General features: G+C 58.5%; 52 protein-coding genes (2 of these 52 cut by a window edge). 40 read left to right on the forward strand and 12 right to left on the reverse strand.

The genetic code is table 11. From position 1 onward, the window contains the following. Positions 1 to 584, reverse strand: the 5' end (the start) of a protein-coding gene (gene bepA, locus ABD806_RS00285; protein WP_344953362.1) for a beta-barrel assembly-enhancing protease. The gene continues 859 nt to the left of window position 1, outside the view; 584 of the gene's 1,443 nt are visible here — the first part of the coding sequence; it begins with the start codon at positions 582 to 584; its stop codon lies beyond the left edge, outside the window. A gap of 121 nt (positions 585 to 705) precedes the next feature. Here bepA and ABD806_RS00290 point away from each other — a divergent pair, with 121 nt between their 5' ends. The 4 genes from ABD806_RS00290 (at position 706) to ABD806_RS00305 (ending at position 5,005) form a co-directional block, all read left to right on the forward strand. Beyond that, entirely contained in the window at positions 706 to 927 is a 222-nt protein-coding gene (locus ABD806_RS00290; RefSeq protein ID WP_344953364.1) for a sulfurtransferase TusA family protein, read from the forward strand. Between the two features lie 11 nt (positions 928 to 938). After that, positions 939 to 2,003 carry an AI-2E family transporter gene (locus ABD806_RS00295; protein ID WP_344953367.1) on the forward strand — a complete coding sequence of 355 codons (1,065 nt, stop codon included), beginning with the start codon at positions 939 to 941 and terminating at the stop codon, positions 2,001 to 2,003. A 179-nt stretch (positions 2,004 to 2,182) separates the two neighbouring features. Further along, on the forward strand, positions 2,183 to 3,520 hold the full coding sequence (locus ABD806_RS00300) for a sodium-dependent transporter (RefSeq protein WP_344953369.1): 1,338 nt from the start codon (positions 2,183 to 2,185) through the stop codon (positions 3,518 to 3,520). Positions 3,521 to 3,694: 174 nt separating this feature from the next. Then, positions 3,695 to 5,005 (forward strand): DUF2254 domain-containing protein, encoded by a 1,311-nt coding sequence (locus ABD806_RS00305; protein ID WP_344953372.1) that lies wholly within the window; start codon positions 3,695 to 3,697, stop codon positions 5,003 to 5,005. A 59-nt stretch (positions 5,006 to 5,064) separates the two neighbouring features. Here ABD806_RS00305 and ABD806_RS00310 read toward each other — a convergent pair whose 3' ends face one another. The 3 genes from ABD806_RS00310 to ABD806_RS00320 form a co-directional block, all read right to left on the reverse strand. Beyond that, positions 5,065 to 7,413, reverse strand: a complete 2,349-nt coding sequence (locus ABD806_RS00310) for a fatty acid cis/trans isomerase (protein ID WP_344953374.1) — start codon at positions 7,411 to 7,413, stop codon at positions 5,065 to 5,067. A gap of 102 nt (positions 7,414 to 7,515) precedes the next feature. Beyond that, entirely contained in the window at positions 7,516 to 8,352 is an 837-nt protein-coding gene (locus tag ABD806_RS00315; RefSeq protein ID WP_344953377.1) for a tetratricopeptide repeat protein, read from the reverse strand. 13 nt (positions 8,353 to 8,365) lie between these two features. Then, complete coding sequence (locus ABD806_RS00320; protein ID WP_344953379.1) at positions 8,366 to 9,025, reverse strand: 4'-phosphopantetheinyl transferase family protein; 660 nt, start codon at positions 9,023 to 9,025, stop codon at positions 8,366 to 8,368. A 290-nt stretch (positions 9,026 to 9,315) separates the two neighbouring features. Here ABD806_RS00320 and ABD806_RS00325 point away from each other — a divergent pair, with 290 nt between their 5' ends. Further along, on the forward strand, positions 9,316 to 9,708 hold the full coding sequence (locus ABD806_RS00325; RefSeq protein WP_344956395.1) for an NlpC/P60 family protein: 393 nt from the start codon (positions 9,316 to 9,318) through the stop codon (positions 9,706 to 9,708). 85 nt (positions 9,709 to 9,793) lie between these two features. Here ABD806_RS00325 and ABD806_RS00330 read toward each other — a convergent pair whose 3' ends face one another. From ABD806_RS00330 to ABD806_RS00340, 3 genes are all read right to left on the reverse strand, one after another. Then, a complete protein-coding gene (locus tag ABD806_RS00330) occupies positions 9,794 to 11,653 on the reverse strand; it encodes a DUF3413 domain-containing protein (protein WP_344953382.1) in 1,860 nt (619 codons plus the stop codon). Between the two features lie 32 nt (positions 11,654 to 11,685). Next, positions 11,686 to 11,913, reverse strand: a complete 228-nt coding sequence (locus ABD806_RS00335) for a YejL family protein (RefSeq protein ID WP_116473671.1) — start codon at positions 11,911 to 11,913, stop codon at positions 11,686 to 11,688. A 166-nt stretch (positions 11,914 to 12,079) separates the two neighbouring features. Continuing rightward, positions 12,080 to 14,749: a hypothetical protein gene (locus ABD806_RS00340; protein ID WP_344953388.1), complete on the reverse strand. Its 2,670-nt coding sequence runs from the start codon at positions 14,747 to 14,749 to the stop codon at positions 12,080 to 12,082. A 285-nt stretch (positions 14,750 to 15,034) separates the two neighbouring features. Here ABD806_RS00340 and ABD806_RS00345 point away from each other — a divergent pair, with 285 nt between their 5' ends. Further along, on the forward strand, positions 15,035 to 15,745 hold the full coding sequence (locus ABD806_RS00345; RefSeq protein WP_344953391.1) for a response regulator transcription factor: 711 nt from the start codon (positions 15,035 to 15,037) through the stop codon (positions 15,743 to 15,745). 83 nt (positions 15,746 to 15,828) lie between these two features. After that, positions 15,829 to 16,824: a nucleoid-associated protein YejK gene (gene yejK / locus ABD806_RS00350; protein WP_344953394.1), complete on the forward strand. Its 996-nt coding sequence runs from the start codon at positions 15,829 to 15,831 to the stop codon at positions 16,822 to 16,824. Positions 16,825 to 17,048: 224 nt separating this feature from the next. Here yejK and ABD806_RS00355 read toward each other — a convergent pair whose 3' ends face one another. Continuing rightward, complete coding sequence (locus tag ABD806_RS00355; protein ID WP_344953397.1) at positions 17,049 to 17,651, reverse strand: peroxiredoxin C; 603 nt, start codon at positions 17,649 to 17,651, stop codon at positions 17,049 to 17,051. Positions 17,652 to 17,778: 127 nt separating this feature from the next. On the opposite strand from ABD806_RS00355, the gene ABD806_RS00360 reads away from it, so the two are divergent. The 6 genes from ABD806_RS00360 to ABD806_RS00385 all read left to right on the forward strand — a co-directional run bounded on the left by ABD806_RS00360 (position 17,779) and on the right by ABD806_RS00385 (position 26,749). Further along, on the forward strand, positions 17,779 to 18,675 hold the full coding sequence (locus ABD806_RS00360; protein ID WP_344953400.1) for a hydrogen peroxide-inducible genes activator: 897 nt from the start codon (positions 17,779 to 17,781) through the stop codon (positions 18,673 to 18,675). Between the two features lie 607 nt (positions 18,676 to 19,282). Beyond that, positions 19,283 to 20,881 carry an isocitrate lyase gene (locus ABD806_RS00365; RefSeq protein ID WP_344953403.1) on the forward strand — a complete coding sequence of 533 codons (1,599 nt, stop codon included), beginning with the start codon at positions 19,283 to 19,285 and terminating at the stop codon, positions 20,879 to 20,881. A 396-nt stretch (positions 20,882 to 21,277) separates the two neighbouring features. Beyond that, positions 21,278 to 22,462, forward strand: coding sequence for a thiamine pyrophosphate-dependent dehydrogenase E1 component subunit alpha (locus ABD806_RS00370; protein ID WP_344953406.1), 1,185 nt, complete (start codon positions 21,278 to 21,280; stop codon positions 22,460 to 22,462). Continuing rightward, the gene (locus ABD806_RS00375; protein ID WP_344953410.1) at positions 22,462 to 23,439 is read left to right on the forward strand and encodes an alpha-ketoacid dehydrogenase subunit beta; all 978 of its coding nucleotides are present in this window, start codon (positions 22,462 to 22,464) and stop codon (positions 23,437 to 23,439) included. Before ABD806_RS00370 ends, ABD806_RS00375 begins: the two co-directional genes overlap by 1 nt. A gap of 9 nt (positions 23,440 to 23,448) precedes the next feature. Then, positions 23,449 to 24,687, forward strand: coding sequence for a 2-oxo acid dehydrogenase subunit E2 (locus ABD806_RS00380; RefSeq protein WP_344953413.1), 1,239 nt, complete (start codon positions 23,449 to 23,451; stop codon positions 24,685 to 24,687). Positions 24,688 to 24,931: 244 nt separating this feature from the next. Further along, on the forward strand, positions 24,932 to 26,749 hold the full coding sequence (locus ABD806_RS00385; RefSeq protein WP_344953416.1) for a protein kinase domain-containing protein: 1,818 nt from the start codon (positions 24,932 to 24,934) through the stop codon (positions 26,747 to 26,749). 149 nt (positions 26,750 to 26,898) lie between these two features. Here the strand turns inward: ABD806_RS00385 and ABD806_RS00390 are convergent, their stop codons facing one another. Then, positions 26,899 to 27,483, reverse strand: coding sequence for an acyl carrier protein phosphodiesterase (locus ABD806_RS00390; protein ID WP_344953419.1), 585 nt, complete (start codon positions 27,481 to 27,483; stop codon positions 26,899 to 26,901). Beyond that, positions 27,480 to 27,992 (reverse strand): CBS domain-containing protein, encoded by a 513-nt coding sequence (locus tag ABD806_RS00395; protein ID WP_344953422.1) that lies wholly within the window; start codon positions 27,990 to 27,992, stop codon positions 27,480 to 27,482. Before ABD806_RS00395 ends, ABD806_RS00390 begins: the two co-directional genes overlap by 4 nt. A 136-nt stretch (positions 27,993 to 28,128) precedes the next feature. Between ABD806_RS00395 and queA the strand changes: the two genes are divergently transcribed. From queA to der, 26 genes are all read left to right on the forward strand, one after another. Further along, entirely contained in the window at positions 28,129 to 29,178 is a 1,050-nt protein-coding gene (queA, locus tag ABD806_RS00400; protein ID WP_344953425.1) for a tRNA preQ1(34) S-adenosylmethionine ribosyltransferase-isomerase QueA, read from the forward strand. A 389-nt stretch (positions 29,179 to 29,567) separates the two neighbouring features. After that, complete coding sequence (gene tgt, locus ABD806_RS00405) at positions 29,568 to 30,710, forward strand: tRNA guanosine(34) transglycosylase Tgt (RefSeq protein WP_344953428.1); 1,143 nt, start codon at positions 29,568 to 29,570, stop codon at positions 30,708 to 30,710. A 184-nt stretch (positions 30,711 to 30,894) separates the two neighbouring features. Then, positions 30,895 to 31,221, forward strand: coding sequence for a preprotein translocase subunit YajC (gene yajC, locus ABD806_RS00410; RefSeq protein ID WP_344953431.1), 327 nt, complete (start codon positions 30,895 to 30,897; stop codon positions 31,219 to 31,221). Between the two features lie 21 nt (positions 31,222 to 31,242). After that, a complete protein-coding gene (gene secD, locus ABD806_RS00415) occupies positions 31,243 to 33,096 on the forward strand; it encodes a protein translocase subunit SecD (protein ID WP_344953434.1) in 1,854 nt (617 codons plus the stop codon). A 12-nt stretch (positions 33,097 to 33,108) separates the two neighbouring features. Beyond that, on the forward strand, positions 33,109 to 34,053 hold the full coding sequence (secF, locus tag ABD806_RS00420; protein WP_344953437.1) for a protein translocase subunit SecF: 945 nt from the start codon (positions 33,109 to 33,111) through the stop codon (positions 34,051 to 34,053). A 117-nt stretch (positions 34,054 to 34,170) separates the two neighbouring features. Continuing rightward, on the forward strand, positions 34,171 to 35,049 hold the full coding sequence (gene nlpI, locus ABD806_RS00425; RefSeq protein WP_344953440.1) for a lipoprotein NlpI: 879 nt from the start codon (positions 34,171 to 34,173) through the stop codon (positions 35,047 to 35,049). Positions 35,050 to 35,507: 458 nt separating this feature from the next. After that, entirely contained in the window at positions 35,508 to 36,251 is a 744-nt protein-coding gene (gene trmJ / locus ABD806_RS00430; RefSeq protein WP_344953443.1) for a tRNA (cytosine(32)/uridine(32)-2'-O)-methyltransferase TrmJ, read from the forward strand. 79 nt (positions 36,252 to 36,330) lie between these two features. After that, positions 36,331 to 36,828, forward strand: a complete 498-nt coding sequence (gene iscR, locus ABD806_RS00435) for a Fe-S cluster assembly transcriptional regulator IscR (protein WP_344953446.1) — start codon at positions 36,331 to 36,333, stop codon at positions 36,826 to 36,828. A 50-nt stretch (positions 36,829 to 36,878) separates the two neighbouring features. Next, positions 36,879 to 38,093 (forward strand): IscS subfamily cysteine desulfurase, encoded by a 1,215-nt coding sequence (locus ABD806_RS00440; protein WP_344953449.1) that lies wholly within the window; start codon positions 36,879 to 36,881, stop codon positions 38,091 to 38,093. A gap of 31 nt (positions 38,094 to 38,124) precedes the next feature. Next, positions 38,125 to 38,511: a Fe-S cluster assembly scaffold IscU gene (iscU, locus tag ABD806_RS00445; protein WP_344953452.1), complete on the forward strand. Its 387-nt coding sequence runs from the start codon at positions 38,125 to 38,127 to the stop codon at positions 38,509 to 38,511. Positions 38,512 to 38,523: 12 nt separating this feature from the next. Continuing rightward, positions 38,524 to 38,847, forward strand: coding sequence for an iron-sulfur cluster assembly protein IscA (gene iscA, locus ABD806_RS00450; protein WP_116473653.1), 324 nt, complete (start codon positions 38,524 to 38,526; stop codon positions 38,845 to 38,847). 10 nt (positions 38,848 to 38,857) lie between these two features. After that, positions 38,858 to 39,376 carry a co-chaperone HscB gene (gene hscB, locus ABD806_RS00455; protein WP_344953457.1) on the forward strand — a complete coding sequence of 173 codons (519 nt, stop codon included), beginning with the start codon at positions 38,858 to 38,860 and terminating at the stop codon, positions 39,374 to 39,376. Positions 39,377 to 39,381: 5 nt separating this feature from the next. After that, on the forward strand, positions 39,382 to 41,226 hold the full coding sequence (gene hscA, locus ABD806_RS00460; RefSeq protein ID WP_344953460.1) for a Fe-S protein assembly chaperone HscA: 1,845 nt from the start codon (positions 39,382 to 39,384) through the stop codon (positions 41,224 to 41,226). A gap of 2 nt (positions 41,227 to 41,228) precedes the next feature. Beyond that, positions 41,229 to 41,567 (forward strand): ISC system 2Fe-2S type ferredoxin, encoded by a 339-nt coding sequence (gene fdx, locus ABD806_RS00465; protein ID WP_344953463.1) that lies wholly within the window; start codon positions 41,229 to 41,231, stop codon positions 41,565 to 41,567. A gap of 13 nt (positions 41,568 to 41,580) precedes the next feature. Beyond that, positions 41,581 to 41,781, forward strand: a complete 201-nt coding sequence (gene iscX, locus ABD806_RS00470; RefSeq protein WP_344953466.1) for a Fe-S cluster assembly protein IscX — start codon at positions 41,581 to 41,583, stop codon at positions 41,779 to 41,781. Positions 41,782 to 41,904: 123 nt separating this feature from the next. Then, positions 41,905 to 43,206 carry an aminopeptidase PepB gene (gene pepB / locus ABD806_RS00475; protein WP_344953469.1) on the forward strand — a complete coding sequence of 434 codons (1,302 nt, stop codon included), beginning with the start codon at positions 41,905 to 41,907 and terminating at the stop codon, positions 43,204 to 43,206. Between the two features lie 187 nt (positions 43,207 to 43,393). After that, positions 43,394 to 43,825, forward strand: coding sequence for a nucleoside-diphosphate kinase (gene ndk, locus ABD806_RS00480; RefSeq protein WP_116473647.1), 432 nt, complete (start codon positions 43,394 to 43,396; stop codon positions 43,823 to 43,825). Between the two features lie 483 nt (positions 43,826 to 44,308). Beyond that, the gene (locus tag ABD806_RS00485) at positions 44,309 to 45,826 is read left to right on the forward strand and encodes a nucleobase:cation symporter-2 family protein (protein ID WP_344953473.1); all 1,518 of its coding nucleotides are present in this window, start codon (positions 44,309 to 44,311) and stop codon (positions 45,824 to 45,826) included. Between the two features lie 190 nt (positions 45,827 to 46,016). Next, the gene (gene rlmN, locus ABD806_RS00490) at positions 46,017 to 47,135 is read left to right on the forward strand and encodes a dual-specificity RNA methyltransferase RlmN (RefSeq protein ID WP_344953476.1); all 1,119 of its coding nucleotides are present in this window, start codon (positions 46,017 to 46,019) and stop codon (positions 47,133 to 47,135) included. Positions 47,136 to 47,161: 26 nt separating this feature from the next. Continuing rightward, positions 47,162 to 47,941: a type IV pilus biogenesis/stability protein PilW gene (gene pilW / locus ABD806_RS00495; RefSeq protein ID WP_344953479.1), complete on the forward strand. Its 780-nt coding sequence runs from the start codon at positions 47,162 to 47,164 to the stop codon at positions 47,939 to 47,941. Beyond that, complete coding sequence (gene rodZ / locus ABD806_RS00500; protein ID WP_344953481.1) at positions 47,931 to 48,896, forward strand: cytoskeleton protein RodZ; 966 nt, start codon at positions 47,931 to 47,933, stop codon at positions 48,894 to 48,896. Before pilW ends, rodZ begins: the two co-directional genes overlap by 11 nt. A gap of 18 nt (positions 48,897 to 48,914) precedes the next feature. After that, the gene (gene ispG, locus ABD806_RS00505; RefSeq protein WP_344953484.1) at positions 48,915 to 50,033 is read left to right on the forward strand and encodes a flavodoxin-dependent (E)-4-hydroxy-3-methylbut-2-enyl-diphosphate synthase; all 1,119 of its coding nucleotides are present in this window, start codon (positions 48,915 to 48,917) and stop codon (positions 50,031 to 50,033) included. A 203-nt stretch (positions 50,034 to 50,236) separates the two neighbouring features. Beyond that, positions 50,237 to 51,514, forward strand: coding sequence for a histidine--tRNA ligase (gene hisS / locus ABD806_RS00510; protein WP_344953487.1), 1,278 nt, complete (start codon positions 50,237 to 50,239; stop codon positions 51,512 to 51,514). Beyond that, positions 51,515 to 52,168: a YfgM family protein gene (locus ABD806_RS00515; protein WP_344953489.1), complete on the forward strand. Its 654-nt coding sequence runs from the start codon at positions 51,515 to 51,517 to the stop codon at positions 52,166 to 52,168. After that, positions 52,161 to 53,333 carry an outer membrane protein assembly factor BamB gene (gene bamB / locus ABD806_RS00520; RefSeq protein WP_344953492.1) on the forward strand — a complete coding sequence of 391 codons (1,173 nt, stop codon included), beginning with the start codon at positions 52,161 to 52,163 and terminating at the stop codon, positions 53,331 to 53,333. The genes ABD806_RS00515 and bamB overlap by 8 nt, the downstream gene beginning before the upstream one ends. A gap of 68 nt (positions 53,334 to 53,401) precedes the next feature. Further along, entirely contained in the window at positions 53,402 to 54,916 is a 1,515-nt protein-coding gene (gene der / locus ABD806_RS00525; RefSeq protein ID WP_344953495.1) for a ribosome biogenesis GTPase Der, read from the forward strand. Between the two features lie 34 nt (positions 54,917 to 54,950). Here der and ABD806_RS00530 read toward each other — a convergent pair whose 3' ends face one another. Both ABD806_RS00530 and mltF read right to left on the reverse strand, forming a co-directional pair. Then, the gene (locus ABD806_RS00530) at positions 54,951 to 55,091 is read right to left on the reverse strand and encodes a hypothetical protein (protein WP_344953498.1); all 141 of its coding nucleotides are present in this window, start codon (positions 55,089 to 55,091) and stop codon (positions 54,951 to 54,953) included. A gap of 94 nt (positions 55,092 to 55,185) precedes the next feature. Next, a complete protein-coding gene (gene mltF / locus ABD806_RS00535; RefSeq protein WP_344953500.1) occupies positions 55,186 to 56,610 on the reverse strand; it encodes a membrane-bound lytic murein transglycosylase MltF in 1,425 nt (474 codons plus the stop codon). Positions 56,611 to 56,768: 158 nt separating this feature from the next. Between mltF and purL the strand changes: the two genes are divergently transcribed. Beyond that, a protein-coding gene (gene purL / locus ABD806_RS00540; protein WP_344953502.1) for a phosphoribosylformylglycinamidine synthase crosses the window boundary here: on the forward strand, positions 56,769 to 57,671 show its 5' portion. The gene runs 2,988 nt beyond the window's last position; the window shows 903 of its 3,891 coding nt (coding positions 1-903); the start codon lies at positions 56,769 to 56,771; its stop codon lies off the right edge, out of view.

The raw sequence follows: 57,671 nt of genomic DNA on the forward strand, positions 1-57,671 counted from the left end.
TCATTGTCCCGGGTATAGTTGATGGCCGACTGGATGCTGAGTCCCATGGTGGTCTGCAGGGCCGCCATCCCCGCCTGGGGATTGACCATGGCCAGAGCGACCGAGCCCACCACGCCGGCGATGGTGAGCGGGGTGCTGCGGCTCTGGGACTCAAGATAACGGGCAATGTGGCGCTGGGTGATATGGGTGATTTCGTGGGCCAGCACAGAGGCCAGTTCGCTTTCATTGGCGGCATTGAGGAACAGGCCGGTATGTACCTGCACCACGCCGCCGAGGAAGGCGCTGGCGTTAATACTGTCATCCTTGATCAGCAGAAACTGGAAAGGGAAGCGCATCGAGTCGGTCTGGGACAGCAACTTCAGGCCCAGATCAGACAGGTATTCGTTTAACACGGGGTCATCTATCACCGGCTGATTGGCCCGGGCAAAGCGGATAAAGGCCTGGCCGAAGCGGGCTTCCCGCTCCACCGACATGGCGCTGACGCCGGCCGTGCCTATGTCGGGCAGGTTGTTGTCTGCCTGAGTCAAGGGGCTGGCGAGCAACCCCAGGGCCAATGCCAGGGGTTTGATGACGTACCGACGCATCACTATGATGACCTTCTATATGCTGAACTAACAGCAGGATAACCCCCTGTATTCGGTGGAACAAGCATTGTTTGAGGACCGCAACAAGGGGATAATGCCTTCCTTTTACGCAAGGTTAACGATGGATAAGCTGGATGCTCGGCCCCTGCGCTGCCCATTGCCGCTGCTCGAGGTCAAACTCTGGTTGAGACAGGCACAAGGCGGGCAATCGCTGACCCTGTGGTTGAGCGATGCCGGCTCCCGGCGGGATGTGCCAGCCTATCTGCGCAGGGCCGGCCATGCCGTGGTCGTGGTTGAAGACACCCCCGGCCAGCTTGAACTTGTGATTACCAAAGCCCCATAAGGAAATTGTTGATGTTGGAGTTTCTTAAGCACTGGTATCAGCGGCGTTTCTCCGATCCCGGGGCCATCGCCTTGTTTTTGATGCTGTTGATTGGCTTTGTGGTGGTCTACTTTTTCGGCCACATACTGACGCCGTTGTTTGCCGCTATCGTGATTGCCTATCTGTTGGAATGGCCGGTCAGCCGCATGGTACGACTTGGCCTGGGCAGGGGATTTGCCGCCGGTCTGGTGCTGATCGTGTTCGCGGTCTTTACCATCGTCGCCCTGGTCGGCCTGGTGCCTTCCCTCTTTACCCAGATGGCGAACCTGGCCAAGGAAATCCCGGTGATGATCACCCGCAGCCAGGACGTGCTGCGCACCCTGCCGGAGCGCTATCCCGAGCTGGTGGATATGACCCTGATAGAAACCATGCTGGATGCCACCCGCGCCCGTCTGTTGGGGTCGACCGAGGCGGTGCTGGGCGTGTCGCTCAGCTCTTTGGCCAATGCGGCCGTGTTGTTGGTGTATTTGATCCTGATTTCGGTGCTGGTGTTCTTCATGCTGAAGGACAAGCCCCAGCTGTTGGCCGGCATGGCGCATTTCCTGCCCCGTAACCGTGAGCTGGTATCCCGGGTCTGGCAGGAAATGAACGGTCAGATAGCCAATTATGTACGGGGCAAGGTGATCGAAATCGTCATCGTCGGGGTGGTCAGCTATGTGACCTTCGCCCTGCTCGATTTGCGTTACGCCCTGCTGCTGGCGGTATTGGTGGGTTTTTCGGTGCTGGTGCCCTATATAGGGGCGGCGGCGGCGACTGTGCCGGTGGCCATGGTGGCCTTGTTCCAATGGGGTTTTACCACGCCTTTTTTCTACGTCATGATAGCCTACGCCATCATCCAGGCGCTGGACGGCAATGTGCTGGTGCCCGTGCTGTTTTCCGAGGCGGTTAACCTGCATCCGATTGCCATCATCGTCGCTGTGCTGGTGTTCGGCGGCCTGTGGGGATTCTGGGGGGTGTTCTTTGCCATCCCGCTGGCGACCCTGGTGAAGGCGGTGATCAACGCCTGGCCTTATCACGAAGAGCCGGCTGACTCCTGATACTGTGCTTGTGCATCTAAATAACCCATACCCAACCCTCTGAGACGGCGTTCAGGAGCCGGTAAGCAGGCCTTCCGCGGCCGGATCGGCGAAGCCCCAGGGGCTCCGCCGCAAGTTGGGATCCCCGAGGCCCGCCGCTCTGCCATCTCAGACGAGATTAACAAAAAAGGAAATATGCAGTGAGAGAGAGTTTTGGCTCGCGCTTTGGTTTTATTATGGCAGCGGCCGGGGCGGCCGTTGGACTGGGTAATATCTGGGGCTTTCCCACCCAGGCGGCGAGCAATGGCGGCGGTGCCTTCCTGCTGGCCTACCTGGCCCTGGTGATGCTGCTGGCGTTTCCTATGCTGGTGATGGAAGTGGCCATCGGCCGCCATGGGCAGGCCAACCCGGTTGATTCGGTCAGGGCCCTGGGCCGGAGGAGCGGGCAGAGGAGGTTGGCCGGGATGATCGGCTACGCGGGTATGATGGTGCCCAGCCTGGTACTGACCTTCTATGCCATCGTCGCCGGCTGGCTGCTGGCGTTTCTGGCCGCCACCGTCACCCGTATGCTGGGCTGGCAGGCGGCGACCGACTGGCTGCAGGCGTTTGGTCTGTGGCGCAATATCATCGGCACCCTGGTGTTTTACCTGCTGACCATACTGGTGGTGCAGGCCGGGGTGCGGGCGGGCATAGAGCGCTGGTCGGCGCGGCTGATGCCGGCGCTGTTCGTGCTGTTCTTGCTGCTGTTCGGCTATATCCTGACCCAGCAGGGGGCGGCTGAGGGCCTGCGCCATTATCTGGTGCCGGATTTCTCCAAGGTAATGGAGCCCAGCCTGCTGATCAGCGCCATGGGCCAGGCGTTTTTTTCGCTCACCATCGGCGGCTGCTCCATGCTGATGTACGGCTCCTATCTGAGCAAGAAAGAAAGCATACCGGCGACCGCCTTTCAGGTGACGCTGATCGACACCGGCGTGGCGTTGCTGGCCGGTCTGGTGATCCTGCCGGCCATGTTTGTGGCCATGCATAACGGGGTGACTATCTTTGCCGACGACGGCAGCCTGTTGAGCTCGGATACCCTGGTGTTCGTGGTATTGCCCGCCCTCTTTGAAACCATGGGGCCGGTGGGGGGATGGATGTCGCTGGTGTTTTTCGTGCTGATGGGCATAGCGGCGCTGACTTCCTCCATTTCCATGCTGGAAGTTCCCGTGTCCTACAGCACCGAACGCTTTAAGACCTCCCGCCCGGCCATGAGCTGGCTGCTGGGACTGGGGCTGGCCCTGTTCAGCCTGGTTATCTGCCTGAACTTCGGTGCCCTGTTCGGCTTTGTCATCCGCCTGGCAACCCAGTATACCCAGCCATTGGTGGCGCTGGGTTTCTGCCTGCTGGGCGGCTGGATGTGGGGCCGGGCGCGGCTGTTTCAGGAGCTGGTACAGGGCACGCCCGCGCTTGCGGAGAGCCTGTTCTGGCGTATCTGGCCCTGGTATATCCGCTTCGTCTGCCCGTTGTTGGTACTGCTGGTCATCTGGCACTCGCTGTAACGGTTCCCGTTATTCCCGGCGGGCGCAGCGAGATAAGAAATCTCAGGTGGCAGGCACGAGAATCCGCCGCCTGAAAGTGATGGAAGGGTGGGTCGACGTGGGGAACGGCTGCTTGCGCCTTCATTGATCCTCGCCAAGACTGAAACCGTATCAATCTCATACGGGGGCAGCGGAATGAAGCTACGATTGCTGCGCTACTGGGAGCAGATACGGACCAGCTTCTGGTTTGTGCCCGGCCTGTTGGCGCTGGCCGGCCTGTCGCTGGCGCTGATCATGCCCTGGTTTGAGCATTTTTTTCCGTTGCTGGGGCTGTCGGATTTTGCCTTCGATCCGGGCCGACAGGCGTTGGCGATTATCGCCTCCGGCGCCATTTCCGTCACCGGGGTGGTGTTTTCCATCACCCTGGTGGTACTGAACATGGCGGCCAGCCAGTTGGGGCCGAGGCTGGTACGCAACTTTATGGCGGAGGGCACCACCCAGTGGATACTGGGCGCCTTCCTGGCCACCTTTATTTACTGTCTGATCGCCGGCGTCAATATGCAGCAGCACAGGCCTTTCCAGCTGACCCTGCTGGTGGGACTGCTGGCGGGTATCTTCAGCTTCATGCTGTTGATCTTGTTTATCCACCATGTGTCCGTCTATATCCAGATCCCCCGGGTGCTGGAGCGGGTGGGCTGCGAGCTGAAAGCCCACCTGCGAGCCCTGTTTCCGCCCCTCGAGGATGCGTCTATGGCGGAGCCCAGCCTGGCCCACCAGCATCAGCTGAAGAAAAAGCTGATGGATGTGGCGGCACCGGCCAGTGGTTATGTGCAAGGGATCGATCTGGATCAGCTGCTCAATCTGGCAAGTTGCCATGGCGGCTTTATTCGGCTTTGCTACCGGCCCGGTCATTACCTGATCGAAGGCTGCACCCTGGCCCGCGTCTGGGTCAGGGAAGAACATAAATCCGCGCTGATCGCGGGCCTGCACGACGCGGTGCTCACCGGCTCCGAACGTACCGCAATCCAGGATCCGGAATTTGCCGTCCATCAGCTGGTGGAAGTGGCGCTGCGGGCCCTGTCGCCGGGTATCAATGATCCCTACACCGCCCTCCATTGCCTCAACAAGCTGGCCGATGCCCTGGCCTTGCTGTCAACCCGGCAGGTGGGCCTAACCTATTGCTATGATGAGCGCCGGATATTGCGGCTGGAACTGTATCCGTACAGCTACGGTGGCATAGTGGATGCGGCCTTCCAGCAAATCCGCCAGTCGGCGCTGGGCAATGCGGCCGTGGTGATCCATATGGTGGATGTGATGCATCAGCTGTCCCAGTTGGCATTGCCGGAGGCGCTCCGACATACCCTGCTGATGCAGCTGGAGACCCTGCATCAGGAAAATAAATCCCGGCTGAGCCCGCTTGACCTGGCCGCTCTGAGTCGACGGGTCAGTCAGGTACAGCTGGCCCTGAGGAGCAGGCCCGAGGGGGGGCGGCTAAACAAGCCTTGATTGCGGGCCATCCGGTTGTGGTTAATATCGGCCGAGCGCGGGCCACCTGCACCGGGGGATCAGAGATTCAGGTAACGGTTGATGTCCAGCAGTCCCGCCTCCTGGGGACTGCTTTCCTGCATATAGGCATGCATGTCGTGCAGGTAGAACCAGAATTGCGGGTGGGTGCGACGGATGCCGAAATGGCGGGCGAGGGTGTTGAGATCGGCCTCGCGGGCCATGGCCTGCAGGGCGGCGACAAAGTCGTCCAGCTGTTCCAGTTTAATATTGAAGATAAAGTTGGGATAACTGCCGACGATACCGGGCAGTATGGTCAGGGTATCGTTCTGGGGGCGCAGGCGCAGATCTTCACCCAGGATAAAGGCCACGTTCGAGTGATCCCGGTTGTGCAGCAGGCTGTATACCAGGCGTCGCTCGCCAACTTCCACCCGCAACAGGCTCACCTCCGGCAGCCACTGGATGGCCGGTAATTCGCCCGCCGTGACTCCCGTCAGGGCCCGCAGACTGCGCTCTGCCTGCTGTTCGGCCGCCGAGCTGCCCACCCGCCGGCAGTCGCCGTCCGGGCAGCGATTGAGGGTATCCTCGGGCCCCCTTACCTCCGCCAGTTGCCGTAACACCTGGCTGCCGAAGTCCGCCAGCGGCACCCGGGCCGAGACCCTGAGCCGGCTGGGGGTTTGCTCATCCACATCCGCATAGGTGGTGAACAGCTTGAGCTTGCCGCTTTGGTCGTACCAGCTATGGAGCAACTCATTGCGCAGTGCCGGGGGCAGGAAGCGCAACAGGTTGGTTTCCGAGCCGTTGCGGATCAAGTCGAAATAGAGTCGGGTCTGTGCCTGGTGTGACACGCTGCCGTAGACATTGAAGTTGGCCACCAGGGCGTAATAGGTGCGCTCCAGCAAGGGGTAATCCATGATCCACATGGTGCTGGGGGTTGCTCCCTGCCAGCCCCGGATCACGCTGGCGCTGTCATGATGGCGGAAGATGGTGAGCAGGGCGTCCGGGTTGTGTCGATCGCCATGCCACAGGTGCTCCAGATCCGGGCCCTCGGGATACTGACGGGCATAGTCTCGCTGCCGCCGGGCCAGATAACGGTTGCGCTGATCCCTGTGGCTGATCCAGTCCGGCCCCAGGCTCAGCAGATCCGAGGTCAGGCCGGGCAGGGCGAGCCAGCCGCCGACGGCGGCCGCATGGGCCGGGTAGGTCACAAACAGGTCATGGTCGGGCGACTGAAAGCCGACCCAGAACTGATCGCGGATCACATCGGTGGCAATCTGGCCGCGGCACACGGGGCCGCGGATAAAGGTACGGGTAAAGTAGAGGGCATTGTCCAGCAGGTACTGGTAGCGGGCCCGGGCCGGAATGGCTGCGAAGGTGACGAAGGGGTTGGCGGCGCTGGCCGGGCTGTAGTCGGGAAGTTGACTGACCGCCCAGTCCGGGGAGAAAAACAACTGCTCCAGGCGGGCCATTTTTTCCCGGCTGAGGGGATAGGTGATGTGGGTCTTGTGCACTCGGGTTTCGAGCCTGGGCCGCAGGCGGTAATAGATTGCTCCCGTTATCCCGTCGGTGGGGCGCACCGTGGCGAGCACCGCTATGGGCTCGCCCGGTGGCGTGCGGGAGCGGAGCAGTTCGAAAAACACGGGCTCGGGATGATCGGTCAGGCTCAGATGGGCCAGAAACCAATGCTCGTAGAGATAACGGGATACCAGTTGCCGGCGCGGTTCGGGACGGTTGAGCCAAGCTTCCCACTGGTTGAGAGTCTGGCTCATGGCATCGCTAAGTACCGTCTGTTGTTCGGGTACGGGCGCACCCTGGCCGAGCCAGCTCAGCAGGGTCTGGTATTCGGCCTCACTCAGGCCGGTGACCGCGAAAGGCATACCGCCATAGGGATGTTTGCGGGCGTAGTCGTCAAACTCGTCGGCGGTGGTGCACCGGTTGCTGCGGGTGATGGCGATATCCAGTCTATCCGGCAGCCGCTCATTGGCGGGCCAGGGACTGTCATGCCCCAGGGCCAGCATGCGCTCCATCAGCGCCGGCAGCGGACCGTTGCCGTCGATCACACTGTAAAAACCGCGCCCACGCCAGGCTTGTTCGTCGTGGGCATCGACATGGAGCCGGTTGGGTTCGGCGTCCTGGGTACGGGTGCCGTCGTATACCCGCTGTTTACTGGCTCCGCGCACCACCCCCTGATGACTGGACAGCTTGAGCTGGCAGGGGGCGTCGTAGCAGGCATGACAGACCACGCACTTGTGCTCGAAAATAGGCCGGATATCGGTCAGGTAATCTACCGGCTGCGGGGATGCCGGCGTCGGCCGGGGCAGTTCTTCCTGCGGTGCGGAGCGATACAGGGCCAGCATGGCGCCGCCGGCCAGCAACGCCGGCAAGACGGCAAACCAGATGCGTTTGTTCATGATGGCCCTTGTCGGTATGCCCTGCCTAGGTTGTTATCACGTGAGCCGGTGGGGGTAAAGCAAAATCGGCGACACCCGTGCCGGGTTTCGCCGGGTGGCGGCTCAGTAGAGCATGCTGTAAAGCTGGCGGCGATATTTGGAGGCGACGGGATCGGCCCCCATGCCGGTGAGCATATCCATGAGGTGCTTCTTGGCTTCGCCGAAGGACATATCTCGTTTCAGCACTTCCAGCAGCAGCTGCAGGGCCTCTTCCTGCCGTCCCGCCTGGAAATAGAGTATAGCCAGCTCCTGCATTAACTCCATGTCGTCGGGCGTGTCCGCCAGTTTCTGCTCCAGTTGGCGCAACTCCGGGCTGTCGGCGGCTTCTTCGGCCAGCTTGAGCCGGGCCAGGATGTGTTGATACTGGCTGTCCTGATCGGCCATGCCGATGGTCGCCAGCAGCTGCTTGGTCTCGTCGAGTTTATTCAGGGCCAGGGCGGCTTCCGCCAGGCACAGGCGGATAGCGGCGGAATCTGCCAGGGCCCGGGCTTGCTGTAGCAGTCCATAGGCCGTCTGAGGATCCTGGCCCAGGGTTTGTTTGGCCTGGTCGAGCAAGAGCTCGGCCTCATCGGGCTGGTAAGGGGCCAGGAAGGCTTTTATTGCGGCCTCGTCCTTGGGCCCCTCGGACACATCGGCCGGCTGGCCATCCTTGAAGGCCACCAGGGCGGGCAGGGCCTGTAATCCCAGTTGGACCGCCAGGCTCTGTAGCTGGGGATCGGCGACATCGACCTTGGCTAAATCGATATGGCTGTTGTCGGCGCCAATAAGACCTTCAAGCACAGATGTCATCGCCCGGCACTCAGGCACTTGCTCGGCATGGAAATAAATTACCACCGTCTTGCTCATGGAGGCCTGGATAATTGCCTGCTGGAAGTTCTGTACATTGATATCAAGGATCATAAACAGCGTCTCATTAAGGGTTTATAGCTAAATAAGGTTGCGGACCGGTTATTTCAAGCCAATCCGGATAATCGGTCAATTTTATCAGCTGCGGCGCAGGCCCCTGCTCCCCGGCCACCGCCAGGCTAAGCCAGGCCGAGGGCAGGGGCCATTGATACAGTCGGTAGCTTTGTTGTCCGAGCCGGGTGTGAACGCTATCCGGATGCCAGCTAAAGCCGGCCAGGGACCCGGCGATGCCCGACCCCTGTGCCTTGACCAATGACTCCTTGGCGGTCCATAAACGGATAAAGGCTTGCGCCGGATCAGCCTGGGCCAACAGCCAGCGCTGTTCATCCGGGTGCAGATAGCGGCGGGCGAGGCGGTGGGCTTGGACGTTGTTCAGTCGTCGAGTCTCCACATCGACCCCCAAATCAGCCCGGGTATCGAGGGCCAGCGCCAGATAGGGGCCACTGTGACTTAAATTAAAAAACAGCGGCTGGTTTACCAAAGCAGGCTTACCTTTTTGATCCACCCGGATCTCGAGTTGCTGTCCCGGGATCCCCAGGCGCCTGCCCGCCAACCGCCGCAGCAGATAGCGACCCAGCAGGAATAGCCTGGCCTGTTGCTGGTGGGCGATCCCGGCCAGACGGGCCCGCTCATCAAAACTTAGCCAATTTGCTGCATTTATCGGCAACTTTATGTTCCGACTATCACAAATCAGAAACTCGGAGGCTATATCTTTGTTTTCAGGCATTTTCTCTTTTGCAAATGATCACTGAGTTGCACTAGTATCTTGTAAATCGACCGCTTGTTGGCATTTTTCGAATGAAAAAAGTCCTATTCATGAGTAGTTTCCTGGCGCTGGCCGGATGTAGCAGCATGCCGCCGGCTGAGCCTGGCAAGCATGCCATGACTAAAAAGCCACGTTCTGCCGTGACTTATAGCATCAGCACCGGGCCCAGCAAGGGCCTGTTCAATAAAACGATGGCCGGCACCGGTAGCAGCACACCGGATCTGCAGCGGGTGTATCAACGCTGGCGAGGCGTGCCCTATCGCTACGGTGGGGTAGATGCCAGCGGCATAGACTGCTCCGCCTTTACCCAGACAGTGTACCAGGAAGTCTATGGTATGGACCTGCCCAGATCGACCTATCAGCAGGTCGGCTTGGGTCGGCAGGTGGGCAAGAATGAGCTACAGCCGGGCGATCTGGTTTTTTTCCGCACCGGTAAAGGCGTACAGCATAATGGTGTCTACCTGGGTGATGGCAAGTTTGCCCATGCATCTTCCAGCAAGGGGGTGACCATATCCCGGTTGGATAATGTGTATTGGCGAAACCGTTATTGGCAGGCCCGCCGCCTGCTCGATGAAGGTATCTGAGCGCCCTTAATTCCAATAAAAAGAGAAGCAAACCGATGCTTCTCTTTTTATTTCCAGCCTTTGTGAACGGCGGTTATAAGAACCATTAGTGCTGACGCTGGAAACGATTGAGCTCGTTCATCACCTGCAACAGCAGCGACAGCTCAGGGTTGGCGTCCGGCTTGGCTCGATAGTCGGGCAGGCTCAGTAGTTGAAAATCGCCCTGCTGATTGAACAGGGTGACTTGATCCTGCTGATAAATCACATATTCCTCGTTATCTGCCGCCAGGCGCCAGCGATTGGCCTGTGCCTCGAACAGCGATTGGCCATTGGCATAGACCCGAAATGGACTCTCGACCCCCAGGGCTTCCTTCATCAGGGTCGGGATCAGATCCAGCTGGCTGGTATTGTGCTCGAAGCTCTGCAGCCCGCGGCCCGGCCAGGCCAGGACCAGCGGTACATGCAACTGATAGGGCGAATAACTGCTGCCGTAACCCCAGGTGTTGTTGCGGTTTTCGTTAAACTCCATGCCATGGCTGGCGGTGATCACCACCAGGGTGTCGTGTTCCATGCCTTGTTCACGGAGGGTCTCAAACAGCTGGCCAAGCAGCTGATCCGTATAGAAGGCGGCGTTGCGGTAGCGATTGAACAGAGCTTCTCTTTGCTTATCCTGATAGGCCTGGGCCGGATTCAGCCGCTCCAGGGAAGGCTGGAAGGGGCCCGTCACCCCCATGGGGACATCCAGTGCATTGAGGGCATCCAGATACAGGTAGGAAAACCAGGGGCGCTGACCGTCCTGGCCTTTCAGCCATTCAATCAGCGCCGCCTGTGCCTGCCTGTCCCCCTCTGCCCCCCCGACGGCGGGGCGGAACGGCTGGTTGCGCAGGGTTGAAAAAATCGCATGTTCATAGAGGGGCTTGTCCAGTCCGTTGCTGACAAACAGGCCCATCAGGTAATCCTGACGTTGGAGCTCGTCGATAAACACCGGCGAAATGGCATCGGCTTCTACCCCCGTCCGGTAGTGGGCCGGCAGGCTGTAAAACAGGCTGAACAGGCCTGCTTCAGGGTGGTTGGCGGCGCTCAGATGGTTGTTGAAGCGTAAATGCCGGTCGGCATATCGGCTCAGGTTGGGCATGACGATGGCGTCCAGCATATCGAAACGCAGGCCGTCGGCGACCACCAGCAATATGTTGGACGGTTTGCCCGGGGCCTGCACCGTCAGCTGGCGCAGGGGGTAAATCACCTGGAATCTGCCCTCGCTGCCCTGCTGGCTGCTGGTTTTCTGGTAGTCGTCCGGATCCAGCCAGCCCCGTTTTATCAAGAAGCCCTTCGCCGTCATCGGGTAGGAGAGCGGGAAATTGGCTTTTTGCGCGGTAATGGGACTATAGAGGGTCGCATCGGCCCAGATGTGCACCGTATGGGTAAGGAAAAAACACACCACCAGGGGCAGGGCGATGGGCATGGCCATGGAGCGGCGACGGCGCTGGCTCCATCGCCACAGCCAATTGGCCAGCCACAGTTCCAGCAGGAACAGCAGCGGCAGCCAGATAAACAGCCAGCCCCAGCCGGATGCCTGTTCGGACTGGCTCGGATCCAGCAGCAGGCGCCAGACGGTGGGGTTGAGATGGAACTTGAACAGGCTGAAAACCTGGGTGTCGATCAACAGCAGGGTCAGCGCCGCCGTGGCGATGGTGGCGCCAAGGAACTGCACCGCCCTGAGCCTGGGCAGCAGGAAGGTGAGCGGGAACAGGGTCAGCAGGTAGGTGAAGAAGCTCAAGAAGGCAAAATGCCCTACCCAGCTGACCAGCAGATAGGCGACGCCCAGGGGGGTATCGGGCCAGTCCGATCCGATCAGGTAACGGCTGGCCACCATGATGGCCAGCAATATATTGAAAGACACAAACCAATGGCCCCAGCCGATCAGGCGGGAGACATTATCACGATAAAGGTTGCCGGTTTCGACCATGGCTCAGCCGTCTGTCGTTGGACAAGGGGAACTCAATGAGCCCCTTTCTGGGTGTCGATGGAGGCGCTCAGCACCCGGGTGAACTTGTCGGCGATGGCCTTGCGCTGCCCCGGTGATACCTGGTGATTGAGAATATGGGTCACCAGGTTGCCCAACACCATCAAACGCAGATCTGCCGGAGCCTGATGCTTGTCCAGCACGGCCTCCAGTTCGGCAAGCAGTTGGTCATATTGTTGGTCGTATTTTGAAATGATAGGCATGGGCGTTCAATCATGTAACTTGGTGACGAGACGGCTATAATACCCCACCCCATCTGGCAACTCTATGGCAATCTGTCATAAGACCGTGCTGGTGAGCCTGGGTATGCAAAAAAATGACCCCACCAGACGGTGGGGCCGCTCGTTGCGTGTTACCTCATGTCTAGGGTCATAGCGCAGGCGCAGGTGGTACGTCGATATCCGACAGTCCGAAGGACGATATGCTCGGCATTTCGCACAGATCCATCAGGTCATGAATCCCCGGGGTTCCTGTAAGCTGCTCCTCAAAGGTCTGTAGAAGGGCGTTGTGGCCAAGTGCACCGACCTCCGGAATATTAACCAGAAAGGTCTTACCGGTAGTGTCGTCGTGGCTGTGGGGAATACACAGCTGCGGGTGGCTGAACTTGCCGGATTGAAGCGCAACTCTCCAGTCCGTTAACCCAGTTTCCAGCATTTCCACCAGGGATGCCTCGTCTTCCACCCCTAGATCAAATTCCCGCATACCTGCGTCGAGGTTGTTGAAGTTGATGATCGGGAAGTGACCGGCGGTCTTGTATGTTTCCACCACCTGGCGCAGGTTTTTCTTGGCGCCGTTGTGGAAATAAGGACCGGTAAATTTGATGTTGCGTAGACCGGGGGTCTTAAAGGCGCCGTTGCGCAGGATCTTCTCACCGATCACCACATCCGGTACGCAGTTGACGTTGGGGTTGTTGTTGGGGTCGCCCTGGCGCCGCCCTTGAGCATTGGCGTTGCCCACCAAGCCAGGACCGCAGGCCAGGGCCAGGTTGAACGGTATGGGGGTCAGGTCATCGGGGGCGGTGGGGATCAACAGCTCATTGTTGGCTATCACCTCCGCAACCGCGTCGATATTGTCGTTTGAAAGATTCGGATCCAGAACGGTAAGATCCTCGCCATTCTGCCGACGCAAAATGGTTTCCCGTAGCCAGGATAATGACAGCGGCACGCCGTCGAGGATATCCCCCAGAGAAATATCATCCGAGCTGGGCCTTACGCCAATGTTGTAGAAGCCGGCATCATACACCTGAGCCTGGTCATTGAAGGTGATCATGCGCTCCAGGGGCACCTCCAGGGCCTCCTTGCGCAACTGGCCCGGCGGCAGTGGCGGCACCGGCGGCGCGCCAAAGCCGGTGAGGGAGGACACGGTGGCCCCGGTAAATTCCGGGTTGAAGTGGCAGATACCACAGCCCGTGGCCCCGGCAAAGAAGCGACCCACACCCCGGTCGATGGCCAGCAGCGTGCTGACGGCATTGGCCAGAGTATTTGCATTGTTCACCACGTCATTACATACAGGTGGATTATTGCAAAGACCGATCGGACTGCCGGGCGCGACTTGAACGGCGAAATTGGCGGTGGCTGCATCTGTTTCCGATCCAGACACGGCACCAACGGGAATAAATTTGGCGTAATGCTCGGCACAGAGTTGCTTGGCATTGGCCACGCCCGCGGCGTTGTTGTTCAGCGCCAGGTTATTTACGCAAGTTTCGAAGGGTAGGCCCGTGACATCAATAGTAATGGCTCTTCGGCCCGTGCCATTGGTCAAGGTGCCGGTGGCGATACCGCCGGCCAGCAGATCCACTATGGTGTAGTCGGAAGTCAGGGTGGCCTCATAGGCCTGTACCGCCAAGCCAAAGAACAGGGCGAAGTTGTATTCCAGAAGGGTGAAGTCGTAGCCGCCTGCACAATTATCAACCTTGGTCGGCAGAGCGGGGGGAGGATTAAGTGTCAGGCATACGTCGTTGCCGCTACCATCCCCCCAGAAACGCTGGTCAAAGATGGCTTTCACAAGGGAATGGTAATTGTAATTTTGGTTTAACCCTGTACCACCGCAGTTGGCCCAGACATTCAGCAAGTCATCATCACAGGCGACCTTCTGGCCGTCCAGCGGTATGGCCAGGCCAAGTTTCTTGCCGATATGGGCAAAGGTACGGCCGGCAAGCTGCATTTCAAAATCGCTCAGAGGCGGGCCCACGGCCTGGGAAGCCAGGGCGGAAAAGGGAACTCGCAAGGTTTCGGGGCTGAAACCGTCGACGCTTGTGTAGGTCAAGACCTGGGCGTCGGGATCTCGAAAACCAAGGGGGTTGACGCCATTAAAGAAGCCATCGGCCCGTCCGTCCAGGAAATTGCGCAGGTTGAACACGGCATTGATCACGGTGGGGGCATTGCGTGGCTCTACCCGCCGGGCGGTATCGGGGATGCCCGTGTCATTGGCTGTAAAATCGACATAAAAGCCATCGTCCTCGGTTGCCAAGTCTCCACTATCGACCCGGCCACCGGAAAGGGCGGTAAAGGTACCGGCGCGTTGTCCCTGGGAAGAGCTCACGTCATTGATATCAAATGCAGGGTCACCCTTGGGACCAGTACCGGGAGTGCCATCGATGTCATCAACCGACCAACCCAGGCTCAGCAGCTCGTTTTCGCTGACCGCAAAACCCACTTCGGTGCCCAGGTCATTTATACCCGAATAATGGGGGTTGGTAAGCTGCCCATTGGCGGTTCCCAGCAGATCATGCGCAACATCATTGCGTTTGAGCCCCGGGCTGATCTGGTTTTTAGTGCGGTGATCGGCACCGGCATGGTAGTGGCAGCTGGCGCAGGCGGTGATCCCGTCACTGCCCACTTGCATGTCCCAAAACAAGGCTTTGCCCAAACGCTGCAGATCGGTCCGCTTTTCCGGTTGTGTGATGATGGGCCAGGAGCCAGCATTGGGACCTTCCCCATCCAGTAACCCCAGGGTGTTCACGTCTGGCACCGCCACCTGGTTCAGAGGCGCGACCGCAATGGGCTCAACCACCTGGGCCGAGACATTCGATGTCATCATCAACGGTAACGATGCCATTAACCCCAAAAGGAGGATCTGGCACCGCCAACGAACTTCAAACTTGTTGTCCATGTTTCACTCCCTGAGCACGTACGGTGCTCTTGTTGTTTTTTTCGGCTCAGGACTTGACAGCGACCACTGCCTTCAATAAGCCCAGCTTTTTTTCAACGGCTGTTAAAGCCTAAGAAAGTCCTGAAAAGGGCGCATGACGAAGATCTCTCCTTCTTGCCGGGAGAAGTCGACTAAAATTATCGAAAGAAAAGAGGACATACCTCCCGGGACATTTTGAATACTCAGGAAGCTCTGGTGGCATATCGAAAGAACCAAAATAACCCACGCGTGCTCGCCGTTTCCAATTATTCGGCCCTGTTGCTTGGCCTGGAAACACTGGTTTGTTCACGCTCCCCCCGGTTCGAGTGGGCGGGAGCACTCCTCAACAAAGAGAGTCTTGGTAGGGCGGGGGAGTTCGGCGCCAGCATTATTGTGACCGAACTGGACTCCATGCTGGGCAGGGAGTGTGTCAGTCTGCTTGGGGGGGAGAGCGAATTTTCCATCGTGGCATTGCAGGGATCGGCCACGGAGGCTCAAATTGATGAGGCGGTGAGAAAGGGGCTTAAGGGGGTAGTACAGAAACAAGCGCCCAATGAAGTGTTGCTCAGGGCAATTCTCGCCGTTCATCGGGGAGAGCACTGGCTGGATCGCCTGGTCACCAGCCGGATCCTGAGGGGATTGACGGGAGAAAGCGAAACCTCATCTGCAAATCTGCTGGACCGACTGACCAAACGCGAGCTGACTATCTACCACGCCGTCATCAAGCAGGTGGGCGAGCCCATCCGTAAACTGGCCTGCGAGCTTCACATCAGCGAGCATACCTTGAGGAACCACCTCACTGCCATTTATGCCAAGCTTCGCGTGTCCGGCCGGCTAGAACTGCTGGCCTTTGCCCGAGGCGAACAAAATACCAACCCCGTTTCCGAAGACAACAGCTATTCCTGAAACACATCGTCGGGCGTTCCACTTGCTTGCTGGGTGGCTATAATACCCACCCCTTCTGGCAACTCTATGGCAATCTCTCTGTTATGAGCCTGGTAATTGAACATATCATAGTCCACTCCCTGTTCGGCGATGAGCAGGGCCGAGTCCAGCTGGCCACCCGGGAGCAGGAGCTGAGCGCCAATCCGGCGGTGCAGCAGCTGATGGCCGAACTGCATCATATCTACAACACCAAGGCCGGCAAGGTATTCGGTTATTTCAACGAAGAGGAAACCGGCTTTCGTGATCTGGTGCGGCGCATGCAGGATCAGAGCCTGACTTTTGCCGGCTTTTCCCATCTGGCCGCCGAACGCCTGCTGGCCGAGCTCAACCGGCTGGAGATGAGTGAGCAGGGGGTCTTGCTGTTTGTCCGTTACCAGTGGCTGGGTGCCGATTATCTGCTCATCGCCCTGCTCGATAATAAGGACAGCGTGACCGTCACCGAAAAGCTGGAGGTAAGCCAGGCCAGCTACCTGGATCTGGGCAAGATGCAGCTGGCGGCCCGTCTGGATCTGACCGAGCTGCAGACTCGGTCGGAGTCTCGCCGTTATTTCTCCTTTATCAAGGGCCGGGCCGGACGCAAGGTGTCGGACTTCTTCCTGAATTTTCTGTCCTGTGTCGAGGGCATGGATCCCAAGGCCCAGAGCCAGGGACTGCTGAAGGCGGTGGATGAATACTGCGAGGCCCGTCAGCTCAGCGGTGAGGAGAAGCTTGCCAGCAAGGCCCAGGTGCATAAATATTGTCGCGAGCAGTTGAACCAGGGTGAAGAGCTGGAACTGCGAGAACTGTCGGCCGAGCTGGGTACGGATGACGATCTGGACTTTTATCAGTTTGTCAGCGAGGAATATCAGCTGGAAGATAAATTTCCGGTGGAGCGTTCGGCGCTCAAGGGGCTGACCAAATTTGTGGGCTCGGGCGGCGGCCTGACCATCAGCTTCGAGCAAAAACTGCTGGGGGAACGGATCCAGTACGACGCGGCGACCGATACCCTCACCATCAAAGGCGTACCGCCCAATCTCAAGTCGCAACTGGTGGGGAAGTAGGGGTGGAGCGTTTTCTGTCTTATAAATAAGGCGGCCGCAGGGCTGAATACCATTCACTTAGGAAAGATAAGGTGTCCCTAAGCCAGCCGTCGATGGCATGGATGCCATCGCCGAGCATACAAGGATGTACTTGCTGCGTGTTGGCGTGGGATACCTTATCTTGACTTGTCCTTAATCGAACGGCATCAGGCCGCCTTTGCATTATCTCAAGTAGGCATACTTGCTTACAGGGATCCTGCGTTCTCCGCCAGGTACTTGGCCACACCTTCGGTAGAGGCCTGCATGCCTTGCTTGCCTTTTTCCCACTGGGCCGGGCACACTTCGCCGTTGGTTTCGTGGAATTCCAGGGCGTCGACCATGCGCAGCATTTCGTCGATGTTACGACCCAGGGGCAGATCATTGACCACCTGGTGACGGACCACGCCGTTCTTGTCGATCAGGAAAGAACCGCGGAAGGCCACGCCGGCTTCCGGATGCTCAACGTCATAGGCCTGGCAGATTTCGTGCTTGACGTCGGCAACCAGCGGGTATTTCACCTGGCCGATACCGCCGTTTTCCACCTTGGTGTTGCGCCAGGCGTTGTGGCTGAACTGGGAGTCGATAGACACACCAATCACTTCCACGCCGCGCTTCTGGAATTCTTCGAAGCGGTGATCGAAGGCGATCAGCTCGGACGGGCACACAAAGGTGAAGTCCAGCGGATAGAAGAACACCACGGCGGCTTTGCCCTTGATGAAAGCTTTCAGGTTGAAGTTTTCAACGATTTCGCCATTACCCAGTACGGCGGCGGCGGTAAAATCGGGAGCGGGGCGACCTACGAGTACCATATCAAGACTCCTTATCGGCTATAAATTTGACTGAAACCTTCAGCCATTGATGTAACAGGACAAAGTGTAGAGGCTGTGCTAGTTTTGTTAAATCGAATTAAACAGATTACCTTAATCGAGTTTTCAAATGCATCGTTGGCCCAGCCTGAAGCAATTGACCTATCTGGTCGCCCTGGATGAACATCAGAATTTCAACCGGGCCGCCAAGGCCTGTTTTGTCAGCCAGTCTACCCTGAGTACCGGCCTGCAAACCCTGGAAACATTGCTGGGGGGAGAACTGATCGAGCGGGATCACAAGGCCTTTGTGATGACGCCACTGGGGAGGCAAGTGGTGGCGCGCGCCCGCGAGTTGCTGGCGCAGACCCGGGATCTGATGGAGCTGGTGGAGGGACAGAAGGGGGCCATGAAAGGTGCCATCCGCCTGGGCTGTATTCCTACCATAGCGCCTTTTCTATTGAGCAGGCTGGTGCAGGCGAGCCGGCGCCATTATCCCGAACTGCAGCTCTTGCTGCGGGAAGACACCACCCAGCAATTGCTGACCCTGTTGCGCTCCGGCGAGCTGGATGTATTGCTGCTGGCCTTGCCCACCGACACCCGGGGATTGCATAGCCGGACCCTGGGACAGGATCCCTTTATGTTGGTGATGCATCAACAACTGGCCCGGGGATTTACCCAGCCGGTGGATTATGGGCAGTTGCCGGACCAGAGTATCTTCCTGCTGGAGCAGGAGCACTGCCTGACCGGGCATGCGGTCAGTGCCTGCAAGCTGACCGACAGCCGTAAGATTAATCCTTTTGCCGCCACCAGCCTGCATACCCTGGTACAAATGGTTAGCGCCGGTCTCGGCACCACCTTCTTGCCACAGATGGCCATCGATGCCGGTATTTTGCATCACACCGGGATAGTGACCATGACCCCTCAGGGGGAACAGGCCTACAGAGACATAGGCCTGGTGTGGCGGCCCAGTGCCACCCGGGTGGAAACTTTCTACCGGCTGGGGGATCTGGTCTCCGAGCTGCTTTAGCCCGTCTCCCCAGGGGCTGGCTTCTGGCCGCCTTCTTTTACTGCTCCAACATGATAAAACAACAACAAGTCAGCCATCAGCCTGGCTTGAGTCCTAATCAACTTTGCCTGTGCGCTTATTTCAAGACCCGGCAGGGGCTGCATAACAGATTTAGAATTGTTTGTACTGCTAGGTGTTATCGAGACATTTACAGGTTAAACATGATTGATTTAAACCTTGGAGTTAGGTCGGGACAAGTTATTGCATATGTAATTTAATTACGTTTTATTTATACATTTATATTGTCTTGGTCCAGTTTTTTATTATTAAGAGAGCCAGTTTTAGACCTTGTTTTAACCGGACAGCCAGGGAGCGATTTAAATCGAGATTAAAGTATTGAATCCCTGTATTTATGTGATTTGGGTTGGGTTTTATGGAAATTAACTATTGATCTTATGGTTTTTTTTGCGCAATTTAATAGGCGTTCCCCGGCGGTATCGGTACAGGATGATAAGCAAGCACGGTGAAATTGAATTGTGGTTGCAAAATTAAAAATGAAATTCCTGACCTGAGCGCCAAATGGTTATCACACGGAAACGAGCATATTTAACTAACGAGGACTGAGACCATGTCATACGCAAGCGACATTCATGCACTTAAATCATTGATTAATGAAAACCCGACCTGGGGCGCCATTAAGCCGGAACACGCCGCTCGCATGCGAGCCCAGAACAAGTTCAAGACTGGCCTGGATATCGCCAAGTACACCGCGAAAATCATGCGCGAAGACATGGCGAACTACGACAAGGACAGCTCCCAGTACACCCAGTCTTTGGGGTGCTGGCACGGCTTCATCGGCCAACAGAAGCTGATCTCCATCAAGAAGCATTTTGGCAGCACCAAGCGTCGTTACCTGTATCTGTCCGGCTGGATGGTGGCGGCACTGCGCTCCGAATTCGGTCCTCTGCCCGATCAGTCCATGCACGAGAAAACGGCGGTGTCCGGCCTGATCGAAGAGTTGTACACCTTCCTGCGTCAGGCCGACTCCTGGGAGTTGAACCACCTGTTCCGTGCCCTGGAAGACGCCCAACAAGCCGGCAACCAGGCCAAGGCCAAGGAAATCGAAGCCCAGATCGATAACCACGAAACGCACATAGTGCCGATCATCGCCGACATCGACGCCGGTTTCGGTAACGCCGAAGCGACTTACCTGCTGGCCAAACAGATGATCGAAGCGGGTGCCTGCTGTATCCAGATCGAGAACCAGGTTTCCGACGAGAAGCAGTGTGGTCATCAGGACGGTAAAGTCACCGTGCCTCACGCCGACTTCCTGGCCAAGATCAACGCGGTTCGCCTGGCGTTCCTGGAACTGGGTGTGGATGACGGTGTAATCGTTGCCCGTACCGACTCCCTGGGTGCCGGCCTGACCAAGCAGATCGCGGTCACCAACGAGCCGGGCGATCTGGGTGATCAGTACAACAGCTTCATCGACGGTGATGTGATCGAAAGCGCCAGCGACATCAACAACGGCGATGTGGTGATCAAGCAGAACGGCAAGCTGGTTAAACCCAAGCGCCTGGCCTCCGGCCTGTTCCAGTTCAAGGCCGGCTCCGGTGAAGACCGGGTGGTGATGGACTGTATCGCCAGCCTGCAGAACGGCGCCGACCTGCTGTGGATCGAAACCGAGAAGCCGCACGTGGGCCAGATTGCCGGCATGGTTAACCGTATCCGTGAAGTGGTGCCCAATGCCAAGCTGGTCTATAACAACAGCCCGTCCTTCAACTGGACCCTGAACTTCCGTCAGCAGGTGTTTGATGCGTGGCAGGCAGAGGGCAAGGACGTTTCCGCCTACGACCGTGCCAAGCTGATGAGCGCAGACTACGACAACACCGAGCTGGCCAAGCTGGCCGACCAGTGGACGGCCAACTTCCAGCGCGACGCGGCGCGTGAAGCAGGTATCTTCCACCACCTGATCACGCTGCCGACTTACCACACCGCGGCGCTGTCTACCGACAACCTGGCCAAGGGCTACTTCGGTGACGAGGGCATGCTGGCCTATGTTGCAGGCGTTCAGCGTAAGGAAATCCGTCAGGGTATCGCCACCGTCAAGCACCAGGACATGGCCGGCTCCAACATCGGTGATGACCACAAAGAGTTCTTCGCCGGCGAAGCCGCCCTGAAGGCGGGTGGTAAAGACAACACCATGGGTCAGTTCGAGAACATCTGATCACCCAGGAAGAAGCAATCGAAGAACAACAATTCTAACTAGGTCCATCTCGTTTTTAGGCAGCCTCAGGGCTGCCTTTTTTTTGCTTGGCGCCGCGTCGGCCACTCTTCCTGTTTGGCCGAGTTAGGAACAGGTGCATCAACATTGTTGACTGGTTTTATGGGGATTAATCAGATTATATGACTAAAAAATTATTATTGATTGAAATTATATCTGCGCGGGTGGCTTGAAAAGTCGTCGATGTAAATATAGTGTTAATAAAATGATTTGTTCGTGTTTGTCTGGCCCGCTCCGGGCCGAACAAAATGGGGGCTGATGATCGGAGCCGCTATACTTTTGGTCGTCAGATGAGTTTCATGCCTGTTGCCCGCAACAGGCGACACAAAGAGAGCGCCTATGGCCAACCCCAATAACGCCACCATTACCACTGTACATAAGGCAAAGTTCACCGGCGCGAATGCGCTCACCATTCCGACCCTGAAGATCCTCAAAGACGATGGTGCTCTCTATGCCGACGCCGTGGTGCCGGAGCTGGACCGGCAAACCGCCCTGCGCATGTATGACAGCATGGTGTTTATCCGTGCCCTGGATGAACGCATGCTGGCGGCACAGCGTCAGGGTCGGATCAGTTTTTATATGCAATGCCTGGGCGAAGAAGCCACCACGGTTGGCAGTGCCGCAGCCCTCGACGAAAAAGATATGATCATGGCGCAATACCGGGAGCAGGGGGCCTTGCGCTACCGTGGTTTCACCCTGGAACAATTCATGAACCAACTGTTTACCAACGAGCAGGATCTGGGCAAGGGCCGGCAGATGCCGGTGCATTACGGTTCACGGGATATTTATTTTATGACCATCTCTTCGCCGCTGGCGACCCAGATCCCCCAGGCCAGCGGTTATGCCTATGCCCAGAAGCTGCGGGGCTTGAATAACACCACCATTTGCTATTTTGGTGAAGGGGCGGCGTCCGAGGGGGATTTCCATGCGGGATTGAACATGGCGGCCGTGCTGCAGGCGCCGGTGATTTTTTTCTGCCGCAATAACGGCTATGCCATTTCCACACCCGCCAACGAGCAGTTTATCGGGGATGGTATCGCCTGCCGCGCCGTCGGTTACGGCATCCAGGCGATACGGGTGGACGGCTCGGATATCCTGGCGGTCTATGAGGCTACCCGGCTGGCCCGCAAACTGGCCCTGGAACAACAGGAGCCGGTGCTGGTCGAGGCTATCGCCTATCGCCTGGGGGCCCACTCCTCATCCGATGATCCCAGCGGCTACCGTTCGAAAGCAGAGGAGGACCGCTGGCGAAAAAATGACCCCATCGCCCGCTACCGCCTGTGGTTGCTCAAACAGGGATGGCTGGACGACGAGGCTGATAAGGCCAAGACGGACACCTTGCGCCAGGAGATCCTGGATGCCCTGAAGGTGGCCGAAAAAATTGCCAAACCCGAGCTCGAGCAGTTGGTGACCGATGTCTATGCGGAGCCGACCGACCAGCTCAACAGCCAGCTCGAGAAACTGAAAGACCATGTCCGCCTGTACCCAGATGCCTATCCGGTGACCGGGGGGAGGGTGAAATAATGGCACAGATGAATATGCTGCAGGCCATCAACAATGCGCTCGACCTGGCCATGGCGCAGGACGACAGCGTAGTCTGTTTTGGCGAGGATGTGGGGCATTTCGGCGGCGTGTTTCGCGCCACCAGCAAGTTACAGGACAAATACGGCAAGGGGCGCTGTTTTAATACGCCGCTGACCGAGCAGGGCATCGCGGGTTTCGCCAACGGCATGGCGGCCCAGGGCATGAAGCCGGTGGCGGAAATTCAGTTTGCCGATTATATCTTCCCGGCCTTCGATCAAATCGTCAATGAAACGGCCAAATTTCGCTATCGCTCCGGCAATCAATTCAATGTGGCCGGTCTGGTGTTTCGTACCCCCTATGGCGGCGGCATCGCCGGCGGTCATTATCACAGCCAGTCTCCCGAAGCCTATTTTGCCCATACTCCGGGATTGAAGCTGGTGGTGCCGCGCGATCCTTATCAGGCCAAAGGCCTGTTGCTCGCCGCCATCCAGTGCCCGGATCCGGTGCTGTTTTTCGAACCCAAACGCTTGTACCGGGCCTCGGTCGGCGAGGTACCGGAAGACTATTATGAGCTGCCGATAGGCCGGGCCGAGGTGGTACAGACAGGTTCGGATGTCACCCTGCTGGCCTGGGGCGCGCAGATGGAAACCATCCAAAAAGCCGCCGAACTGGCGGAAAAAGACGGTATTTCCTGTGAGATTATCGACTTGCGCAGCATCCTGCCCTGGGACAGCAAGACGGTGGCCGAGTCGGTACTGAAAACCGGCCGCCTGGTGGTCAACCACGAAGCCCCCCTGACCGGCGGTTTTGCGGCCGAAATCGCCGCCACCATCCAGGAGTTGTGTTTCCTTTATCTGGAAAGCCCGATTGAACGGGTATGTGGCCTGGATACGCCTTATCCCCTGGCGCTGGAAAAAGAGTATATGGCGGATCACCTAAAAACCTATGAAGCGATAAAGCGCTCAGTGAACTTCTAAGAGGCCGGTATGAAAAAGGATTTCTATCTGCCAGATATTGGCGAAGGTATTGTCGAATGTGAGCTGGTGGAGTGGCTGGTGCAGGAGGGCGATCATATCCATGAGGATCAGGCGGTCTGTGATGTGATGACCGACAAGGCCCTGGTGCAGATCCCGGCGGTGCATGCCGGCGTGGTCAGCAAGCTGTATGTGCCCAAGGGGGAGCTGGCCAAGGTGCATGCGCCCCTGTTTGAAATGGAGCTTGAAATGGCGCCGGCGGAAGAGCTGCCGTCAGCTGCGCAAACCGAAACCCGGGGTGAGGCTGCCGACGCGCCCGGCTCGGTGGCGGCCAGGCAACCCGTCGAGGCCCGCCCGGAAAAGGTGGTCGCCAGTCCGGCGGTGCGCCGCCTGGCCCGGGAAATGAGCGTCGATTTAACCCAGGTCACCGGCTCGGGGGACAAGGGGCGGGTGTATAAGGAAGATATTCACGCCTTTGTCGACGGCATTGCCGCAACCACCGAGGCCGTCGCGTCGGCCCCCGCCGCCACGGAACCGCTTGCGCAAGGGCGGCGGGTCGAGCCGCTCAAGGGGATCAAAGCCGCAATGGCCAGGCAGATGGCCGAGTCGGCGGCCACCATTCCCCATTTTACCTATTGTGATGAAATTGCGCTGAACGAACTGGTCGCCCTCCGGGAGCGGCTCAAGTCGCACTCAGCCCTGCAGGATCTCAAGCTGACGCTGCTGCCTTTTTTTATCAAGGCCTTGTCGCTGGCCCTGAAGGACTTTCCGATCCTCAACAGCCGGGCCAATCAAGCATGCAGCGAGCTGACCTATCTGCCGGAGCACAACATCGGGGTTGCGGTGGACTCGTCGGCCGGCCTGCTGGTGCCCAATATCAAGCAATGCCAGGACAAGTCCGTCCTGGAGATTGCCCGTGAGCTGGGGCGGTTGACGACAGCCGCCCGCGAGGGACGGGTCAGCCCGGCGGATCTCAAGGACGGCACCATCACCCTGTCCAACGTCGGAGCCATCGGCGGTACGGTGGCGACGCCCATTATCAATAAGCCGGAAGTCGCCATCGTGGCCCTGGGCAGGATGCAGACCTTGCCCCGTTTCAATGACCAGGGCGAGGTGGTTGCCAGCCGGCTGATGCAGGTGAGCTGGTCCGCCGATCACAGGGTCATCGACGGCGCCACCATGGCCCGTTTCAGCAATCTGTGGAAGCAGTATCTGGAGCAGCCTGGCCTGATGTTGGCGAAGTTGGTGTGATGTTTGTAGGTTCAGTGTCAAACGGGATTGATTGGCTTTTCAGACGACCTGCAGCGCCAGGGGTGGAAAATGCTCCTGCCGTTCCGGCATTCCCGCCATCCTTGGCGGTTAGTGGCGCAGCTGAGCCCTCAGGGGGTTATGGCGTGTCGGTGGAAAGCCAGGCATTCCCGTTAATGAACCGGTATTGGCTTATGTGGCGAGGACGGGTGTTCGACCCTATGAGAGCATAGCCAGGGGCGCGGTAATGTATAAGCACAGCCTGCATAATTTCTATATCCCCGAAGAGCAGTCCATCTACCTGCTCAACGCCAACGATGCCAAAAAGCTGAAAGACTGGATTGCCCTCTGTGTCTCCGAGCTGGAAAAGCTGGGCTATCAGCAGATTGAACTGGTCGGCAAGGGCGCCTATGGCTTCGCCTTTGCCGGCACCGGCATTGACGGCGAGCAATACGCCTTTAAATTTTCCCGGGTTAACCTGCCCCAGCATATCCAGGACAGGTTGGCCGATGAGGCCTATATGCTGTCCCAGGTCCAGCATCCCGGCGTGCCCCGCTATATCACCTATCAACTGCTGAAAAAGCAGGGGATCCTGATGATGGGCAGGGCCAGGGGGGAGGATCTGGAGCACCATGGCCTCAAGCTGGGGCGGCTGTCGGCCCGGCTGCTGCTCGATATCGCGGCGCAGCTGGCCGATATCCTCAAGATGCTGCGGGAACATCGGCAGGCCGGGCTGCCGGCGCCCATAGTGCATGGCGATATCAAGCCCTCCAATATCGTCTTCGATCCCGAGACGAACCGCATCAGCCTGGTGGACTGGGGCTCTTCGGTATTTGCCCAGACCGATATCAACGGCCAATATATTGCCAACAATGTGATGCAGTTGATGTCGTCGGATCTGCAGATCTCCAACGCCCGGTTGGGCGATGTGTATTTTATCGGCCCCGAGCAGCGGGCGGGGCAATTGTCCAGCCCCCGTTTCGATGAGCAGGGGGTGGCCAGCACCCTCTATGCCCTGGCCTCGGGACAATCCTGCCGTTTTGGCAGCAGGGCCATTCCGGCCAGCAGCCTGGGGTTGCCCAGGGAGTTCGCCGCCTTGCTGGATGGGCTGCTGGCGGAGGATCCCAGGCGGCGTCGGCAGGCAGGAGATTATTTTATTGCCCATATGCCCAGGTTGAAGCGGCTGGTATTGCCCGAGCTGTCGTTGTTTGCGGATGAGCCCCTGTTGCCGGTGTGGGTCAGCCCGGAAAAACACGAGATGGACACCGTGGTCTATTCGTCGCGCAAGTCTTTTTTGCGGGAGCACAGCGAAGAGGAGGACATCCATTTTGTGGATGACGCCCAACTGGAACGCTACTACAAAAATTACCTCGAAGGCATGGGCGAGACGGAAAAAGCCTTTGTCGCGGCGGTCAGCCGGCTGGGTCGTTATCCGGCGGTCGGCGGGCTGGCGATACACTGGCAGGAAAACGGCGTCTATATCGACTCCAACCTGAACCTGTACGACGAGTCGTTGAGCCGTTCCTTTGCCATTGCCGTCAATAACGTGGTGTTCTTGGCCCAGGCGATCGATAAGGTGGGCATCTTCAAGGCCTGCCTGTTCAATGCCCGCAACACCCTGCATCTGAGCAGGCATTCTCCCGATGAGCCATTTAGGGTACCGGAGGGCACCCGTATTCCCTATCGCCTGGCACCCGTGTTAAGCAATGAGGGCGCCAGCAGGCAGCACTCTTATTTCGAGGATGGCCGGGATCCGGACGAACAGCTGGCCTTGCCTTACGCCATCATGGACAGCATCGCCAAACTGAACCAGATCCGCCACACCGGCTGCATCATCTTCGAAGTCACCGGCCTGTACATGAAGCTGCATACCTATTATCGCCTGCTGGATGTCGGCGCCGAAGCCGAATTCTCGCGCTTGCTGCAGAATATTGTCGATAAGGTCCCGCTGATCACCGATGAAGGGGTAGGGGGCTTTATGAAACTGCCCTATAAAGACACCCGTTATTTTGGTCATCAGCCGGTGCGGGATGCGTTTTATTATCCGGCCAACCCGTATCAGTAAATAATCGACCTGATGGTTCGACAGAAGTCAGATCCGAACGCAGACTCGCACTGAACCCATCCATGGGGCTCTGCCGCGCCGTCCTTGGCGCGAAAGGTCTGCTTACCGGATCCTGACTTCTGTCATATATAGATATTAAAATCAGTTATTTATCGGGCGGAGCCTGCCTGCTCAAGCACGAAGGATATCAGATCGGGATAAAACGCCAGGAAGGCTTGTTCCATGGCGTCGTAATGTTCGACCAGGAGTGGGCCGCACCGGGGCAGGGGGGTAGGACGGCGGAAACGGCTGTCCATCCGTTCCAGGGCCAGGGTGATACCGGGCAGGGTGGCATATTGCTGCAGCAGCTGATATTGCTTGATGCGCTCCACCAGGGTGACGAGCGGATCCGGCCAGTGCCCGTCCGGTTGCAGTTTGCTATGGCTGTAGCCGATGAAGTCCGGCAAGGGCCAGGCATGATACTGCTGCCAGTGTCGGGCTAGAAAATGGTCGAACATCATATCCATGATGATGCCGCCGAATCGGCGAAAGGGACTGGGCAGGGCCCGGACCGCGCCCAGGTGCCGGGGATGTAGATCGGTAAAGCTGTCAATCTGCCGATGCAGCCGGATGCCGGTCTGCAGCTCGGCAGGCAGGTTTGGGTCTATCGCCCCCCGGGCGAATTCCCCCAGCAGGGCGCCGGGCAGGCTGGTGTGGCTGATATGGGCCAAGTGCAGATGGGCCAGATAATTCATTCCGGGGAGCCGCTATCAATATCTTCCTGTGACCGGTCCAGCTCTGCATCCATGTCGTCGATCTCGGTGTCGTACTCTGTTTCTCCGGCCAGCTGGTTATCCAGCACTTCCAGCAGGTTGATGGCGACGGCGACAAAATCGCTGTCGGTGACTATGCCCACCAGTTTGCCCTTGTCGACCACCGGCAGGCAACCGTATTTGTGCTTCTGCAGATAGAGGGCGGCCTCGCGTATCCCGGCCCGGGGGCTGATGGTGGTCACCTCCCGGGTCATGATATCGGCCAGGGTATGGCTGGTTAAGAAATCACCATTGGTTCCGCTTTCCAGGCTGGATTCCTGGGCGGCCAGGATATCCCGCTGGCTGACCAGGCCAATCAGCCGTTGCTGTTCAACCACCGGCAGGTGGCGGATGTGCCGGCGTTGCATCAGGGTACGGGCCTGTTCCAGCGTCGCCGCCGGCTCCAGCCCGACTACCTGGCGTGACATGATTTCGGATACGATGGCGGCCATATTTTTCTCCACTTTTATTATCAAGATAGTTCACCCTGCCGGACGGGGAGCGCAACAAGACCAATCCGGGCGCCAATTCCCTTGATCCCGCCGGATATGCTCACTAGACTAGCGCCCGTTGTCCAGTGAGGTTGATATGCAGGTTCGTGATTTTTCCTTTGAGCTCCCCGATGAATTGATTGCCCGTCATCCCATGGCGGAGCGTACCGCCAGCCGTCTGCTGCAGCTGGACGGCCCCAGCGGCGCCATTACCCACGGCCACTTCAGCCAGATACTGGAGCTGATCCATCCCGGCGATCTGCTGGTATTCAACAATACCCGGGTGATCCCGGCCCGGTTGTTCGGCCGCAAGGCCAGTGGCGGCAAGCTGGAAGTGCTGGTCGAGCGGGTGCTGGACGACAAGCGGGTACTGGCCCATGTGCGCGCCTCCAAGTCCCCCAAGCCGGGTACCCGACTTGTCCTGGAGCCGGATGTGCAGGCCACCATGCTGGCCCGTCACGACAGCCTGTTTGAAATCGAGTTTGATGATCCTCGGCCTGTGCTGGAGATCCTGGAGGCGATCGGCCATATGCCGCTGCCGCCTTATATCGACAGGCCCGACGACGAGGCGGACAAGGAACGTTACCAGACCGTCTACAACGAAAAACCCGGTGCCGTAGCGGCGCCCACCGCCGGCCTGCATTTCGATCAACCGCTGTTGGCGGCCCTGCGGGACAAGGGCGTCGAGCTGGCCTTTATCACCCTGCATGTGGGCGCCGGCACCTTTCAGCCGGTGCGGGTCGACAATATCCTCGAACACCAGATGCACGCCGAATATATCGAGGTGCCGCCGGCGGTGGTGGCGCAGATCGAAGCGACCCGCGCCCGGGGCGGCCGGGTGGTGGCGGTCGGCACCACCTCGGTGCGCTCGCTGGAAAGCGCGGCCCGGGCCACGCTCGCCAAGGGCCAGCCGCTGGCGCCTTTTTATGGCGATACCGATATTTTTATCTATCCCGGTTACCGCTTCCAGCTGGTGGATGCCATGATCACCAACTTCCATCTGCCCGAGTCGACGCTGATCATGCTGGTCAGCGCCTTCGCCGGACATGGCCACATCATGGAGGCCTATCGCCAGGCGGTGAGTGAGCGTTACCGGTTCTTCAGTTACGGTGACGCCATGTTTATTACCCGGCAACCACAGCCATAGGCGTCAAGCCTGACACCCGGTCACCAGTCCTGGTTGCCTGTTTTGTGTAATTAAAGAGGCAACAGCGTTGCCTTCTCCGACACGCTGCAAGTACATCCATGTAGGCTCGCACATGCCATCCATGGCATGTGACGGTCGGTTAAGGCAATCCCTGTTGCTTCTTTATGGTATCGGAGTGGGCTGATGGCGGCAGCAGACGGTGCCGGGGCTTAGAGGAGGGCAAAGGGGGCCGCTCCACTGACCGTTGGCGCCATGGATGGCGCCGCCGAGCCCCCAGGGAAGGGTTTACGGCGTGTCGGTGGAGTGGACCCTTTGGCCGATTTGCAGCGTGGTGAAGCGCTGTTGTTTTCAAGAAGGTCGGACTGTTTCTCCGGCCAGTGAGGTAAATAATGAAATTTGAACTGCAAACCACCGACGGCCGCGCCCGTCGCGGACGCATGATCTTCGAGCGGGGCGTGGTGGAAACCCCGGCCTTTATGCCGGTGGGCACCTATGGCACCGTCAAGGGCATGACCCCGGAAGAAGTGGCCGGCACCGGCGCGCAGATCCTGCTGGGCAATACCTTCCACCTGTGGATCCGCCCGGGCCAGGAGATCATGAAGCTGCATGGCGACCTGCATGATTTCATGAACTGGCAGGGACCCATCCTCACCGACTCCGGCGGTTTTCAGGTGTTCAGCCTGGGCGATATCCGCAAGATCACCGAGGAAGGCGTGCATTTCCGCAACCCGGTCAACGGCGACAAGATTTTCCTGACCCCGGAAACCTCGATGGAGATCCAGTACGATCTGGGCTCCGATATCGTGATGATCATGGACGAGTGTACGCCCTATCCCGCCACCTGGGAGGAAGCCAAGAAGTCGATGGAAATGTCGCTGCGCTGGGCCAAACGCTCCCGGGATCATTTCGACAAGCAGGGTAACAAGAATGCTTTGTTCGGCATCATTCAGGGCGGCGTCTATGAAGATCTGCGTGACCAGTCCCTGGAAGGGCTGCTCAATATCGGCTTCGACGGCTATGCGGTCGGTGGCCTGGCGGTGGGTGAACCCAAGCACGAAATGCACAAGGTGCTGGAGCATACCTGCCCGCAAATTCCCGCCGACAAGCCCCGTTATTTGATGGGGGTGGGCAAGCCGGAAGATTTGGTGGAAGGGGTACGCCGGGGCATCGACATGTTCGATTGTGTGATGCCGACTCGCAATGCCCGTAACGGTCACCTGTTTACCACCGAAGGGGTGGTGAAAATCCGTAACGCCAAGCATAAAATCGATACCGGCCCCCTGGATGCGGACTGTGATTGCTATACCTGCAAGAACTATTCCCGCTCATATTTGCACCACCTTGACAAGTGCAACGAGATCCTGGGTGCGCGTTTAAACACCATTCACAATCTCAGATTCTATCAAAGGGTTATGGAAGGTTTACGCGGAGCCATAGAGCAGGGTAAATTAGATGACTTTGTAGCTGAGTTCTATGGCAGGCAGGGTAGGCCCGTGCCGCCATTGGGTCAGCAGGTGGCTTCAGGCGAATAACGAAGACGCCAGGTGATGGCAGAATACGGCTAAGCCGGCCGTTGGCAGCTGGGTCGAAAATGCTCCTGCATTTTCGACAGTTCCGCCTTCCAGGGCGGTCAGATGTTGCCGGCGAGCCGTGCCTGTCATTGCCTGTGCACTGGAATTGACACTCTTTCACCATCCTAATGAGGAACTAAAACGAATGGATATTATCTCCAAAGCCCATGCCCAAGGTGGCGCCGCCGGTGGCGGTATGGAAATGATCATCATGCTGGTGGTATTCGGCCTGATCTTCTATTTCATGATCTTCCGTCCCCAGTCCAAGCGGGTCAAGGAGCACAAGAATCTGATGTCTGCCCTGAGCAAGGGTGACGAGGTGCTGACCAACGGCGGCCTGGTGGGCAAGATAGCCAAGATCTCCGCCGAAAACGACTATGTGGTACTGAGCCTGAGCGAACAAACCCAGGTGACCATCAAGAAGGACTTTATCTCTGCCGTCCTGCCCAAGGGCTCTATCCAGTCCCTCTAATTCCTTACCAAGGAGCACAGCGTGTTAAATCGCTATCCGCTGTGGAAATACTTGATGGTGATCCTGGTGATCACCATCAGTTTTCTTTATGCAGCACCCAATCTATTTGGCGAAGACCCCGCGCTACAGATCTCCGGCTCCCGGGGCACCGAGGTCACGCCCGCTACCCTGACCCAGGCCCAACAGACGCTGACCGAAGCCGGCATCAGCATCAAGAGCGCCGTCCTGACCGACAGCCAGCTGCTGATCAGATTCAACAATACCGATGACCAGCTCAACGGCAAAGACCTGGTGGCCCAGGTGCTGGGTGACCGTTATATCACCGCCCTTAACCTGGCGCCTGCCACCCCCGCCTGGCTGGCCGCCATTGGCGGCAACCCGCTTAAACTGGGCCTGGACCTGCGCGGCGGTGTGCACTTCCTGATGGAAGTGGATATGCACGCGGCGTTGAGCCGGGTACAGGAGCAGATGGTACAGGACTTTCGTACCGAGCTGCGTGAACAGCGGCTGCGTTATTCCGGCGTACTGAACCAGGATGATGGCGTGCTGGTGGTATTTCGTGATGAGGCTGTCCGTGATCAGGCTCTGAGCCATTTACGCAAGCGCTATCCCGAGCTGCTGTTCAGCGAGCAGGACAAGGGTGAAAACGCCGGCCTGTTTGCCACCATGAGTGAGCAACAGCTGAAGGAAACCAAAGAGTATGCCCTGCAGCAAAATATCACCATTATCCGTAACCGGGTCAATGAGCTGGGGGTAGCCGAGCCGCTGGTACAGCGCCAGGGTGCCGAACGCATAGTGGTGCAGTTGCCGGGTATTCAGGACACGGCCCGGGCCAAGGAAATTCTGGGCGCGACCGCGACCCTGGAGTTTCGTCTGGTCGATGAACGCGCCGATGTCGCCGCAGCCACCGCCGGTCGGGTACCGCCCAACAGCGAGCTGTTCAGTGATCGGGATGGCCGCCCGGTGGTGTTGCAAAAGCGTATCATCCTGACCGGCGAACATATTGTGGATGCCAGCTCGGGGATGGATGAATTCAGCCGTCCCCAGGTTAATATCGATCTGGATGCGGCCGGCGGCAGCCGGATGGCGGATTTCACCAAGGATAACGTGGGTCGGGCCATGGCCACCGTATTTACCGAGTACAAGCCGACCGATGAGCTGGGCCGTGATGGTAAACGCCTGTTCCGCAAGGATCAGGAAGTCATCAACGTGGCCACCATCCAGTCCCGCCTGGGGCGCAGCTTCCGTATTACCGGTATCGACTCCATGTCCGAGGCCCAGAATCTTGCCTTGCTGCTGCGCGCCGGTGCCCTGATAGCGCCCATCCAGATAGTGGAAGAACGGACCATAGGCCCCAGCCTGGGTCAGCAAAACGTCGAGAATGGCCTGCAGGCCATGATCTACGGCATGCTGGCGGTGGTGGCATTTATGACCATCTACTACCGCAAATTCGGGCTGGTGGCCAACCTGGCCTTGCTCGCCAATGTGGTGATCATCATCGGGGTGATGTCTTTGGTGCCGGGGGCGACCATGACCCTGCCGGGCATTGCCGGCATAGTGCTGACCATAGGTATGGCGGTGGATGCCAACGTGCTGATCTTCGAACGGATCCGCGAGGAGCTGCGGGACGGACGAGGGGCGCAGCAGGCGATACACCTGGGTTACGAGAAGGCGCTCAGCACCATTGCCGACGCCAACATCACTACGCTTATCACCGCCGTTATCCTGTTTGCCATAGGTACGGGCCCAGTCAAAGGCTTCGCCGTGACCCTGATCATCGGCATCCTGGCCTCTATGTTTACCGCGTTGGTGGGTACCCGGGCGCTGGTTAACCTGCTCTGGGGCGGTAAGCGCCTTAGCAAACTGTCGATATGAGGAAAATAATCGATGTTTGAAATCCTCAAGACCAAAGAACCCATCGCCTTTATGCGCTATGCCAGACCGGCCAGCGCACTGTCGTTGCTGCTGATCGCCTTGTCCTTTTTGGGTCTCTTTACCAAGGGCTTGAACTGGGGGCTGGACTTTACCGGCGGTACTGTGGTGGAAGTGGCCTTTGACCAGCCGGTGCAACTGGACGCGGTACGCGACGGCTTGGTCGACGCGGGGTTGCCCGGGGCGACGGTACAGCACTTCGGTACCAGCCGGGAGCTGCTGATCCGCCTGGCTCCCCAGGCTGACGTCAATGTGCAGCAGCAGGGCGAAGCGGTGCTGACCGCCATGACGGGCATATCGGACTCGGCCGAAATGAAGCGACTGGAGTTTGTCGGTCCTTCTATCGGGGCCGAGCTGGCCGAGCAGGGGGGGCTGGCCATCCTGGTGGCGCTGCTCTGTATCCTGCTCTACGTCGGTATGCGTTTCGAATGGCGGTTGGCATCCGGCGCCGTGCTGTCTCTGGCCCATGATGTGATCATTACCCTGGGGGTATTCTCCTGGCTGCGGCTGGAAGTAGACCTGACCATAGTGGCCGCCTTGCTGACCGTGGTGGGCTATTCACTCAACGACACCATAGTGGTATTTGACCGGGTGCGGGAAAACTTCCGCCGGCTGCGCAGCGGCACCACCGCCGACGTGTTTAACGAGGCGATCACCGACACCCTGAGCCGGACCCTGATCACCTCGGCGACGACGCTGGTGGTGGTGGTGGCCCTGTTCCTCAAGGGGGGGGCACTGATCCACGGTTTTGCCACCGCCTTGCTGTTAGGTATTGGTTTCGGTACCTACTCGTCCATCTATATCGCCAGTGTCTGGGCCATGTTCCTGGGCGTGCAGCGGGAGCATATGTTACCGCCGCCGGTTGAAAAGGAAGGGGCTGATCAGGATCCCCTGCCGTGATAATCCAGATAAATGGGGCCTTCTGTGCCCCTTTTTATTGGCGAATGTATTTGCAGCATGACAAATGTCATTGAGCTGCATAACATGTGGTGATAATAAGACAAGTTCGGAGCCATCTTGAAACACAGGTTTTTGCTCAGTTCGGTGATAGCCTTGCTGGGGTTGCTGGTAACAGCATGTTCGGCCCCCCGGGTGGTGACCCCCACCCTGATTTTGCCGGTACCTATGCAGGTATCCTACGAAAGTGAGCTGAGTATTGCCCGTTTGGGACAGATGTTGAGCTACCCCGATTTAACGGCGGAGCAAAGGGCCGAGCTGTTTTTCCAGCGCGGCGTGGTGTTCGATCGGGTGGGCCTCAGGGCGATGGCTCGGCTGGACTTTAACCGCGCCCTGCGAGACAAGCCCGATTTCGCCGATGCCTATAACCTCAACGGTGTCTATCTGACCCAGAACCAGGAATTCGACGAAGCCTATGAAGCCTTCGACTCGGCCCTGGAGCTGGCGCCTGACTATCACTATGCCCATCTCAACCGGGGGATCGCCCTCTATTACGGTGGCCGGCCGACCCTGGCCGCCCGTGATCTGAAAATATTCCTCGATGAAGATCCCAGTGATCCCTACCGCCTGCTGTGGTGGTATCTGGCGTTGGAGCAGGTGGACGCAGACGAGGCGAAGGCTCGGCTGAGTGCGCATCTGGCGCAATATGGCAGCGATGAATGGGCCTGGGATATCGTCAAGGTGTATCTGGGGCAGAGCACGGACGAAGCCCTGCTCAACCGCATCTCCAACGAAAGCCAGGATAATCAGGAGCTGGCAGAGCGCCTGTGCGAGGCTTATTTCTATCTGGCCAAACAAGCCCAGCGCAATGATCAGCCCGAGCAGGCCGCCGCCTATTTTAAATTGACCCTGGCGACCAACATCCATGACTTTGTCGAACACAGGTACGCCTTGCTGGAGCTGGACCTGGCTGGGGAGCAAGCCATGTTGCGGCGTTGAGGCCATGGTACGCCCGGGGTGGCCCGGGTCCTGTTAACCGGGATGTTAGGGACTCGTCCGTGACCCATGTCCAGCTGTCGGCCCGGCCGGTACCGGCAGCCATTCCACCCCGGCAATTGATTCCAATAGCCATTGCAGTAACGGGCAGTCAGGGCATGCCGGCGAAAGCATGGCGATTGTTGCCGAAAACGGCTGATCCATCCGAGGCATTCCCGGCTATGCCGGGCACATCGCTGAGCTGGTTTTAGCCATACCCGGATTGGGTTTGGATACCATTGAGGTGAAAGACCGGCTCTCCTGCCTGGGTGCCCGCCGGCACTGGCGCTGCTGGCCGGTATTGTGCGTCAGGCCGATATGGCGATGCAGACAAAAGCCGGGCCGGGGTGAGGATAACACCTGAATCCCTGTTACGACTGTGCTAATATCCTGCGCCTTAAGCACAATTGAACCGAATGGATATGCTTGAGCAAGTTCGTATTGTATTGGTAAACACCTCCCATACCGGCAACATCGGCTCCGCCGCCCGGGCCATGAAGACCATGGGCCTGGGGGATTTGTGGCTGGTGGATCCCGTGACCCCGCCCGATGGTCAGGCGGTGGCGCTGGCCGCCGGCGCCAGCGATATCCTGGCCCGGGCCAGGATAGTACCGACCCTGGCCGAGGCGGTGGCCGACTGTGGCCTGGTGATCGGCACCAGCGCCCGCTCACGTACCTGGTCCTGGCCCATGCTGGATGCCCGCGAAGCGGGTGAAAAGGCGATGGCTGAAGCACCAAAACATAAGGTGGCCCTGGTTTTTGGCCGGGAGCGCACCGGTCTGACCAATGATGAATTGCAACAATGCCACTTTCATGTGGCCATCCCCGCCAATCCTGAGTACAGTTCTCTCAACCTGGCGATGGCGGTGCAGACCCTGAGTTACGAGGTGCGCATGGCCTGGCTGGGCCGGCAGGCGGTCGACACGGCGGAGCCCATCGAGCAGGATTATCCCCTGGCCGAGGAGCTGGAGCGTTTCTACCAGCATCTGGAACAGACCCTGCTGGACACCGGGTTTATCATCAAACCCCACCCGGGACAGGTGATGCTCAAGTTGCGCCGCCTGTTCAACCGGGCCCGTCCCGAAGATCATGAACTGAATATCCTGCGGGGCATCCTCAGCTCGGTGCAAAAACGCCAGAAGCGCGGCCCAAGTGGTAATACCTGAGTGAATTACCCGGACATATACTTGACTGAAATACTCGGGTATGACACCCTGACCGCATCTAAAGACACGGTTTAATCCCATGAGATTGACATCAAAAGGGCGCTATGCCGTTACTGCCATGCTGGACGTCGCCCTCCATGGCAGCGACAGCCCTGTATCCTTGGCTGACATTTCAGAGCGTCAGGGTATTTCCCTCTCCTATTTGGAGCAGCTGTTTGCCCGCCTGCGTAAGCAGGGGTTGGTGAGCAGTGTACGTGGCCCCGGTGGCGGTTACCGCCTGGGGATGAATGCGGCGGCGATTTCGGTCGGCTCCGTGATCGCCGCGGTCGATGAATCGGTCGATGCCACCAAGTGCCAGGGCAAGGGCGATTGCCAGAGTGGTCACCAATGCCTGACCCACACCCTCTGGTGTGCGCTGAGCGATCGTATCAGCAATTTTTTAGACGGTATCAGCCTGGCCGAACTGGTGAACCAGAACGATGTCAGGCGGATTGCCGAGCAGCAAGATAACAATGTGAGCCTGTTGACCCTGGACGAACCCGGGCAACAAAAAGTGAGCTTAAAAGTACAACTTTAAGTGTCGATGACAAGACTGCCTGTTAGGGCAGCGTTGTAATGGAGAAGATGATGAAACTGCCCATTTATCTCGACTATGCGGCTACCTGTCCGGTGGATCCCCGAGTAGCCGAAAAAATGATGCAATACCTGACTATGGACGGTATTTTCGGTAACCCTGCATCCCGTTCGCACCGTTTTGGCTGGCAAGCCGAGGAAGCGGTCGATGTCGCCCGTAACCAGATTGCCGAGCTGATTAACGCGGATCCCCGCGAAATCGTCTTTACCTCCGGTGCGACCGAGTCGGATAACCTGGCCATCAAGGGCATTGCCAACTTCTACGGCAAGAAAGGCAAGCATATCATCACCTCCAAAACCGAGCACAAAGCCGTGCTGGATCCCTGCCGTCAGCTGGAACGGGAAGGCTTCGAAGTGACCTACCTGGAGCCCCAGCCTAACGGCCTGTTCAGCCTGGAACAAATCGAGAACGCCTTGCGCGACGACACCATCCTGGTGAGCCTGATGCATGTCAACAACGAAACCGGCGTTATCCAGGATGTCAAATCCATCGGTGAGCTGTGCCGCAGCCGCAAGATCATGTTTCATGTGGATGCCGCCCAGAGCGCCGGTAAAATCACCATCGACGTGCAGGACATGAACATTGATCTGCTGTCGCTGTCCGCCCACAAGATTTATGGCCCCAAAGGCATCGGCGCCCTCTATGTATGCCGCAAGCCGCGGGTGCGTCTGGAAGCCCAGATGCACGGCGGCGGCCACGAGCGGGGCATGCGTTCCGGCACCCTGGCCACCCACCAGATCGTCGGTATGGGTGAAGCCTTCCGTATCGCCAAAGAAGACATGCAGGCTGAGGGTGAGCGTATCCTGACCCTGCGTAACCGCCTGTACAATGGCCTGAAAGGCATTGAGGAGGTCTATGTCAATGGTGACCTGGAGCAACGGGTACCCGGTATCCTGAATATCAGCTTCGCCTATGTAGAAGGTGAGTCGCTGATCATGGCGCTCAAGGATCTGGCGGTGTCTTCCGGATCGGCTTGTACTTCCGCCAGCCTGGAGCCCTCTTACGTACTGCGAGCCCTGGGCCTGAACGATGAGCTGGCACACAGCTCTATCCGTTTCAGCATAGGTCGCTTCACTACCGAAGAGCAGATTGATTACGCCGTGCGTCTGGTCAACGACGCCATCGGCCGTCTGCGTGACATGTCTCCCCTGTGGGAAATGTTCAAAGACGGTGTCGATCTGGAATCAGTTGAGTGGGTGCACCATTAAGGTGTCTATGGATTTGCGAGGATAAAGAATCATGGCATACAGCGAAAAAGTAATAGAGCACTATGAAAACCCCCGTAACGTCGGCGGTTTCGACAAGAACGATCCCAATGTGGCCACCGGCATGGTGGGTGCGCCCGCCTGCGGCGACGTGATGAAGCTGCAGCTGAAGATTAGCGATGAAGGCATCATCGAAGATGCCAAGTTCAAGACCTATGGCTGTGGCTCCGCCATCGCCTCCAGCTCGCTGATCACCGAATGGGTCAAGGGCAAGAGCCTGGACGAAGCGGCCAGCATCAAAAATACCCAAATCGCGGAAGAACTGGCCTTGCCGCCGGTGAAAATCCACTGCTCCATCCTGGCAGAGGATGCGATCAAGGCGGCGATTGACGATTACAAGAAGAAGAAAAACATAGCGTAAGGCAGAGTAGATATGGCGATCACCATTACCGACGCAGCCGCCAACCGGGTGCAGACATTCTTAAACAACAGGGGCAAGGGCCTGGGGTTACGCCTGGGGGTGAAAACCACCGGCTGTTCCGGCCTGGCCTATATACTCGAGTTTGTTGACGAGCTGTCCGAAGGCGACAATGTGTTCGAACATGAAGGTATCAAGGTGATCGTCGACAGCAAAAGCCTTATCTACCTGGATGGCACTCAGCTGGATTTTGTGAAGGAAGGCCTCAACGAAGGCTTTAAATTCAACAACCCCAATGTAACCGGGGAGTGTGGTTGCGGCGAGAGCTTTAACGTTTAAGGATATCGGCATGAATTACTTTGAGCTGTTTGGCTTGCCCGAGCACTTCGTTCTCGACAAGCAGGCACTGGCCGATACCTACCGACAACTGCAGATGCAGTTCCATCCCGACAAGTTTGCCTCCCGTCCCGAGCGGGAGCGTTTGCAAGCGGTACAGCGTGCCGCTCAAATCAATGATGCCTTTTCCACCCTCAAGCAGCCCCTGACCCGCGCCGAATACCTGCTTTCCCTACATAACGTCGATATCCGGGCAGAGCAGCAGACCCTGAAAGATCCGGCCTTCCTGATGCAGCAGATGGAGTGGCGGGAGCAGCTCGAAGAAATTGCCGACGCCGCCGATATTTTCGGGGCCATCATGGCGTTCGACATGGAGCTGCAGCAGGAATATCAGTCGCTGATCGGCCTGCTCGAAGCCCAGTTGGCCGGGCAGGAATGGAACCAGGCTGCCGATACGGTCCGTAAACTCAAGTTTATGACCAAGCTGCAGTCTGAGCTGGAACGGTTGGAAGAAGCGCAGCAGGAATTCTGAATCCAATGGCATTACTACAAATCTCCGAACCGGGGCAAAGCAGCGCGCCTCACGAGCACAAGTGGGCCGTGGGCATTGATCTGGGCACCACCAACTCACTGGTCGCCACGGTACGCAGTGGCCTGGCCGAGTCCCTGGCCGACGAGCAGGGGCGCGAACTGTTACCTTCGGTGGTCCATTACGGCACCGACGGCATCAGGGTGGGTTATCAGGCCAAGGCCGACGCCGAGCTGGATCCCCATAACACCATCATGTCGGTCAAGCGCTTGATGGGTAAAGGCCTGGCCGATATCAAGCAGCACAGGCTGCCCTATCGCTTCAGCAGTTCGGACAAGGGAGTGCTGCAGCTGGAAACCAGCCAGGGGCTGGTCAATCCGGTCCAGGTCTCCGCCGAAATCCTCAAGACCCTGGCCCAACGGGCCGAGGCCAGCCTGGGTGACAGCCTGCAAGGGGTGGTGATAACCGTCCCCGCCTATTTCGATGATGCCCAGCGTCAGGGCACCAAGGATGCGGCCCAGCTGGCCGGCCTGAATGTGCTGCGGTTGCTCAACGAGCCGACCGCCGCGGCCATCGCCTATGGCCTGGATTCGGGCCAGGAAGGGGTCATCGCCGTCTATGACTTGGGTGGCGGTACCTTCGATATTTCGATCCTGCGCCTGCATAAAGGGGTGTTCGAAGTGCTGGCCACCGGTGGCGATTCCGCCCTCGGCGGCGATGATTTCGACCATGCCCTGGCCGACTGGATCCAGTCCCGGGCGCAGCTGGCCGATCCGACGCCGGCCCAGCAGCGCAACCTGCTGGCCCTGGCCTGTGACGCCAAGCAGGCGCTGACCTCACAACCGACGGTGACCCTGGCCTGGCAAGGCTGGCAGGGGGAGCTCAGCCGTGATGATTTCGAGGCGCTGATCCAGCCCTGGGTAAACAAGACCCTGATGTCTTGCCGGCGGGCGATCAAGGATGCGGGCGTCAGCCTGGAAGAAATACAGCAGGTGGTGATGGTCGGCGGCTCCACCCGGGTACCCCTGGTGCGCGGCAAGGTGGGCGAGTACTTTGGCCGGGCGCCGTTGACCAGCATAGACCCGGACAAGGTGGTGGCCATCGGTGCCGCCATCCAGGCCGATGTGCTGGTGGGCAACAAGCCGGACAGCGACATGCTGTTGCTGGATGTGATCCCGCTGTCGCTGGGCCTGGAAACCATGGGCGGCCTGGTGGAGAAGATCATTCCCCGCAATACCACCATTCCCGTGGCCCGGGCCCAGGAATTTACCACCTTCAAGGATGGTCAGACCGCCATGGCGGTGCATGTGGTGCAGGGGGAACGTGAACTGGTGGCCGATTGCCGCTCCCTCGCGCGTTTCAACCTGACCGATATTCCGCCGATGGCCGCCGGTGCTGCCCATATCCGCATCACCTTCCAGGTGGATGCGGACGGTCTGCTGTCGGTCAGCGCCATGGAAAAATCCTCGGGCGTGCAGGCGTCCATCGAGGTCAAGCCCTCCTATGGCCTGAACGAAGAGGACATCGCCGACATGCTCAAGGCCTCTTTCGAGTATGCCCAGGCCGATATGCAGGCCCGCATGCTGGCCGAGCAACAGGTGGAAGCGGCGCGGGTGGTCGAGAATATCGAAAGCGCCCTGGCCGCCGACGGTGACAGCCTGCTCGAGCCGGCCGAGCGTGCCGCGATCGAAGCCAGCATGCAGTCGCTGAAGAGCATTGCCGCCGGCGAGGATATCCAGGCGATCAAGCAGGCGATTGAGGATACCGACAAGCTCACCGCCGATTTTGCCGCGCGTCGAATGGACGCTTCTATTCGTCAGGCCCTGGCCGGCCAACGTGTTGATAAGGTTTAACCATGCCAAAAATCATTTTTCTTCCCCATAGCGAGTTGTGTCCCGAAGGGGCCGCCATCGACGCCAGCCAGGGGGATACCATACTGGATGTGGCGCTGCGCAACGGCATCGATATCGAGCACGCCTGTGAGAAATCCTGCGCCTGCACCACCTGCCACGTCATCGTGCGGGAAGGCTTTGATTCGCTGAACGAGAGCAGCGAACTGGAAGACGATATGCTGGACAAGGCCTGGGGCCTGGAGCCGGAGTCCCGCCTGGGCTGTCAGGCCCGGCTGGCGGACGAGGATCTGGTGGTCGAAATCCCCAAGTACACCATCAATATGGTCTCGGAAGGTCATTGATCAGGGAGGCAATATGAGTCTCAAATGGACTGACAGTCAGGATATCGCCCTGGCCCTGCTGGAGGCGTATCCGGATACGGATCCCAAAACTGTCCGTTTCACCGATCTGCATCGGTGGATCTGTGAGCTGGAAGAATTCGAGGATGATCCCGAGCATTCCAACGAACGTGTCCTGGAAGCCATTATCCTGGCCTGGATGGATGAATATGAATAAAGCTTGAAGCTGGAAGTCATGTTTTCCGCCATTGTTTGTGATTGATGCGTTTCAGTTGTTCCAAGCCACAGTGTAAGCTGTGGCTTTTGTCGTTTTATCTGATCGCAGTATTAAGGAAGCACTATGTCCGCAGCTATGAAGGTGATTCTGTGTCATGAGCCCGCGCCGGCCCAGTGGGGCGAACAGGCAGGCTTGAGTTTTCAGCATGACGAGGCCAGGGTGCACCTGACCGATGCCGATGATGTGGTGCGCCGGGCGCAGCAGGCGGGCCGCAGGCTGGATGCCATGGGGATTAAAAATGTCAGCCTGGCGGGTGAAGACTGGTCACTGGAAAGCCGCTGGGCCTTTGCCCAGGGTTTTTATAATGCCAAGGGTGGCCAGCAGCTGGACTGGGGCAGCCTGGCCGCGGATGAACAGGCCGAGTTGGATGCCAGGGACACCGCATGTGGTTGGGTGCGGGAGATGATCAACGGCACGCCGGAAGATGTGTACCCGGCCGCGCTCGCCACCGAAGCCGGCAAGTTTATCCAGGGCTTGGCGCCCGGGCAGGTCAGTTACCGCACCTACAGTGGCGAGCAACTAAAAGATCTGGGCTATATCGGCATCTATGAAGTGGGGCGGGGCAGTGTGCGCAGCCCCACCCTGCTGGAGCTGGATTTTAACCCTACCGGCGACCCTGATGCGCCCGTGGCCGCCGCCTTGGTGGGCAAGGGCATTACCTTCGATTCCGGTGGTTATAGCATCAAGCCGTCGGACGGCATGTCGGTGATGAAGTCCGACATGGGCGGGGCCGCCACCGTGACCGGCGCCCTGGCGCTGGCGATTCGGCGCGGACTGAACAAAAGGGTCAAACTCTTTCTCTGCTGTGCCGAAAACCTGGTATCGGGCCATGCCTACAAGCTGGGTGACATCCTCACCTACAAGAACGGCGTGACCGTGGAGATCCTCAACACCGATGCCGAGGGCCGGCTGGTACTGGCCGACGGCTTGCTGGCGGCCAGCGAGGCAGGGGCTGCCTATATTCTCGATGCGGCTACCTTGACCGGGGCGGCCAAGATGGCCCTGGGACGGGACTATCATGCGGTATTCAGTTTCAACGACGGGCTGGCCGGTGAGGTGCTGCAGGCCGCCAGGGATGAATTTGAGAAAGCCTGGCGGCTGCCGCTGGAGCCGTTCCATGTCGGTCAGCTGTCATCCGCCTTTGCCGATATGGCCAATGTGCACAGTGGCGAGGGGATGGCCGGCGCCTCGACCGCGGCGGCTTTCCTGTCCCGCTTCGTGCCCGATGGCGGCAAATCATGGGTACACATGGACCTGTCTGCCTCTTACCAGAAGAATGGCAACGATATGTGGGCCCCCGGTGGCAAGGGGCATGGCGTGCGCACCATTGCCGCCTGGCTGGCCCGGGTAGGTGAACGGTCCTGATCAAGCCGGGCCCGCAGTATGGGCCCTGTGCGCTCATCATGGCATGGCCCGGTGTGGGTATCCTCGACCCATACAGGGCTGCTGATATCGGCGCAATAAAAATGCCTCACAATAGTGTTAACTTGGGTTTTGTTTACGTATAATTCCGCGCGTTTCATTCACAGACCGATTAATTTAAGGAACACCCATGGCCCTCGAACGTACTTTTTCCATCATCAAGCCTGATGCAGTAGCAAAGAACCTGATCGGTGCCATCTACCAGCGTTTTGAAGCTGCGGGCCTGAAGATCGTTGCCTCTAAAATGGTGCACTTGAGCCGCGAACAGGCCGAAGGCTTCTACGCCGAGCACAGCGAGCGTCCTTTCTTCAAGGCGCTAGTTGATTTCATGACTTCCGGCCCCGTGATGGTCCAGGTGCTGGAAGGTGAAGACGCCGTGCGCCGCAACCGCGAGATCATGGGTGCCACCAACCCGGCCGACGCCCTGGCAGGTACCCTGCGTGCCGACTATGCCAACAGCATCGACGAAAACGCCGTACATGGCTCCGATGCCGCCGCTTCCGCTGCCCGCGAAATTGCCTATTTCTTCAGCGACGAAGAAATCTGCCCGCGCACCCGCTAAGCGTCGGCTGCACTATGTTAAAAAGGAGCTGCGGCTCCTTTTTTTGTGCGGTGGTCTCCGCTTATTGAATACGAGGCGAATATGGTCACCCTCGTCATGACCCGCCAGCCCTGCACGCCGCTTGCCGGTAAGGTTCTCTCCGTCGCTTCCCAAGGGGACCATTGCTGCCCACATGGCGTATCTTCTAATGCCATCGCAGTAAACAAGCGGTTTATTTCATTTTTATATCAACCCGGACAAAGGGCCGACTCTCCGATCCGCTCAAACACCCCCCTGTGATACTCAGCACATGACATCTGACCGTCATCCCTGGCGGCCAGATGTGGTGCCTGGCCTCCCCTTGGACAGCACTGTCATTTTTATCTATTACAACCACCTCAACAAAGGTGCACATTTCACATAAATATTGTTTACATTTATTTATACATAAATGATTATATTGTTTTTGGTTTGGTATACAAATATGACGGGCCGGGAGCACTTATGAGTTCAAATTCCAACCAGAAGTCGTCAGCGAGTATTCGTCCCGAGGATGAAAACCTCGGCATTACAGCCAATATCGCCTATGGTTTTCAGCACGTCCTGACCATGTACGGCGGAATCATTGCGGTGCCGTTGATCGTGGGACAGGCGGCTGGCCTTGGGTCGACGGAGATTGGCATGCTGATCGCCGCTTCGCTGTTTGTCGGCGGTGCCGCTACCCTGCTGCAAACCCTCGGCATCCCTTTCTTTGGCTGTCAGTTACCCTTGGTACAAGGAGTGTCCTTTGCCAGCGTGGCGACTATCGTCGCTATCGTCACCTCGGGGGGCGGATTGCCATCTGTATTCGGTGCTGTGATAGGGGCGGCCCTCATCGGTCTGTTGATCACGCCCGTTTTTTCCAAAATCATTAAATTTTTCCCGCCCCTGGTCACCGGCACCGTCATCACCACCATCGGCTTGACCCTGATGCCGGTGGCCGCACGCTGGGCCATGGGGGGCAACAGCCGTGCCCCGGACTTTGGCAGCATGAGCAATATTGGCCTGGCGGCGCTGACCCTGGCGGTGGTCTTGTTACTGAGCAAGCTGGGCAATGCGGCGATTTCCCGGCTGTCCATCCTTCTGTCCATGGTGGTGGGGACCCTGGTGGCGGCGGTGCTGGGACTGGCGGATTTCTCCAATGTCCTGAACGGCCCTGTTTTTGCCTTCCCCACGCCTTTCTATTTCGGCATGCCGGTGTTTGATATCGCGGCGATCATTTCCATGTTGATTGTGGTGCTGGTGATCCTGGTGGAGACGTCTGCCGACATCCTGGCCGTAGGCGATATCATCGATACCAAGGTGGACTCCAGACGCCTGGGTGATGGCCTGCGAGCGGACATGATTTCCAGTGCCGTGGCGCCGTTGTTCGGCTCCTTTACCCAAAGCGCCTTTGCCCAGAATGTGGGTCTGGTTGCGGTAACCGGGGTGAAAAGTCGCTATGTGGTCGCCTTTGCCGGCCTGATCCTGGTGACCCTGGGTTTGCTGCCGGTCATGGGCCGTGTCATTGCCGCCGTGCCCACTTCAGTGCTGGGTGGTGCCGGTGTGGTGTTGTTCGGAACTGTCGCCGCCAGCGGCATCCGTACCCTGGCCAAGGTGAATTACCACAACAACATGAACTTGATCATAGTGGCGACTTCCGTCGGTTTCGGCATGCTGCCGATCGCCGCGCCCAGCTTCTATCATCAGTTCCCCGATTGGTTTGCCACCATTTTCCATTCGGGCATCAGCTCCGCGGCCATCATGGCGATCATACTGAACCTGCTGTTCAACCACTTTAAGCTGGGCAACTCAGACAAGCAGTCGGTGTTTGCCGCCGGTACCGAGCGGACCATTCGTCAGGAAGAGATTGCCTGCCTGAGTGAAGGGGACTATTTCCTCGGTGGTAAGCTGTTCGATGCCGAAGGCAATGAAGTGACCATAGAAAGTGGCCAATCTCGCCCTGGGGCCAAGACCATCGGTAAACCGGTTTCCGACCACTGAGCGCAGGGCCATACCGTCGGTGTGGCCGGTAACGGAGTAATTGTGCCCAAGCCGTCTTGAACCAGGCGGCTTTTTGTTATTATCGGTATGGTTCCGCCACGGGTAAGGGTGCCGATGCTGGCAACCGGATGCTAAACTCTGTACAATTTCGCGCCCTGTGGGCTCTGATAAGTTAAGTAAGAGGCAACCGATGAGTGAGACAAAAGTAAACCTGCTGGATTTGGATCGTGACGGCATGCGCCAGTTTCTCGCCGAACTGGGTGAGAAGCCGTTTCGGGCCGATCAGGTGATGAAATGGATCTATCATTTCGGTTGCGACGACTTCGAGCAGATGACCAATATCAACAAGGTACTGCGTGCCAAGCTGCAGGCAAAGGCCGAAATCCGCGCCCCTGAAATCAGCCGCGAGCAAAAGTCAGCCGATGGCACCATCAAATGGGCCATGCAGGTGGGTGGCCAGGAAGTGGAGACTGTCTATATTCCCGACGGCGACCGTGCCACCCTGTGTATCTCGTCCCAGGTGGGTTGTGCCCTGGACTGCAAGTTCTGCTCTACCGCCCAGCAAGGCTTCAACCGCAACCTCAAGGTGTCGGAAATTATCGGCCAGGTATGGCGTGCCGCCAGCCGGGTCGGCTTTGTCCGGGACTCAGGCCGCCGTCCGATCACCAATGTGGTGATGATGGGCATGGGCGAGCCCCTGCTCAACCTGACCAACGTGGTGCCGGCGATGCGGCTGATGCTGGAGGACTACGGCTTCGGCCTGTCCAAGCGTCGAGTCACCCTGTCTACATCCGGCGTGGTGCCGGCCCTCGACAAGCTGGGTGATATGATCGATGTGGCGCTGGCAGTCTCGCTGCATGCGCCCAACGACAAGCTGCGCTCTGAGATCATGCCGATCAACGACAAATATAATATCGCCACCCTGCTCGACAGTGTGCGCCGTTATATCTCCAAGTCCAATGCCAACCATGGCAAGGTGACCATAGAATATGTGCTGCTCGATCATATTAATGACGATATGCAGCATGCCCATGAGCTGGCCGAGCTGTTGAAAGACCTGCCCTGCAAGATTAACCTAATCCCGTTCAACCCCTTTCCCGGTAATTCCTACGGTAAGCCGAGCAACAGCCGTATCGATCGCTTTAATAAGGTATTGATGCAATATGGCAATACCGTCACCATCCGTAAGACCCGGGGGGACGATATTGATGCCGCCTGTGGCCAGCTGGTAGGGGATGTGATCGACAGAACCAAACGGACCCTGAAAAAACGGATGCAGGAGCAAAGTATATCCGTCACAATGGTTTAAGAACCGAGCCATGGGTATATGAGGGAATGCAGAATAAGAGGCTATTGCCGGGGGGGGCCCTGTTGGTCATACTGGCCGGGTGCGTAAGTGAAACCAGTTATGTGGGCTCGGGACCCCAGCCTCGTGATGCGGTCTTTACCTCTTCCGATGCGGCCGTCACCAGGATGAACCTGGGGTTGGAATACTTGCGCAGGGGAGACATGGAGCAGGCCAAGTTTAATCTGGACAAGGCCCTTTCACAGGATCGCCGTAATCCGGATATCCATTTGGCGAGGGCTTGGTTTTATCAGTCCGTCTCCGAGTTCGGCAATGCCGAGAACAGTTATCGAGAATTGCTGAAACTTTCGCCGAATCATGGGGATGGGTTGAATAACTATGGTGTTTTCCTCTGTGCCCGGGAACGATTCGACGAAGCGGATGTCATGTTTAGGAAGGCGGTGGTGGTACCCGGCTATGTACAGGTTGCCGACACCTATGAAAACGCGGCCCTCTGTGCCGAAAAAGCAGGTCAGCAGGAGAAAGCGTTAGGTTATTATCAGCGAGCACTGGAATACAATCCGGCCAAGCCCAGATCTCTGCTTGGCGCGGCTGAAATTTTAGTCATGCAGGGGGATAGCATGGCTGCCCGACCTTATATCAACCGATATCAGGCCGGGCATCAAGCCAGCCCCCAGAGTTTATGGTTGACCGTCCGTACCGCAGAAGACTTGGGCATGATAGCGCAAGCCCAACAAGCCGGAACAGATTTAGTGCGGTTATTTCCAGGTTCAGAACAGGCCAAGCGATTTTTAGCAAATGACTACTAACGATGTAGAACAACAAGATGAAGCCGGAGCGACTGAGTCGGCGGGCCCGGGTGCCATGCTGCGCCAGGCGCGGGAAGCCAGGGGATGGACCCAGTCTGAAGTCGCACGCCGATTGAACCTACGGTTGGCGGTGATCGAGTCGATTGACGAAGATCATTACAAGGCAGGGGTTGCCCTGACCTTTTTGCGCGGCTATGTAAAGGCTTATGCCAAGGTGGTGGGTGCGAACGAGCAAGAGGCCCTGTCCGCCTTCGATGGCATGAGCGGTATCGGAGCCATGAGCGCTGCCACCGCCCCCATGCAGAGCTTTTCCAAACGCACGCGTCAGCAGGCCAGCGATAAATGGCTTAAGCGTATCAGCTGGTTGGTGGTGCTGATTCTACTGGGCTCCCTGGTGTTCTGGTGGTGGCAGGACAGTGACTTCAATTATCCCGAGCGCAAGGAGGAGCCGGTGGTAGAGAGCCAATCGGAGCCTGAAACCCAGCCGCTTGCATTGGACTCGCCGGAGCCGGCCACGCCCGAACTGGCGGAGCCGTTAACAACGGTGCAGAATGATGCCGCTTCTGTACCCGCGGTGAGTCAGGGCGAGGCTCGAGGCGAGGCCGCGACTGTGGCGGGGACGGTAGAGGGTACAGCAGAGCAAACGGCTGCTCAGCCGGGTACGGATGCGACCCAGGCCCCGGCGGTAGAGCCGCCAGCCGAGCCTGGTAACCCGAACCAGCTGGTGATGCGGTTTGTCGCCGATTGCTGGATCAAGGTGACCGACAGCCAGGGCAAGGTGCTGGCGGAAGGGGTCAAGAAGGCCAGCGACACCCTCGAGCTGGACGGCTCAGCGCCATTCCGGCTGGTATTGGGGGCGCCGCAGGCTGCCCGTATTGAATATATGAATAAGGAAGTGGATCTGTCACGCTTCAGGGCCGGGCAGGTTGCCCGACTTACAGTACCGCAATCCTGATTAAGTTAAGAGTGAATCATGTCCCAACACGCCTCTCCCATTATTCGTCGTAAATCAAAGCAAATCCGTGTTGGTTCGGTACTGGTCGGGGGCGACGCCCCCATCAGTGTGCAAACCATGACTAATACCCTGACTACGGATGTTGCCGCCACCCTGGCCCAGATCCGGGCTGTGGAAAAAGCCGGTGCCGATATCGTGAGGGTGTCTGTTCCCACCATGGAGGCGGCGGAAGCCTTCAAGGCCATTCGCGCCGGCACCACCATGCCGCTGGTGGCGGATATCCATTTTGACTATCGCATCGCCTTGCAGGTGGCAGAATACGGCGCCGATTGCCTGCGTATCAACCCGGGTAATATCGGCCGGGAAGACAGGGTACGTGCGGTGGTGGATTGTGCCAGGGACAAGGGCATCCCCATTCGTATCGGGGTCAATGGCGGTTCTCTGGAAAAAGATCTGCAGGAAAAATACGGTGAACCCACGCCTGCGGCCCTGGTGGAATCCGCCCTGCGCCATGTGGAGATACTCGACCGGCTCAACTTTGATCAGTTCAAGGTCAGCGTCAAGGCCTCGGACGTGTTCCTGGCCGTGGGCGCCTACCGTGAGCTGGCCAGGCAGATTGAGCAGCCGTTGCACCTGGGCATTACCGAAGCCGGTGGTTTCAGGAGCGGGGCGGTGAAATCGGCGATCGGCCTGGGCATGCTGCTGGCCGAAGGGATAGGCGATACCCTGCGCATCTCCCTGGCCGCCGATCCGGTGGAAGAAGTGAAGGTGGGCTTCGATATTCTCAAATCCCTGCGCATTCGTGCCCGGGGCATTAACTTCATCGCCTGCCCGTCCTGCTCCCGTCAGGAGTTTGATGTCATCGGCACCGTCAATGCCCTGGAAAACCGGTTGGAAGACATCATCACGCCGATGGATGTGTCCATTATTGGTTGCGTGGTCAATGGCCCCGGCGAGGCCCTGGTCTCGGATCTGGGCCTCGCCGGCGCCCAGCGCAAGAGCGCCTTCTATGAGGGGGGCGTACGGGTGGACAGACTCGATAATAATGAACTTTTGGATGTGCTTGAGTCTCGCATTCGCGCCAAGGCGGCGATGATGGATCCCGCCGCCCGTATTCCGGTGCAGGACAAGGAGTAAGTCGCTTGCTTAATGCACCAGTGTGAACCGGAATCCGCTCCTCTCACGCCGACACGCCATAAATCCATTCATGGGGGCTCGACTACGCGATTTCTGGCGTAGACGGTCGGCTTAGAGAACAACGGATTCTGCTCCCTGAACCGTGGCGGCAGTAGCCCATTAGCATTCATTTATTTTAAGCCGTTAAACATAGAGATATTTTCGTGGCCAAACAGATTCAAGCAATTCGTGGTATGAACGATTGCCTGCCGGAACAAACCCCGGCCTGGCAACAGGCGGAAGCGGTACTGCGCGACCTTATGAGCGCCTATGGCTATGCAGAAGTGCGCATGCCTATCATGGAGGTCACCGGGCTGTTCAAGCGGGCCATCGGTGAAGTCACCGACGTGGTCGAAAAAGAAATGTACACCTTCGACGACCGCAACGGTGACAGCATGACCCTGAGGCCCGAAGGCACCGCCGGCTGCGTACGCGCCGGTATCGAACACGGTCTGCTCTATAACCAGGAGCGGCGCATGTGGTATATGGGCCCCATGTTTCGCTACGAGCGTCCCCAGAAAGGCCGTTACCGCCAGTTTCACCAGTTTGGTGTCGAAGTCTTCGGCCTGAACGGGCCCGATATCGACGCCGAGCTGATCATGCTTACCGCCCGCCTGTGGAACCGGCTGGGTGTCAGCGAACACCTGACATTGCAACTGAACAGCCTGGGCCAGCCGGAAGAGCGGGCCCAATACCGCCAGGCGCTGGTGGCTTACCTGGAGCAGTATCAGGACAAGCTGGACGATGACAGCCGCCGGCGCATGCACACCAATCCATTGCGGGTGCTGGACAGCAAGAGCCCCGAAGTGCAGGCGCTGCTGCAGGATGCCCCGGTACTCAGTGACTACTTCGGCGAGCAGACCCGGGCTCATTTCGCGGGGCTCCAGTCGCTGCTGACGGCGGCCGGAATCGCCTTTGAGATCAACCCTCGTCTGGTCCGTGGTCTGGATTATTACAACCTGACCGTGTTCGAGTGGGTCACAGAGAGTCTGGGTGCCCAGGGTACCGTCTGTGGCGGTGGCCGTTACGATGGCCTGGTAGAGCAGCTGGGTGGCCAGGCCACGCCGGCGGTCGGCTTTGCCATGGGCATGGAGCGGCTGGTCTTGCTATTGGAAACCCTGGGGCTGGTCGAACCGCAACCGGCACTGGCCGATATTTATGTCGCCATGATGGGTGACGACTGTCTGAGTGCGGGCTTTGCCCTGGCCGAGCAGTTGAGGGACGCCCGGCCGCAATGGCGGATCATGAGCCATTGCGGCGGCGGTAACTTCAAGAAGCAGCTCAAGCGTGCCGACAAGAGTGGCGCCGCCGTGGCGTTGATCCTGGGTGAAGATGAAATCAGCCGTGGCGAAGTGACGCTGAAATACCTGCGTGGCCAGGGTGAACAAGAGAGCCTGAAGGTTGACGATATCGTCGGACATTTAACACAGAAGGGGATCTGAGTGGATATTTACAGCACCGAAGAGCAGCAACTGGATGCCCTGAAACGTTGGTGGCAGGAGTATGGCAAGGCCATCCTGCTGGGCTCTGTCATCGGTTTGGGCGGCCTATTCGGTTGGCGCTATTACCAGGACTACCAGCTTGAGAGCCGCTCGCATAATGCCGAAGCATTCACCCAGATGACCGAGCAGCTGGCCGAGCAGGGCAGTGCCGTCTTTACCGATGCCGCGACCTTTGCCGAACAAAACCAGGGCAACAGCTATGGGGAGCTGGCGGCCCTGATGCTGGCGGCGGAGGCGGTGAAAGCCGGTGAGCTGCCGCTGGCCCAGCAGCAGCTGGAGCTGGCCTTGTCCGGTATTGAGGATACCAGCCTGGAAGCCGCGGCACGCTTGCGCCTGGCCCGGGTGCTGCTGGCCCAGCAGCAATATCCGGCAGCGGCGGCTGAACTGGACAAGGTAACCCAGCCGGCCTTTTCCGCCCTTAAGCAGGAAATTCTGGGGGACCTGTATCTGGCCCAGGACCAGCATTCAGCGGCCGGCGAGGCCTATCGGGCGGCAGCAGCGGCCGGTGGCTTGAGCAACAACCCCGGACTGCAGCTGAAAATGGACCATCTGGCAATTGCTTCAACCGATGTGGGTGAGCATGATAATGGCTAGTCGTCTCACCCTGATCTTCCCCCTGGTGGTGGGCATGGTCCTGACGGCCTGCTCCAGTCAGGAGTCGGCGTTGCCGGTCAATCCGGTTCCGGACATCAGCAATGAATTCACCGCCGAGTCGCGTTGGTCCTCCTCGATAGGCAAAGGAGTGGGAGAGTATTATTCACAACTTTCGCCGGTGGTCGACGGAGCGCGGATTTTCGCCGCCTCACGGGATGGCATCCTGCAGGCCCGGGATAAAACCTCGGGCAAGCGGCTGTGGCAGACCCGGCTCGACAAGCTGGCGGTAAATCGGAACCAGCGTAGTCCCCGTATCTCCGGTGGCCTGACCGCTGCCTACGGCAACCTCTACTTCGGCTCCGAAAACGGCTTGGTATATGCGGTATCCCAGGAAGATGGCAAACTGCTCTGGGCTCAGGCGGTGGCCGGCGAAGTCCTGGCCGCCCCGGCGGTGGATGAAGGCAAGGTGGTGGTGCATACCAGCGCCGGCAACCTGATCGCCCTGGATGTGATGACAGGTGCACAGCAATGGCTGCTACGCAATGAGCAACCGGCGCTGACCCTGCGCAGCATGTCTACCCCGATCACCGCCGGTGGCGCCGTGCTCTACGGACGGGCCGATGGCCGGCTGGGTATAGTGCTGCTCGCCGATGGCCAGCCGGTACGGGACGCCCGTATCGCCAGCCCGAGAGGGGCGACCGAGTTGGAGCGGATGGTGGATGTGGCGGCAAGCCCCTTAATCCTAGGGGAGGTTCTCTATGCCATGGCCTATAACGGCCAGCTGACCGCTCACCAGCTGATTTCAGGCCAGTCGTTGTGGAAGCGCCAGTATCAGGGTTCCCGGGATCTGAGCAGCGACGGCCAATGGCTGTATATCACCGACAGCCGCAGCCATCTGTTCGCCCTGGATGCCCGCAACGGAACCGAGTTATGGTCTAGTACCCAGCTGGAAAACCGCCAGCTGACCGCCCCGGCGGTGTTTGGCGATTACCTGGTCGTGGGTGATGCGGAAGGTTATCTGTATTGGTTTGAGCGCCGCTCCGGTCGCCTGCAATCCTTGCAGCGGCTGGACAGCGACGGCCTGTATGTGGCGCCCGTGGTTGATGGTGATACCCTGTATGTGCAAACCCGTAGTGGCGATCTGGTGGCCTTGAGCCACCCCTGATCCCCCTGGCGGCGCCCGGCTCCTGATCCCGGATCAGGAGCCGTTATTGTTTTTTGGAGATTAATAATATGATGCCTGTTGTGGCCCTGGTAGGGCGCCCGAACGTTGGCAAGTCTACCCTGTTCAACCGTCTGACCCGTACTCGTGATGCCTTGGTGGCCGATTTTCCCGGCTTGACCCGGGATCGTAAATACGGTCAGGCCAGCATCGGCGAGCTGGAGTTTATCGTGGTCGATACCGGCGGTATCGATGGCAGCGAGGAAGGCATAGAGCTGAAAATGGCCGAGCAGTCCCTGGCCGCCATCGACGAGGCCGATGTGGTGCTGTTTATGGTGGATGCCCGGGCCGGCCTGACCGTTGCCGACGAGGCTATTGCCGCCCATCTGCGTCGCTGCCAGAAGCAGACCCTGCTGGTCGCCAACAAGACCGATGGCATAGATGCCGATTCGGCGGTGAGTGAGTTCTACAGCCTGGGGTTGGGGGATATTTATCATATCGCCGCCGCCCATGGTCGGGGCGTGTTGAGCCTGCTGGAAACGGCCCTGGCCCCGCAGCTGGAGGAGCTGGCCGAACAGCGCCAGGCGGCGGAGCTGGCCCTGGCGGGCGAGGATGACGGCCTGACCCTGGATCCGGAGCTGGGTTTTGAGGACACCCTGGCCGCCCTGGATCAGCTGGACGAAGAAGAAGCGGAAAGCGCCGCGCCCTTCGAAGATTTGCCGATCAAGTTGGCTATCGTTGGTCGCCCCAATGTGGGCAAGTCGACCCTGACCAACCGTATCCTGGGTGAGGAGCGGGTGGTGGTCTACGATATGCCCGGCACCACCCGCGACTCCATCTATATTCCGATGGAACGGGACGGACAGGAGTTTATCCTGATCGATACCGCCGGGGTGCGTCGGCGCGGCAAGGTCCATGAAACGGTTGAAAAGTTTTCGGTTATCAAGACCCTGAAAGCCATCGAAGACGCCAACGTCGTGGTGCTGGTGCTGGATGCGCGGGAAGGTATTTCCGAGCAGGATCTGAGCCTGCTGGGGTTTGTGCTCAACGCCGGCCGCAGTATCGTACTGGCGGTCAACAAGTGGGACGGCCTGAGCCTGGATGTAAAAGAGGATATCAAGCGGGAGCTGGATCGGCGGTTAGGCTTTATCGACTTTGCCCGCCTGCATTTCATCTCGGCCCTGCACGGCAGCGGTGTCGGCAACCTGTTCGGCTCGGTGACCGAGGCCTATGAATCGGCGACCAAGCGGGTGAACACCTCCATGCTGACCCGTATCATGCAGATGGCGCAGGATGATCATCAGCCGCCGCTGGTGCGGGGACGCCGGGTCAAGTTGAAATATGCTCACGCCGGTGGTTACAACCCGCCGCGCATCATAGTGCATGGCAACCAGGTTAAGGACTTGCCTGAATCTTATAAGCGCTACCTGATGAACTACTTCCGCCGTTCCCTGCATATCATGGGCTCGCCTATCCGTGTCGAGTTCCAGGAAGGGGATAACCCTTACGCCGGTCTCAAGAACAAGCTGACCGAGACCCAGTTGCGTAAGCGCAAGCGGTTGATGAAGCATATCAAGAAGAAGTAACTGATCAGGCAAGGGCCGGCCCTTGCCGTTGCTTTTATTCGGCGGTCTGGATCAGGAAGAAAGTACTGCTGCGACGCAGCATCTTACGATGGGCATTGTGCATCAGTATCTTGCGTCTGGGCGACCAGCTGCCTTGCTTGCGTTGTTTAATCACCGTGCGTTTTCTTTTAATCATGCGAATTTCCTCGACTAAAGCGATCAGGCACATGGCGTAGCCCGATCGCTTTGTTTTTAGCAGTTTGCCGGTGCCGGGTAAAGTGACAACTTGGTTAAATCTCGGATGGCAGCGGGGAATCCGCCTGTGGCTCGTTTCGGACCGTATTGATCCCCGGGTCGGTCTGCGGGCCATTAAGCCACTGCAGGCTGTGGTAGTACTGGCGAATATTGTTGACAAAGTGCAGGGCTTCCCGGCCCCGGGCATAGCCGTGGCGGGTCTGGCGATACCACTTGGGCTGATGCAACAGCACCAGATTTTCCTTCACCTGTGCCCAGGCGTTCGGATCCTGTCCGCGTTTCTTGGTCAGACGACGCACGTCCAGCAGATGGCCCAGCCCCATATTATAGGCCGCAAGGGCAAACCAGATACGCTCATCTTCCGGGATGCTGTCGGGCAGCCGTGCCTTCAGCTGGCCCAGGTACTGGGCGCCGCCTCGTATGCTCTGCTCCGGATCCAGCCGGTCTGCAACTCCCATCAGCTTGGCGGTGTCCTCGGTCAGCATCATCATACCGCGCACGCCCGTATAGGAACGAGCCTGGGGATCCCAATGGGATTCCTGATAACTGACGGCGGCCAACAGGCGCCAGTCCAGCTTGCCGGCGTGGCGCTCAAACAGGGGGCGGAAGCGGGGCAGCCGGTCTTCGGTCCGCCGTAAGAAGGTGCGGGTATCGACGTAATCAAAATCCTGGATATGGCCGAAGTATTTTTCATTCAGCCGGGCCAGGGTGCCGTCGGCCTGCCGCTCATCAAAAAAGTCCAGCATGCTGCTGTACAGGCTGTCATCGGTCCGCTGTTCCAGCACCCAGGCGACTGGTAGCGGCTCGGACAGGGTAAAGGCGGCGGCGATATTGGGATAGTAACGCTGGGTACGGGCCAGCAGGGTGTCTTCCACCAGGGTGAAATCCGTATCGCCTTCGGCCACCTGGCGCAGCAACTCTTCCGCATCCGCCTCACGGCGGGTCTCCCACCTTAATTCCGGATAGTCCGGGCCCAGCCGGTGCAGCCATTCGGCCTGGCTGGAGCCGGCCAGCACCCTGAGTCCGCCTGTTATCTGACCCAGCTCGGTGGGCCTGGGCTGACCCTTGCGATAGGCCAGGGTCTGGGCCACCTCATAATAGCTGGGACCGAAACGATAATGCTGACGCCGCAGGGGGGTGTTGATCAGCCCGGCGGCCAGTATATCCACCTTGCCCTCGTCCAACAGGCCGAATAGCTCATCCAGATGATAGGCGGGCACCATGGTCAGCCTGACGCCCAGCCGTTCGGCAAACTGCCGGGCCAGTTCGTAGTCCAGGCCGTCCTCACCCTGTTTGCGAATAAAATAATACAGGGGGTGATACAGGGTGCCGACCCTGAGTTCGCCGCGGGCGATGATGCCGGCTTGTTGATTGGGGATGTTTTCTTTGACGTCACAGGCGCTTAGCAGTAAGGCGCCGAGCAGCAGTGTGAGTCGTGACAGTCGGTTAATGCATTGCAAATGTGATACCTCGGCCGGGATTACCGGGATTTTATAGCAGAAGCCGGCTCATTCGTCATATGGGTTCGGGAAATCGCCGTCGACAGGGCAGGGGGGGAACCCTATAATACCGCCAATTTCTCAACCCCCCATTCACTCAAGCTTTGAGAATAGCCACTATGGAAATACTGAGAGGTTCTCCGGCCTTATCCGGTTTCAGAACTCAGGCATTAGTACGCCGCGCCCAGGAGCAGGGGTTGCCCCTGGTCGAGATAGCCACCGAGTACGTGCATTTTGTGGCACTGGCCGGCACCCTCGAGGCTGATACCAGACAGACCCTGAGTCGCCTGCTCGACAGCCCGGAGCAAGGCATCATCCCGACAGCCGGCAGCCTGCTGATGCTGGTGACGCCCCGTCCCGGCACCCTGTCGCCCTGGTCCAGCAAGGCGACCGATATTGCCCATAACTGCGGCCTGTCCCAGGTGAAACGCATCGAGCGGGGCATCGCCTATTACCTGAGCTTCGATGGTCAGCCCGGCGACGCAGAGCTGGCGGCGGTCAGGGCATTGATCCATGATCGTATGACCGAAGCGGTACTCGGCAGCCTGGATGCGGCCGCCTGCCTGTTCCAGCAGGCCGAGCCGGCGTCGCTGCAGGCGGTGGATGTGCTGACCGGTGGCCGGCAAGCCTTGGCCGAGGCCAACCAGCAGATGGGCCTGGCGTTGGCCGACGACGAAATCGATTACCTGTATGACGGCTTTACCCAGCTGGGACGCAACCCCAACGATATCGAGCTGTGCATGTTCGCCCAGGCCAACTCGGAGCATTGCCGCCACAAGATCTTCAACGCCGATTGGACCATAGATGGTGTGGCGCAGCCCAAGTCCCTGTTCAAGATGATCAAGAACACCTTCGAGCAGGAGCCGAGCCATGTGCTGTCGGCCTATAAAGACAACGCCGCCGTAATGGTGGGCTCGCCCGCGGGGCGCTTCTTCCCCAGCCCGGCGACCAATGAATATCTCTATCATCAGGAAGATATCCATATCCTGATGAAGGTGGAAACCCATAACCACCCCACCGCC

Source organism: Zobellella aerophila (assembly GCF_039539325.1).
GTDB classification, from domain to species: Bacteria; Pseudomonadota; Gammaproteobacteria; order Enterobacterales; family Aeromonadaceae; genus Oceanimonas; species Oceanimonas aerophila.

Bases quoted from the DNA above. Each gene is read 5' to 3' on its own strand.
- ABD806_RS00290 (WP_344953364.1), top strand. From the start codon at position 706: ATGGATAAGCTGGATGCTCGGCCCCTGCGCTGCCCATTGCCGCTGCTC.
- ABD806_RS00295 (WP_344953367.1), top strand. From the start codon at position 939: ATGTTGGAGTTTCTTAAGCACTGGTATCAGCGGCGTTTCTCCGATCCC.
- ABD806_RS00305 (WP_344953372.1), top strand. From the start codon at position 3,695: ATGAAGCTACGATTGCTGCGCTACTGGGAGCAGATACGGACCAGCTTC.
- ABD806_RS00310 (WP_344953374.1), bottom strand. From the start codon at position 7,413: ATGAACAAACGCATCTGGTTTGCCGTCTTGCCGGCGTTGCTGGCCGGC.
- ABD806_RS00315 (WP_344953377.1), bottom strand. From the start codon at position 8,352: ATGATCCTTGATATCAATGTACAGAACTTCCAGCAGGCAATTATCCAG.
- ABD806_RS00325 (WP_344956395.1), top strand. From the start codon at position 9,316: ATGGCCGGCACCGGTAGCAGCACACCGGATCTGCAGCGGGTGTATCAA.
- ABD806_RS00330 (WP_344953382.1), bottom strand. From the start codon at position 11,653: ATGGTCGAAACCGGCAACCTTTATCGTGATAATGTCTCCCGCCTGATC.
- ABD806_RS00335 (WP_116473671.1), bottom strand. From the start codon at position 11,913: ATGCCTATCATTTCAAAATACGACCAACAATATGACCAACTGCTTGCC.
- ABD806_RS00340 (WP_344953388.1), bottom strand. From the start codon at position 14,749: ATGATGACATCGAATGTCTCGGCCCAGGTGGTTGAGCCCATTGCGGTC.
- yejK (WP_344953394.1), top strand. From the start codon at position 15,829: ATGAGCCTGGTAATTGAACATATCATAGTCCACTCCCTGTTCGGCGAT.
- ABD806_RS00355 (WP_344953397.1), bottom strand. From the start codon at position 17,651: ATGGTACTCGTAGGTCGCCCCGCTCCCGATTTTACCGCCGCCGCCGTA.
- ABD806_RS00360 (WP_344953400.1), top strand. From the start codon at position 17,779: ATGCATCGTTGGCCCAGCCTGAAGCAATTGACCTATCTGGTCGCCCTG.
- ABD806_RS00365 (WP_344953403.1), top strand. From the start codon at position 19,283: ATGTCATACGCAAGCGACATTCATGCACTTAAATCATTGATTAATGAA.
- ABD806_RS00370 (WP_344953406.1), top strand. From the start codon at position 21,278: ATGGCCAACCCCAATAACGCCACCATTACCACTGTACATAAGGCAAAG.
- ABD806_RS00375 (WP_344953410.1), top strand. From the start codon at position 22,462: ATGGCACAGATGAATATGCTGCAGGCCATCAACAATGCGCTCGACCTG.
- ABD806_RS00380 (WP_344953413.1), top strand. From the start codon at position 23,449: ATGAAAAAGGATTTCTATCTGCCAGATATTGGCGAAGGTATTGTCGAA.
- ABD806_RS00385 (WP_344953416.1), top strand. From the start codon at position 24,932: ATGTATAAGCACAGCCTGCATAATTTCTATATCCCCGAAGAGCAGTCC.
- ABD806_RS00390 (WP_344953419.1), bottom strand. From the start codon at position 27,483: ATGAATTATCTGGCCCATCTGCACTTGGCCCATATCAGCCACACCAGC.
- ABD806_RS00395 (WP_344953422.1), bottom strand. From the start codon at position 27,992: ATGGCCGCCATCGTATCCGAAATCATGTCACGCCAGGTAGTCGGGCTG.
- queA (WP_344953425.1), top strand. From the start codon at position 28,129: ATGCAGGTTCGTGATTTTTCCTTTGAGCTCCCCGATGAATTGATTGCC.
- tgt (WP_344953428.1), top strand. From the start codon at position 29,568: ATGAAATTTGAACTGCAAACCACCGACGGCCGCGCCCGTCGCGGACGC.
- yajC (WP_344953431.1), top strand. From the start codon at position 30,895: ATGGATATTATCTCCAAAGCCCATGCCCAAGGTGGCGCCGCCGGTGGC.
- secF (WP_344953437.1), top strand. From the start codon at position 33,109: ATGTTTGAAATCCTCAAGACCAAAGAACCCATCGCCTTTATGCGCTAT.
- trmJ (WP_344953443.1), top strand. From the start codon at position 35,508: ATGCTTGAGCAAGTTCGTATTGTATTGGTAAACACCTCCCATACCGGC.
- iscR (WP_344953446.1), top strand. From the start codon at position 36,331: ATGAGATTGACATCAAAAGGGCGCTATGCCGTTACTGCCATGCTGGAC.
- ABD806_RS00440 (WP_344953449.1), top strand. From the start codon at position 36,879: ATGAAACTGCCCATTTATCTCGACTATGCGGCTACCTGTCCGGTGGAT.
- iscU (WP_344953452.1), top strand. From the start codon at position 38,125: ATGGCATACAGCGAAAAAGTAATAGAGCACTATGAAAACCCCCGTAAC.
- iscA (WP_116473653.1), top strand. From the start codon at position 38,524: ATGGCGATCACCATTACCGACGCAGCCGCCAACCGGGTGCAGACATTC.
- hscB (WP_344953457.1), top strand. From the start codon at position 38,858: ATGAATTACTTTGAGCTGTTTGGCTTGCCCGAGCACTTCGTTCTCGAC.
- hscA (WP_344953460.1), top strand. From the start codon at position 39,382: ATGGCATTACTACAAATCTCCGAACCGGGGCAAAGCAGCGCGCCTCAC.
- fdx (WP_344953463.1), top strand. From the start codon at position 41,229: ATGCCAAAAATCATTTTTCTTCCCCATAGCGAGTTGTGTCCCGAAGGG.
- iscX (WP_344953466.1), top strand. From the start codon at position 41,581: ATGAGTCTCAAATGGACTGACAGTCAGGATATCGCCCTGGCCCTGCTG.
- pepB (WP_344953469.1), top strand. From the start codon at position 41,905: ATGTCCGCAGCTATGAAGGTGATTCTGTGTCATGAGCCCGCGCCGGCC.
- ndk (WP_116473647.1), top strand. From the start codon at position 43,394: ATGGCCCTCGAACGTACTTTTTCCATCATCAAGCCTGATGCAGTAGCA.
- ABD806_RS00485 (WP_344953473.1), top strand. From the start codon at position 44,309: ATGAGTTCAAATTCCAACCAGAAGTCGTCAGCGAGTATTCGTCCCGAG.
- rlmN (WP_344953476.1), top strand. From the start codon at position 46,017: ATGAGTGAGACAAAAGTAAACCTGCTGGATTTGGATCGTGACGGCATG.
- pilW (WP_344953479.1), top strand. From the start codon at position 47,162: ATGCAGAATAAGAGGCTATTGCCGGGGGGGGCCCTGTTGGTCATACTG.
- rodZ (WP_344953481.1), top strand. From the start codon at position 47,931: ATGACTACTAACGATGTAGAACAACAAGATGAAGCCGGAGCGACTGAG.
- ispG (WP_344953484.1), top strand. From the start codon at position 48,915: ATGTCCCAACACGCCTCTCCCATTATTCGTCGTAAATCAAAGCAAATC.
- bamB (WP_344953492.1), top strand. From the start codon at position 52,161: ATGGCTAGTCGTCTCACCCTGATCTTCCCCCTGGTGGTGGGCATGGTC.
- der (WP_344953495.1), top strand. From the start codon at position 53,402: ATGATGCCTGTTGTGGCCCTGGTAGGGCGCCCGAACGTTGGCAAGTCT.
- ABD806_RS00530 (WP_344953498.1), bottom strand. From the start codon at position 55,091: ATGATTAAAAGAAAACGCACGGTGATTAAACAACGCAAGCAAGGCAGC.